At 71.4% G+C, this 57,025-nt stretch carries 48 protein-coding genes and 1 tRNA gene (1 of these 49 running past the window's edge); 22 read left to right on the top strand and 27 right to left on the bottom strand.

Annotated features, from left to right (window positions below; all coding sequences use genetic code 11):
• Positions 1 to 182: 182 nt before the first annotated feature.
• The gene (locus tag ACT3SQ_RS03615; protein WP_441443632.1) at positions 183 to 791 is read left to right on the top strand and encodes a GNAT family N-acetyltransferase; all 609 of its coding nucleotides are present in this window, start codon (positions 183 to 185) and stop codon (positions 789 to 791) included.
• Between the two features lie 95 nt (positions 792 to 886).
• On the opposite strand, the gene ACT3SQ_RS03610 is transcribed toward ACT3SQ_RS03615, so the two are convergent.
• Positions 887 to 1,732: a C40 family peptidase gene (locus tag ACT3SQ_RS03610; protein ID WP_441443633.1), complete on the bottom strand. Its 846-nt coding sequence runs from the start codon at positions 1,730 to 1,732 to the stop codon at positions 887 to 889.
• A 328-nt stretch (positions 1,733 to 2,060) separates the two neighbouring features.
• Here ACT3SQ_RS03610 and ACT3SQ_RS03605 point away from each other — a divergent pair, with 328 nt between their 5' ends.
• The 8 genes from ACT3SQ_RS03605 (at position 2,061) to ACT3SQ_RS03570 (ending at position 11,460) form a co-directional block, all read left to right on the top strand.
• Positions 2,061 to 3,047 (top strand): GNAT family N-acetyltransferase, encoded by a 987-nt coding sequence (locus ACT3SQ_RS03605; RefSeq protein ID WP_444599395.1) that lies wholly within the window; start codon positions 2,061 to 2,063, stop codon positions 3,045 to 3,047.
• Between the two features lie 124 nt (positions 3,048 to 3,171).
• Entirely contained in the window at positions 3,172 to 4,074 is a 903-nt protein-coding gene (locus tag ACT3SQ_RS03600; protein ID WP_441443635.1) for an ABC transporter ATP-binding protein, read from the top strand.
• The gene (locus ACT3SQ_RS03595; protein WP_444502211.1) at positions 4,071 to 5,144 is read left to right on the top strand and encodes an aliphatic sulfonate ABC transporter substrate-binding protein; all 1,074 of its coding nucleotides are present in this window, start codon (positions 4,071 to 4,073) and stop codon (positions 5,142 to 5,144) included. The genes ACT3SQ_RS03600 and ACT3SQ_RS03595 overlap by 4 nt, the downstream gene beginning before the upstream one ends.
• The gene (locus ACT3SQ_RS03590; RefSeq protein ID WP_441443637.1) at positions 5,141 to 5,983 is read left to right on the top strand and encodes an ABC transporter permease; all 843 of its coding nucleotides are present in this window, start codon (positions 5,141 to 5,143) and stop codon (positions 5,981 to 5,983) included. Before ACT3SQ_RS03595 ends, ACT3SQ_RS03590 begins: the two co-directional genes overlap by 4 nt.
• Positions 5,980 to 8,157, top strand: a complete 2,178-nt coding sequence (acs, locus tag ACT3SQ_RS03585) for an acetate--CoA ligase (RefSeq protein WP_444600833.1) — start codon at positions 5,980 to 5,982, stop codon at positions 8,155 to 8,157. Before ACT3SQ_RS03590 ends, acs begins: the two co-directional genes overlap by 4 nt.
• Before the next feature lie 77 nt (positions 8,158 to 8,234).
• Positions 8,235 to 9,473: a dimethylsulfone monooxygenase SfnG gene (gene sfnG, locus ACT3SQ_RS03580; protein WP_442332032.1), complete on the top strand. Its 1,239-nt coding sequence runs from the start codon at positions 8,235 to 8,237 to the stop codon at positions 9,471 to 9,473.
• Positions 9,470 to 10,900 (top strand): O-acetylhomoserine aminocarboxypropyltransferase/cysteine synthase family protein, encoded by a 1,431-nt coding sequence (locus ACT3SQ_RS03575; protein WP_441443640.1) that lies wholly within the window; start codon positions 9,470 to 9,472, stop codon positions 10,898 to 10,900. Before sfnG ends, ACT3SQ_RS03575 begins: the two co-directional genes overlap by 4 nt.
• A complete protein-coding gene (locus ACT3SQ_RS03570) occupies positions 10,897 to 11,460 on the top strand; it encodes a CoA-binding protein (protein ID WP_441443641.1) in 564 nt (187 codons plus the stop codon). Before ACT3SQ_RS03575 ends, ACT3SQ_RS03570 begins: the two co-directional genes overlap by 4 nt.
• A 136-nt stretch (positions 11,461 to 11,596) precedes the next feature.
• Here the strand turns inward: ACT3SQ_RS03570 and ACT3SQ_RS03565 are convergent, their stop codons facing one another.
• Positions 11,597 to 12,259: a pentapeptide repeat-containing protein gene (locus ACT3SQ_RS03565; RefSeq protein WP_441443642.1), complete on the bottom strand. Its 663-nt coding sequence runs from the start codon at positions 12,257 to 12,259 to the stop codon at positions 11,597 to 11,599.
• Positions 12,260 to 12,313: 54 nt separating this feature from the next.
• Positions 12,314 to 12,387 (bottom strand) — tRNA-Met (locus tag ACT3SQ_RS03560).
• A gap of 336 nt (positions 12,388 to 12,723) precedes the next feature.
• Here ACT3SQ_RS03560 and ACT3SQ_RS03555 point away from each other — a divergent pair.
• Positions 12,724 to 14,325 carry an HNH endonuclease gene (locus tag ACT3SQ_RS03555; protein WP_441443643.1) on the top strand — a complete coding sequence of 534 codons (1,602 nt, stop codon included), beginning with the start codon at positions 12,724 to 12,726 and terminating at the stop codon, positions 14,323 to 14,325.
• Between the two features lie 45 nt (positions 14,326 to 14,370).
• Here ACT3SQ_RS03555 and ACT3SQ_RS03550 read toward each other — a convergent pair whose 3' ends face one another.
• The 11 genes from ACT3SQ_RS03550 to hemE all read right to left on the bottom strand — a co-directional run bounded on the left by ACT3SQ_RS03550 (position 14,371) and on the right by hemE (position 26,215).
• Positions 14,371 to 15,507 carry a WD40 repeat domain-containing protein gene (locus ACT3SQ_RS03550; RefSeq protein ID WP_441443644.1) on the bottom strand — a complete coding sequence of 379 codons (1,137 nt, stop codon included), beginning with the start codon at positions 15,505 to 15,507 and terminating at the stop codon, positions 14,371 to 14,373.
• Positions 15,508 to 15,520: 13 nt separating this feature from the next.
• The gene (locus tag ACT3SQ_RS03545; RefSeq protein WP_010549477.1) at positions 15,521 to 16,036 is read right to left on the bottom strand and encodes a hypothetical protein; all 516 of its coding nucleotides are present in this window, start codon (positions 16,034 to 16,036) and stop codon (positions 15,521 to 15,523) included.
• Between the two features lie 185 nt (positions 16,037 to 16,221).
• Positions 16,222 to 17,199 (bottom strand): WXG100 family type VII secretion target, encoded by a 978-nt coding sequence (locus ACT3SQ_RS03540; protein WP_441443645.1) that lies wholly within the window; start codon positions 17,197 to 17,199, stop codon positions 16,222 to 16,224.
• 155 nt (positions 17,200 to 17,354) lie between these two features.
• Positions 17,355 to 18,680 carry a glutamate-1-semialdehyde 2,1-aminomutase gene (gene hemL, locus ACT3SQ_RS03535; RefSeq protein WP_441443646.1) on the bottom strand — a complete coding sequence of 442 codons (1,326 nt, stop codon included), beginning with the start codon at positions 18,678 to 18,680 and terminating at the stop codon, positions 17,355 to 17,357.
• A gap of 75 nt (positions 18,681 to 18,755) precedes the next feature.
• A complete protein-coding gene (gene hemB, locus ACT3SQ_RS03530) occupies positions 18,756 to 19,778 on the bottom strand; it encodes a porphobilinogen synthase (protein ID WP_441443647.1) in 1,023 nt (340 codons plus the stop codon).
• Complete coding sequence (locus tag ACT3SQ_RS03525) at positions 19,775 to 20,581, bottom strand: uroporphyrinogen-III synthase (protein WP_441443648.1); 807 nt, start codon at positions 20,579 to 20,581, stop codon at positions 19,775 to 19,777. Before ACT3SQ_RS03525 ends, hemB begins: the two co-directional genes overlap by 4 nt.
• A complete protein-coding gene (gene hemC, locus ACT3SQ_RS03520) occupies positions 20,581 to 21,690 on the bottom strand; it encodes a hydroxymethylbilane synthase (RefSeq protein WP_444600832.1) in 1,110 nt (369 codons plus the stop codon). Before hemC ends, ACT3SQ_RS03525 begins: the two co-directional genes overlap by 1 nt.
• A complete protein-coding gene (locus tag ACT3SQ_RS03515) occupies positions 21,687 to 22,946 on the bottom strand; it encodes a ferrochelatase (protein WP_444600831.1) in 1,260 nt (419 codons plus the stop codon). The genes hemC and ACT3SQ_RS03515 overlap by 4 nt, the downstream gene beginning before the upstream one ends.
• 25 nt (positions 22,947 to 22,971) lie before the next feature.
• Positions 22,972 to 23,706, bottom strand: a complete 735-nt coding sequence (hemQ, locus tag ACT3SQ_RS03510) for a hydrogen peroxide-dependent heme synthase (protein WP_441443651.1) — start codon at positions 23,704 to 23,706, stop codon at positions 22,972 to 22,974.
• Complete coding sequence (gene hemG / locus ACT3SQ_RS03505) at positions 23,703 to 25,148, bottom strand: protoporphyrinogen oxidase (protein ID WP_442332035.1); 1,446 nt, start codon at positions 25,146 to 25,148, stop codon at positions 23,703 to 23,705. Before hemG ends, hemQ begins: the two co-directional genes overlap by 4 nt.
• Entirely contained in the window at positions 25,145 to 26,215 is a 1,071-nt protein-coding gene (gene hemE, locus ACT3SQ_RS03500) for a uroporphyrinogen decarboxylase (RefSeq protein ID WP_442332036.1), read from the bottom strand. Before hemE ends, hemG begins: the two co-directional genes overlap by 4 nt.
• 276 nt (positions 26,216 to 26,491) lie before the next feature.
• Here hemE and ACT3SQ_RS03495 point away from each other — a divergent pair, with 276 nt between their 5' ends.
• Positions 26,492 to 28,009, top strand: coding sequence for a glutamyl-tRNA reductase (locus ACT3SQ_RS03495; protein ID WP_444600830.1), 1,518 nt, complete (start codon positions 26,492 to 26,494; stop codon positions 28,007 to 28,009).
• Here ACT3SQ_RS03495 and ACT3SQ_RS03490 read toward each other — a convergent pair whose 3' ends face one another.
• Complete coding sequence (locus tag ACT3SQ_RS03490) at positions 28,010 to 28,849, bottom strand: Crp/Fnr family transcriptional regulator (protein ID WP_441443654.1); 840 nt, start codon at positions 28,847 to 28,849, stop codon at positions 28,010 to 28,012. It abuts the gene before it with no gap.
• A gap of 262 nt (positions 28,850 to 29,111) precedes the next feature.
• Between ACT3SQ_RS03490 and ACT3SQ_RS03485 the strand changes: the two genes are divergently transcribed.
• The 6 genes from ACT3SQ_RS03485 (at position 29,112) to ACT3SQ_RS03460 (ending at position 34,178) form a co-directional block, all read left to right on the top strand.
• A complete protein-coding gene (locus ACT3SQ_RS03485; RefSeq protein ID WP_441443655.1) occupies positions 29,112 to 31,544 on the top strand; it encodes a nitric-oxide reductase large subunit in 2,433 nt (810 codons plus the stop codon).
• Complete coding sequence (locus ACT3SQ_RS03480; RefSeq protein WP_299299390.1) at positions 31,541 to 32,242, top strand: hypothetical protein; 702 nt, start codon at positions 31,541 to 31,543, stop codon at positions 32,240 to 32,242. The genes ACT3SQ_RS03485 and ACT3SQ_RS03480 overlap by 4 nt, the downstream gene beginning before the upstream one ends.
• Positions 32,235 to 33,098 (top strand): slipin family protein, encoded by an 864-nt coding sequence (locus ACT3SQ_RS03475; RefSeq protein ID WP_299299388.1) that lies wholly within the window; start codon positions 32,235 to 32,237, stop codon positions 33,096 to 33,098. The genes ACT3SQ_RS03480 and ACT3SQ_RS03475 overlap by 8 nt, the downstream gene beginning before the upstream one ends.
• Positions 33,095 to 33,475, top strand: coding sequence for a hypothetical protein (locus tag ACT3SQ_RS03470; RefSeq protein WP_441443656.1), 381 nt, complete (start codon positions 33,095 to 33,097; stop codon positions 33,473 to 33,475). Before ACT3SQ_RS03475 ends, ACT3SQ_RS03470 begins: the two co-directional genes overlap by 4 nt.
• A gap of 164 nt (positions 33,476 to 33,639) precedes the next feature.
• Positions 33,640 to 33,981: a hypothetical protein gene (locus ACT3SQ_RS03465; protein ID WP_441443657.1), complete on the top strand. Its 342-nt coding sequence runs from the start codon at positions 33,640 to 33,642 to the stop codon at positions 33,979 to 33,981.
• On the top strand, positions 33,978 to 34,178 hold the full coding sequence (locus ACT3SQ_RS03460) for a hypothetical protein (protein WP_299299382.1): 201 nt from the start codon (positions 33,978 to 33,980) through the stop codon (positions 34,176 to 34,178). Before ACT3SQ_RS03465 ends, ACT3SQ_RS03460 begins: the two co-directional genes overlap by 4 nt.
• Positions 34,179 to 34,275: 97 nt before the next feature.
• Here ACT3SQ_RS03460 and ACT3SQ_RS03455 read toward each other — a convergent pair whose 3' ends face one another.
• A complete protein-coding gene (locus ACT3SQ_RS03455) occupies positions 34,276 to 34,674 on the bottom strand; it encodes a hypothetical protein (RefSeq protein ID WP_441443658.1) in 399 nt (132 codons plus the stop codon).
• A 123-nt stretch (positions 34,675 to 34,797) separates the two neighbouring features.
• Between ACT3SQ_RS03455 and ACT3SQ_RS03450 the strand changes: the two genes are divergently transcribed.
• Positions 34,798 to 35,094 carry a hypothetical protein gene (locus ACT3SQ_RS03450; protein WP_299299378.1) on the top strand — a complete coding sequence of 99 codons (297 nt, stop codon included), beginning with the start codon at positions 34,798 to 34,800 and terminating at the stop codon, positions 35,092 to 35,094.
• Between the two features lie 13 nt (positions 35,095 to 35,107).
• Here the strand turns inward: ACT3SQ_RS03450 and ACT3SQ_RS03445 are convergent, their stop codons facing one another.
• The 5 genes from ACT3SQ_RS03445 to ACT3SQ_RS03425 all read right to left on the bottom strand — a co-directional run bounded on the left by ACT3SQ_RS03445 (position 35,108) and on the right by ACT3SQ_RS03425 (position 44,472).
• Positions 35,108 to 37,267, bottom strand: coding sequence for an acyltransferase family protein (locus ACT3SQ_RS03445; protein WP_441443659.1), 2,160 nt, complete (start codon positions 37,265 to 37,267; stop codon positions 35,108 to 35,110).
• Between the two features lie 17 nt (positions 37,268 to 37,284).
• Positions 37,285 to 38,658 (bottom strand): M18 family aminopeptidase, encoded by a 1,374-nt coding sequence (locus ACT3SQ_RS03440; RefSeq protein WP_441443660.1) that lies wholly within the window; start codon positions 38,656 to 38,658, stop codon positions 37,285 to 37,287.
• Positions 38,655 to 40,682, bottom strand: a complete 2,028-nt coding sequence (locus tag ACT3SQ_RS03435) for a DUF6541 family protein (protein ID WP_441443661.1) — start codon at positions 40,680 to 40,682, stop codon at positions 38,655 to 38,657. Before ACT3SQ_RS03435 ends, ACT3SQ_RS03440 begins: the two co-directional genes overlap by 4 nt.
• Before the next feature lie 126 nt (positions 40,683 to 40,808).
• Complete coding sequence (locus tag ACT3SQ_RS03430; RefSeq protein WP_444502207.1) at positions 40,809 to 43,364, bottom strand: acyltransferase family protein; 2,556 nt, start codon at positions 43,362 to 43,364, stop codon at positions 40,809 to 40,811.
• Positions 43,365 to 43,470: 106 nt separating this feature from the next.
• Complete coding sequence (locus ACT3SQ_RS03425) at positions 43,471 to 44,472, bottom strand: hypothetical protein (RefSeq protein ID WP_442331771.1); 1,002 nt, start codon at positions 44,470 to 44,472, stop codon at positions 43,471 to 43,473.
• A gap of 189 nt (positions 44,473 to 44,661) precedes the next feature.
• On the opposite strand from ACT3SQ_RS03425, the gene tgt reads away from it, so the two are divergent.
• Both tgt and ACT3SQ_RS03415 read left to right on the top strand, forming a co-directional pair.
• The gene (gene tgt, locus ACT3SQ_RS03420; RefSeq protein WP_442331786.1) at positions 44,662 to 45,972 is read left to right on the top strand and encodes a tRNA guanosine(34) transglycosylase Tgt; all 1,311 of its coding nucleotides are present in this window, start codon (positions 44,662 to 44,664) and stop codon (positions 45,970 to 45,972) included.
• Between the two features lie 7 nt (positions 45,973 to 45,979).
• Positions 45,980 to 47,734 (top strand): PQQ-binding-like beta-propeller repeat protein, encoded by a 1,755-nt coding sequence (locus ACT3SQ_RS03415; protein ID WP_444502206.1) that lies wholly within the window; start codon positions 45,980 to 45,982, stop codon positions 47,732 to 47,734.
• A gap of 120 nt (positions 47,735 to 47,854) precedes the next feature.
• Here ACT3SQ_RS03415 and ACT3SQ_RS03410 read toward each other — a convergent pair whose 3' ends face one another.
• From ACT3SQ_RS03410 to ACT3SQ_RS03395, 4 genes are all read right to left on the bottom strand, one after another.
• Positions 47,855 to 48,559 (bottom strand): hypothetical protein, encoded by a 705-nt coding sequence (locus ACT3SQ_RS03410; RefSeq protein WP_442331772.1) that lies wholly within the window; start codon positions 48,557 to 48,559, stop codon positions 47,855 to 47,857.
• 167 nt (positions 48,560 to 48,726) lie between these two features.
• Complete coding sequence (locus ACT3SQ_RS03405; protein ID WP_442331773.1) at positions 48,727 to 49,464, bottom strand: hypothetical protein; 738 nt, start codon at positions 49,462 to 49,464, stop codon at positions 48,727 to 48,729.
• A 118-nt stretch (positions 49,465 to 49,582) separates the two neighbouring features.
• Positions 49,583 to 52,618 (bottom strand): glycoside hydrolase family 2 TIM barrel-domain containing protein, encoded by a 3,036-nt coding sequence (locus tag ACT3SQ_RS03400; RefSeq protein WP_442331774.1) that lies wholly within the window; start codon positions 52,616 to 52,618, stop codon positions 49,583 to 49,585.
• Positions 52,619 to 52,739: 121 nt separating this feature from the next.
• Positions 52,740 to 53,999, bottom strand: a complete 1,260-nt coding sequence (locus tag ACT3SQ_RS03395; protein ID WP_442331787.1) for an MFS transporter — start codon at positions 53,997 to 53,999, stop codon at positions 52,740 to 52,742.
• A 249-nt stretch (positions 54,000 to 54,248) separates the two neighbouring features.
• Between ACT3SQ_RS03395 and ACT3SQ_RS03390 the strand changes: the two genes are divergently transcribed.
• Both ACT3SQ_RS03390 and ACT3SQ_RS03385 read left to right on the top strand, forming a co-directional pair.
• Positions 54,249 to 54,611, top strand: coding sequence for a hypothetical protein (locus ACT3SQ_RS03390; RefSeq protein WP_441443668.1), 363 nt, complete (start codon positions 54,249 to 54,251; stop codon positions 54,609 to 54,611).
• A 138-nt stretch (positions 54,612 to 54,749) separates the two neighbouring features.
• Positions 54,750 to 56,279, top strand: a complete 1,530-nt coding sequence (locus ACT3SQ_RS03385; RefSeq protein WP_442331775.1) for a DUF3375 domain-containing protein — start codon at positions 54,750 to 54,752, stop codon at positions 56,277 to 56,279.
• A gap of 144 nt (positions 56,280 to 56,423) precedes the next feature.
• On the opposite strand, the gene ACT3SQ_RS03380 is transcribed toward ACT3SQ_RS03385, so the two are convergent.
• Positions 56,424 to 56,792, bottom strand: a complete 369-nt coding sequence (locus tag ACT3SQ_RS03380; RefSeq protein WP_441443670.1) for an MGMT family protein — start codon at positions 56,790 to 56,792, stop codon at positions 56,424 to 56,426.
• Between the two features lie 117 nt (positions 56,793 to 56,909).
• On the bottom strand, positions 56,910 to 57,025 hold the 3' portion of the coding sequence (locus ACT3SQ_RS03375) for a hypothetical protein (RefSeq protein WP_441443671.1). 1,636 nt of this gene lie beyond the right edge of the window; only the last 116 of its 1,752 coding nucleotides appear in the window; the start codon falls outside the window, past its right edge; the stop codon is at positions 56,910 to 56,912.

Genomic DNA, 57,025 nt, shown 5'->3' with positions numbered 1-57,025 from the left:
AGCGCTTGGCCCACTCCCAAGGTTTGTGACGCGGCGCGACGGAGATCGCGAAGATGACGTCGCGAGAACGAGATCGCAAGCAGGGCGCCGCGCGAGCAGGACTGCGAACACGGCGCCGCGAGACCGGTGTCGGCATACGGGAAGGATCGACGCCATTGCCTCTTCACCCGCATGATCGAGGGATGACGAGCACTGCCCCCATGCCTCAGCCCCGCCCCGTTCCGCTCGAGAACCCACGGGTGCGGCTCGAGCCGCTCGGCGAGCAGCACGTGGACGGGCTGCGCGACGTGGTGGCCGACGGGGAGATCTGGAAGATCCCCTACGCGCCCCATGTCCCGGCTCCGGAGCGGGTCGCGGAGGCCGTTGCCGCGCAGTGCGCCTCCGATACCGCCGGGACGACGGCCTCCTGGGCCGTGATCGACCGGGCGAGCGAGCGGGTGGTCGGCCACACGTCTTTCCTGAACATCTCCCTGCGGGACCGACGCCTCGAGATCGGCACCACCTATCTGGCAGCCTCGATCCACCGCACCGGGATCAACGCCGCAGTAAAGCTGGCCCTGCTCACCCATGCTTTCGAGGAGCTCGGCTGCCTCGGCGTCGAGTTCCGGGTCCACCACTTGAACATCGCCTCACGCCGCGCCGTCGAACGACTCGGCGCGCAGCAGGATGGGATCCTGCGCGCGCACCGGATCATGCCTGACGGCACCCTGCGCCATACCGTCGTCTACTCGATCCTGGCCGACGAGTGGAGCGGTGTGAAGGCGTCCCTGGAGCACCGTCTGCGCCGCTGAGCGCTCTGGCCCCTCCTGCGGGGCATGGGCGAGGCCCGGCCCCGCGTGCGGCGGAACCGGGCCTCGGTGAGTCGGCGTGCGGACCGACGGCGGGATCAGCGGTAGGTGACGAACCCGGTGGGGTTGCCCCATAGACCGCGCTCGACGACCTGCTGCTTCGAGCCGGAAGCGTCGATGATCTGGCCGTCGCCGGCGTAGATTGCGACGTGGCCGGGCCACACGACGAGGTCGCCGGGCTGCGCCTCCGACGGGGAGATGCTGCGGCCCTGGGCGGCGATCTGGCTGCTGGTGCGCGGCACCTCGATGCCGGCGGCCTCGTACGCGTGGTTCACCAGGCCCGAGCAGTCCATGCCGCCGAGCGAGCTGCCACCCCAGGAGTAGGGGGTGCCGACGGCGGAGCGGGCAGCGTCGACGATCGCGCTGCCGGTCCCGGAGGTGATGGAGGTCGGGACCGTGGTCGCACCGGCGGTCGGCGCGCCCGCGGAGGAGGCCCCGAAGGAGGGGGCGCCGCCGAGCGCGCCGTGCGTCTCGGGGCCCACCACGCCGTCGACCTGGAGGCCGTTCGCGGCCTGGAAGTCCTGGACCGCGGCGACGGTCATGGAGCCGAAGTAGCCGGTCTCGGGCAGCTCTGCGCCTTGAGCGTTCAGCGCGGACTGCAGCGCCTCGACGGCCTCGCCGGAATCGCCCTGGCGCAGCTTCTGGGACGAGCTGCCGGAGTCGGAGCCAGAAGCGGCGGGAGCCGAATGGGCGGCGCTGGGGTCTTCATCGCCGCCGGCGAGTGCGGTGTCGTTCGCCATCGCGGAGGTGCCGCCGGCGAAGGCGGCGCCGACCAGGACGGTGCCGAGCACGGCGCTGCCGCCGAGAGCGCGCGCCGCGCGGTGGGTGCCGGTGAGCGGGGTGACAGCGCGGCCGACTGCGCGGTGCGTGTTCAGATGTGCCATGGGGTCTGGTCCTTCTCGCGTACTGCTGGTGGTCTGGTGCATTCCGCGACGCGGCTCTCGGGGAGCGGTGAGGTCCTGTGGGAGCGGGCCCACAGCCGGGGAGCCCGGGGAATGCGAGATCAACACTAGGAGCGGCTCCCGCGCACGTGAAGAGACGTGAACCGGCCGAAGAGAAGCATTTATCGGCCCTTGGCCTGCGGGGCGGCCCAGATGGCCTCGACATGGTGTGACTTGACCTCTGCGGATGACCTGCGGCACACGTGCGGCGCAGGTGCGAAGGGAGCGAAGAACGCTGGGAGAGCGGGCCCCGATGTGGTGGGATGGCTCGATGAGCACAGCCCAGGACAGCCCCGTGCAGATCAGCCCTGTCGACCGCACCGACCGTGAGGCGCTGCTCGCCTGGAACGCCGTGCTGGGGGAGGGGTTCAACGCTGGGCGCGAAGCGGCCTGGTGGGCGAGCGAGGAGACGATCCTTGCCCGCTTCGCGGACCCGAAGCCCGGGCGCCTGTCCGTGCTGCTGGTGGCGCAGAACGAGGGGGAGCTGGTCGGGGCAGCCGGGGCCGACGTCGACCCCGGGGACCCTGCCGAGGTCGAGATCTCCGTGCTCCCGGCACATCGTCGCCAGGGCATCGGCACGGCGCTCGCCGCTGCCGTGCGCGGCGCGCTGACCGGTCACGCCGCGGTGGTCCAGGCCGAGACCTACAGCGCGGAGGGCGTCGCCTTCGCCCGCGCGCAGGGGCTGCGCGTCGCGAATCAGGAGCACCGCCTGCTGCTCGCTCTGCCGCTGGACCCCGCGCTGCTGCAGGCCGAGGCGCGCCCCGCGCCCGGGATCGAGGTGCGCACCTGGCAGGGCGCCTGCCCCGAGGAGTTCCTCGAGGACTGGGCGCGCCTCACCACCCAGATGGAGGCCGACGTGCCGATGGGCGACCTCACCCGCCCGGCCTCCCGCGCCGATGTCAACGAGATCCGCCGCAACGAGCAGCGCATGCACGCTCAGGGCTGGGCGCTCGTGCGCGGTCTCGCCCACGACGGCGGAGTCGCAGTCGGATACACCGAGCTCTTCGTGAACCGTCATGACCCCGAGATCCTCACCCAGGACGACACCCTGGTGGACCGCGCGCACCGCGGCCGGGGCATCGGTCGCGCCCTGAAGCTCGCCAACCTCGAGAATCTCGTTGCCGTTCCCGAGGCGAAGTCCTCACGCTGGATCCAGACCTACACGGCGCTCGACAACGCCCCGATGCTCTCCCTGAACCGGGCGCTCGGCTTCCGGGAGGCGGACGTGCTGAGCATCCTGGAGGGCGAGCTCGGCTGAGCGGGACTGCTCGGTGTGACCTATTCCGCACGGATCTCTTCCCGCTTCCTCTTCGGGCCGCGACTATGACGGCTTATGACGAGAATCTGGCGTCGGTGCCGCGTCGGCGTTCATGATCGGCGGCATGACCAGTACCGCCACCACCCCTGATCTGCGCCCGGGCCTTGCGCCTGACGCCGACGCGCCCCCTGCGCGGGGACGGCCGAACGGCGTGCGCCTGGACGCCATCGCCCGCACCTTCGACTCCCCGCAGGAGCGTCATGAGGTGCTGCGCGAGGTCGACGTGGAGCTCGGCTCGGGAGAGATCGTCGCGGTCGTCGGCCCCTCGGGCTGCGGGAAGTCCACCCTGCTGCGCCTGATCGCGGGCCTGGACCGACCCACCGCCGGCGTGATCCGGATCGGGGGCACCGCCCTGACCGGCACCGATCCGCGCACCGCGGTCGCCTTCCAGGAGCCGCGTCTGCTGCCCTGGCGCACCCTCGAGAAGAACGTGGCCCTGGGCCTGCCCCGCGGCACCGGGAAGCGCGAGGGCCGCGAGCGGGTGCGCGAGCTGCTGTCCCTGGTGGGCCTCGAGCATGCCGCCGGCCAGCGGCCCCGCGAGGTCTCCGGCGGCATGGCCCAGCGCGCCTCGCTCGCCCGGGCCCTGGCCCGCAGCCCCGAGGTGCTCCTGCTGGATGAACCCTTCGGCGCGCTCGACGCACTGACCCGCCTGCGCATGCAGGACCTGCTGCTGGAAATCCACGCCGCCGAGCCCACCACGATCTTCGTGGTCACCCACGACGTCGAAGAGGCGCTGTACCTCGCCGACAGGGTGCTGCTGCTGCGTTCCCTGCGGGAGGACCCCGCCTCCGGCTCGATCGCCCGCGTCGTCGAGGTGCCCGGGGTGCGACCCCGTGACCGCGCCGACCGCACGCTCGCCGAGCTGCGCGTCCAGCTGCTCGAGGGCCTCGGCGTGCACGCCCACCCCAGAACCCCCACCCCCAGCCTCACCCCCAGCACCAACCCCACGACGGAGAACCTCTCATGACCCCTCGCATCAGCCGCCGCACCGCCACCGCCCTCGGACTGACCGCCGTGGCCGGGATGGGCCTGGCCGCCTGCGTGCCCGGAGAGGGCTCCGAGAACACCGCAGCGGGCTCCGGCAGCTCCGGCGGCGAGGGCGGCGCAGGGAAGTGGAGCACAGGCTCCCTCACGATCGACTGGGCCACCTACAACCCCCTCAGCCTCGTGATCCGCGACCAGCAGTTGATCGAGACCGCGCTCGGCGACTCGGTGACCGTGGAGTGGGTGCAGTCGGCCGGCTCCAACAAGGCCAACGAGTTCCTCCGCTCCGGCTCCGCGGATATCGCCTCCACCGCCGGCTCGGCCGCGCTGCTGGCCCGCGCCAACAACTCACCGATCAAGGTCATCGGCATCTACTCCCAGCCCGAGTGGGCCGCGCTCGTGGTCGGCAAGGACAGCGATATCACCGGTCCGGCCGATCTCGCCGGCCGCGCTGTCGCCGCGACTCCCGGCACCGACCCGTACTTCTTCCTGGTCCAGACCCTCGCCGAAGCGGGGCTGAGCATCGACGACGTGGAGCTCCAGCCGCTCCAGCACGCCGACGGCCGCTCCGCCCTCGAGGGCGGCAGCGTCGAGGCGTGGTCGGGCCTGGACCCGATCATGGCCGCCGCTGAGGTGGAGTCCGGTGCCCAGCTGGTCTACCGCAACGTCGACTTCAACACCTACGGGTTCCTCAACGCCACCGAGGACTTCATCGAGAACCACGCCGACGTCGCCCAGGTGGTCGTCGACGCCTATGAGCAGGCCCGCACCTGGGCGCTCGCGAACCTCGAGGCCACCGCGCAGCTGCTGGCCGATGCGGCCGGCATCGACCTCGCGGTCGCCACCACCGTGATCACCGAGCGCTCGAACCTCGACGTCTCCGGCGTGCCCGGTGAGGACCAGCTCGCCGTCCTCGAGGCGATCTCCCCGATGCTCTCCGACTCCGGGGACGTCCGGGGCGGGGCCGACGCGGTCGAGAAGGCCCGCGGCTCGATCCTCCACGCTGACTTCGCGACGGCCGCAGTGGAGAAGCAGACGGCGGAGAAGCAGTGAGCGCGACCACCGCGACAGCCCCGCCGACCGCTGCGTCCCCGGTCGGAGCGGAACACGCATCCGCTGAAGGCCGCACCGCCTTCTGGGAGCGCACCGGAGTGCGCCTCGCCGCCGGCGCCGTGCTGCCGCTGCTGATCCTCGCCGCCTGGCAGCTCACCACCGCCGCCGGGCTGGTGCCCGCCTACCGCCTGCCCGGCCCGCTGACCGTGCTGCAGGCCGGGGTCGAGCTGATCGAGCGCGGCGAGCTGGGTCTGCACATCGCCATCTCGGTGCAGCGCGTGCTGCTGGGCTTCGCGATCGGCTCCCTCGTGGGCCTCGCCGTCGCCGCGATCGTGGGCCTGTCCCGCGCAGGCGATGCACTGCTGAACCCGACCCTCGCCGCGCTGCGCGCCGTGCCCTCACTCGCCTGGGTGCCGCTGCTGATCCTGTGGCTGCAGATCGGGGAGGAATCCAAGGTCACGCTGATCGCGATCGGTGCCTTCTTCCCGGTGTTCACGACCGTCGCCGCGGCCCTGCGCCACATCGACCCCCACCTGGTGGAGGCCGGGCGGTGCTTCGGCCTGCGCGGCTGGTCCCTGTTCCGCACCATCCAGCTGCCGGCCGTGGTGCCCTCGGTCGTCTCCGGGCTGCGCCTCGCGCTGGCCCAGGCCTGGCTGTTCTTGGTCGCCGCCGAGCTGATCGCCTCCTCGATGGGGCTGGGATTCATCCTCAACGACTCCCAGCAGACGGGCCGCGTGGATCGGATCCTGCTCGCGATCGTGCTGCTGGCGCTGCTGGGCAGCCTGACCAACGCCCTGCTGGGCCTCGCCGAGAAGAAGCTGCTGAAGAGGTGGACATGAGCATCACCGAGACCGCCGCGGATCCCCTCGCAGGGACCGCCGCCGGCGCTGCCGCCGAGACCCGGCTGGTGGAGACCCGCAGCTTCCCGCCGAACCCCGCGCTCGAGGGGACGTGGAACGTCGATGCGAGCATCTACGCGACGGCGTCGGCCGATCCGACCGCCTTCTGGGAGGCCGCCGCGCACCGGCTCGACTGGGCAGAGCCCTGGCACACCGCCCTGGAATGGGAGGCGCCGACGGTCGCACCGGCTGCCGACCCCGCCGCCGACCCCGCCGCCGGCTCTGCTGCCCGCACGACCGCCGACTCCGCCGCCGAGGAGCTCAGCGTCCCCGCCGCCCGCTGGTTCGTGGGCGGCCGGCTGAACGTCGCCGAGAACTGCGTGGACCGCCACGTGCGCGCCGGCAACGGCACCAAGGTCGCCCTGCACTTCGAGGGCGAGCCGGGGGACCGGGAGTCCGTCACCTACGAGGATCTCCAGCGCCGCGTCTCCCAGGCCGCGAACGCCCTGACGGACCTGGGCATCGAGCCCGGGGACCGGGTGGTCGTCTACCTCCCGGTGCTCGTGGAGACCGTGGTCATCGCGCTGGCCTGCGCCCGGATCGGCGCCGTGCACTCGCTCGTCTTCGGCGGGTTCAGCGCCGAGGCGGTGCGCTTCCGCCTGCAGGACACGAGGGCGAAGCTGCTGGTCACCTCCGACGGACAGTTCCGCCGCGGTCAGGCCGTCGAGGTGAAGTCCCAGGCCGACGCCGCCGCCCGCGACCTGCCCGAGCTCGAGCACGTGCTGGTCGTGCGCCGCACCGGCCAGGACATCGCCTGGACCGAAGGCCGCGACGTCTGGTGGCACGAGAGCGTCGGCACGGCGAGCGAGACGCATGAGGCCCGCAGCTTCGACGCCGAGCATCCGCTGTTCATCATCTACACCTCCGGCACCACCGGCAAGCCCAAGGGTCTGGTCCACACCAGCGGCGGCTATCTCGCCCACACCTCCTGGGCGCACTGGGCGCATTTCGATGCCAAGCCCGGCGACGTCCACTGGTGCACCGCGGATCTGGCCTGGGTCACCGCCCATACCTACGAGATCTACGGCCCGCTCTCCAACGGCCTCACCCAGGTGATCTACGAGGGGACCCCGGGCGAGCCCACCCGGGAGCGGCATCTGGAGATCATCGAGCGCTACGGCGTCACCGTCTACTACACCGCCCCCACCCTGATCCGCACCTTCATGAGCTGGTTCGGGGACACGCTGCCCACCGGGCACGACCTCTCCTCGCTGCGCCTGCTGGGCACCGTCGGCGAGGCGATCAACCCCGAGGCCTGGGTGTGGTTCCACCGCACCTTCGGCCGCGGCGAGCTGCCGATCATCGACACCTGGTGGCAGTCCGAGACCGGCGCCGCGATGCTGGTCCCGCTGCCCGGCGTGACCACGCTGAAGCCCGGCTCCGCGACCGTGCCGCTGCCCGGCATCGACATGGCCGTGGTCGATGCAGAAGGCCGTGAGCAGCCCGCGGGCGTGGCCGGCACCCTGGTGGCCCGTCGGCCCTGGCCCGGGATGGCCCGCACCGTCTGGGGCGACCCCGAGCGGTACCGCGACTCCTACTGGAAGGACTACGCGGGCCGGGGCGAGCACGGCGGCTATTACGTCGCCGGGGACTCCGCCACGGTCGATGCCGACGGGTGCTTCTGGATCCTCGGCCGCCTGGACGACGTCGTGAACGTCTCCGGGCACCGGCTGTCCACCATCGAGATCGAATCTGCGCTGGTCGCGGACCGCACCGTGCAGGAGGTCGGCGCCACCGGGGTCCAGGATCCGCTCACCGGGCAGGCGGTCGCGGTGTTCGTGATCCCGGCGGGTTCAGCGGGTGCAGTGGGGGCTGCGGATTCGTCGGCCCTGGACGTGCCCGCCCTGCGGGCCCGCGTCGCCACCGAGATCGGCCCGATCGCCAAACCCCGCTTCGTGATCCAGGTGCCGGACCTGCCCCGCACCCGCTCCGGCAAGATCATGCGCCGCCTGCTCGCCCAGCTCGTGCACGCCGAGCGGGACCGCCGCGCGGGCCGCCCGCCGGTGCCGCTGGGGGACATCACCTCGCTGCAGAACCCGGAGGCCGTCGACGCCGTGGCCGAGGTGCTCGCCGCGCTGCCGGCGGAGGATCCCACCGCCGCCCCACTCTCCTGACCTGACCTGACCCGATGTGACCTGACCTCCCTGACCCGACCTCGACAGACTCCACCTACTCCGACCCTGGAGGAATCATGACCACCACCGTCCCCACCTCGACCTTCGAGACGCCGCTGAAGTTCGCCTACTGGGTGCCGAACGTGTCCGGCGGCCTCGTCGTCTCCACCATCGAGCAGCGCACCGACTGGCAGCTGCCGTACAACGCGAAGCTCGCCCAGGTCGCCGAGCAGTCCGGCTTCGAGTACGCGCTCACGCAGACCCGCTACGCCGCCAGCTACGGCGCGGACAAGCAGCACGAGGCCTCCGCCTTCTCCATGGCGCTGCTCGGCGCGACCGAGAAGCTCAAGGTCATCGCTGCCTTCCACCCCGGCATGTGGCACCCCGGCGTGCTCGCCAAGTGGCTGATCACGGCGGATCACCTCTCCGGCGGCCGCGCCGCGGTGAACATCGTCTCCGGCTGGCTCAAGGACGAGTTCGTGAAGTTCGGCCTGCCCTGGCTCGAGCACGACGAGCGCTATGTGCGCACCGAGGAGTTCATCTCCGCGCTGCGCGGGCTGCTCACCGAGAACGGGTACTCCCAGGACGGGAAGTACTACTCGATCGATGACTTCACCCTCTCCCCGAAGCCCGTCGACGTAGCCGGTCGCCCTCATCCGGAGATCTTCTTCGGCGGCAACTCGACCGCCGCGCAGGCCACCGCGGGCCGCGTCGCGGACTGGTACTTCTCCAACGGCCGCACCCTCGAGGGCTACGAGGACAACGTCGCCGGCGTCCTCGCATCGGCCGCCGCCGCAGGCCGCACCCCGAAGTTCGGCCTGAACGGCTTCGTCATCGCCCGCGAGTCCCGGAAGGAGGCGGAGGAGACCCTGCGCGAGATCGTGGCCAAGGCCCACCGCCCCGCCGTCGAGGGCTTCCGCCAGTCCGTCCAGGAGGCCGGCGCCTCCACCAAGGACGGCAAGGGCATGTGGGCCGATTCCTCCTTCGAGGACCTCGTCCAGTACAACGACGGCTTCAAGACCCAGCTCATCGGCACCCCCGAGGAGATCGCCGACCGCATCATCGAGTACAAGAAGATCGGCGTGAACCTGCTGCTCACCTGCTATCTCCACTTCACCGAGGAGGTGGCGATGTTCGGCCGGGACGTGCTGCCGATCCTGCGCGAGAAGGAAGCGGACCTCGCGCGCGCCCGCGGCACCGAGCTGAACACCGACCTGCTGCCCGTCGTCCCCGGCGTCTCCGCCGAGGACGCCGCGAATGCCGCCTTCGACACCCTCCCGGCCGATCACCCGGCCAAGGCAGGAGCCGCTGCATGACCACCCAGGCCCAGACCACCCAGGCTGAGACCACCCAGGCCGGGCGGACCGCGCAGCCCCCGTCGGCCGCCGCCGCGCCGAGCCCCGAGCGCAGCTTCGGGTTCCGCACCCGCGCCCTCCATGCGGGCGGCACCCCCGACGCCCAGCACGGCGCCCGCGCAGTCCCGATCTACCAGACCACCTCGTTCGTCTTCGACGATGCGGCCGACGCCGCGAACCTCTTCGCGCTGCAGAAGTACGGCAACATCTACTCCCGCATCGGCAACCCCACCGTCGCCGCCTTCGAGGAGCGCATCGCCTCCCTCGAGGGCGGGATCGGCGCCGTCGCCACCGCTTCCGGGATGAGCGCGGAGTTCATCACCTTCGCGGCGCTGGTGGGCGTCGGCGACCACGTCGTCGCCTCGGCGCAGCTCTACGGCGGCACCGTCACCCAGCTCGACGTCACCCTGCGCCGCTTCGGCGTGGAGACCACCTTCGTGCCCTCCTCCGACCCTGAGGACTACCGCGCCGCGTTCCGGCCGGAGACGAAGGTGCTCTACGTCGAGATCATCGGCAACCCCTCCGGCGAGATCGCCGACCTCGAGGGGCTGGCAGACCTGGCGCACGAGCACGGGGTGCCGCTCGTGGTCGACGCGACCCTCGCCACCCCGTACCTGGTGCGACCGCTCGAGCACGGCGCGGACATCGTCATCCACTCGGCCACGAAGTTCCTCGGCGGGCACGGCACCACCCTCGGCGGCGTCGTCGTCGAGTCGGGGCGCTTCGACTGGGGCAACGGGAAGTTCCCCTCGATGACCGAGCCGGTCGAGTCCTACGGCGGGCTGCGCTGGTGGGACAACTTCGGCGAGTACGGCTTCCTCACCAAGCTGCGCTCCGAGCAGCTGCGCGACATCGGCCCCTCCCTCTCCGCGCAGGCGGCGTTCCAGCTGCTGCAGGGCGTGGAGACGCTCCCGCAGCGGATCGATGCGCACCTTGCCGGAGCGCGCGCGGTCGCCGAGTGGCTCGACGCGGACCCGCGGGTCTCGTTCGTGACCTGGGCGGGGCTCGAGTCCCATCCGCACCACGAGCGCGCTTCGAAGTACCTGCCGCTCGGCCCCGGCTCCGTCTTCGCCTTCGGCGTCCGACCGACGGGGGAGCACGCGAGCGCCGAGGACGAGGCGGCCGCGGCCCGCGCCGCGGGCGAGCGGGTGATCGAGAACCTGCAGCTCGCCTCGCACCTGGCGAACATCGGGGACGCGCGCACCCTCGTCCTGCACCCGGCCTCGACCACGCACCGCCAGCTCACCGCGGAGCAGCTCGTCGCCGGCGGCGTCCGGCCCGACCTCATCCGCATCTCGGTGGGCCTCGAGGACGTGGAGGACATCCTCTGGGACCTCGACCAGGCGATCACCGCGGCGACCGGCCGCAGCAGGGAGGAGCAGGCATGAGCGGCATCAGCATCCAGTCCGGCGCGGCCTGCGCCGCGCCGTCGGCGACGGACGTCGAGGGAGTGCCCGCGCGCACCTGGCAGGGCCCCTCGGCCCCGGAGCGGCTCGTGATCCTGCGCCGGGCGCGCTCGATCGCGATCGTCGGCGCCTCGACGAACCCCGCCCGCGCCAGCTACTTCGTGAGCACCTATCTGCTCTCGAGCGCGCCGTACGAGGTCTATTTCGTCAACCCCCGAGCGACGACGATCCTCGGACAGCCGGCCTATGCCTCGCTCGCGGACCTGCCCGTGGTGCCCGACATCGTCGACGTGTTCCGCCGGGACGCCGACCTGCCGGGCGTCGCCCGCGAGGCCGTGGAGGTCGGCGCGAAGGCGCTGTGGCTGCAGCTCGGCTCCTGGAACGAGGAGGCCGCCGCGATCGCCGAGGACGGGGGCCTGGACGTGGTGATGGACCGCTGCGTGAAGATCGAGCACGCCCGCTTCCACGGCGGGCTGCACCTGGCCGGGTTCAACACCGGCGAGATCACCTCCCGCAAGCAGCGGGTCAGCGCGCGGCGCTGAGCGTACGCTCGGAAGTCAGGCGCGGGTCGGGGATCACCCCGGCCCGCGTTCTGCTGTCCGGGGGTATGAGCACTGGGGCCCGGCGCCGCTCGGGCCGGTCCTGCGGGTCCGGTGATCCGGGGCGCACCGGCACCGCTCACCCCTCGATGCGGAGTCCCAGGTGCGCGGCGAGGAGGGGCGCGAGCGCGGTGACCTGCGCGGCGTCGAGCGTCGCGCCCGACAGGCCCTCGAGGTTCGAGATCGACCCCATCTCCAGCCCGCGCAGGTCCACGTCTTCGAGCCGGGCGTGGGGCAGGGCGACGGAGCCGGCGCGGCAGTTCACGAAGGCGACGCGGGAGGCGGTGACGGCGCCGAGGTCGAGCTCGTCGATCGTGCAGTCCTCGAAGAGCACGTCCTCCAGCGTCGAGGAGTGCAGGTTGATCCAGTCGAACTTCGTGCCGGTGATGCGGGTGGAGCGGATCTCGGCGTCGTAGACGTCCAGCGCCCCGATCCGCGAGCCGGCCAGCTCGACGTCGCGCCAGGTGGAGCGGGTCGCATCCAGCACCGGGGCGTTCAGGCGCTCGATCCGGGTCTCGAGCAGCCGGGCGTGCTGGAGCACGGTGGTGTGCGCGGTCACGTCGACCAGCTCGCACTCGGTGAAGGTCGCGCCGGTGAGGTCCGCCCCGGTGAGATCGGCGCCGACGAGGCGCAGGCCGTCGTACCGGTCCTGGGCGTTCAGCTGTGCGGCGTCCGCCTCCTCGAGGTCGGGAAGGACCAGGCGCTCGAGGACGGGCGGGCGGGTGGTGGTGCGACGGCGCATGGGGTCCTCGGGTCGGCGGCGTGAGGTCGTCCTCGAGGGTACGGGGAGGGGGAGACGCTCCGGCAGGATTCGAACCTGCGACCCACTCCTCATGAGGGAGCTGCTCTACCGGGCTGAGCTACGAAGCGGTGGTGTCGAACGGGTGCTGTGGGACCAGCCTGCGGGACCGGTCCGGCGGTGTCGAGCGCGCTGTCATCTGCCGTCGCATTCGAGGTGCGGCACCCGCGACCTTTCCTCCACAGAGGGTGGTTATCCACATTCTCGCGTCGAATTCGGTGGAGTGTCCGAGTGGTGTGTGGATGCATTTCAGGATGTGACGCTCGGGTCCGAGTGGAATGTCTTTGGCCTGCACATACGTTCGGATCGGCGGGCGGGTGTGCGCGCGACAGCTTCTCCCTGATCGGCGTTATCCACATTCTTCTGCGGGCCTTTCCTTTGTCGGTGGGGGCCGGAAGAATAGGGCCATGACTCTCGCAGTGCAGGACCTCGGCGCGGCTGCTGGTGATCCCCACCAGCAGCTGATCGACGCCGTGCGTGCGGGAGGTCCCGGAGCGCTCGCCGAGGAGCTCGGCGACCGCGCTCATGTGCTGAGCGCCCTCACCGGGTTCCCGCAGGAGCTGTTCGCCCCCGCGGATCCGTCGGCCGAGGCGTTCCGCGACGTGATCGGCAGCCTGCATTCCCTGCGCAGCGCGATCGACGCGCTCGAGACCCGCGCCGTCGTCGCGCTCGCCGACTCCCTCACCCTGCGCAGGCAGGCCGAGGCGCGGGCGCACGCCGCGCAGGAGGCGGGGGAGGAGACCCCGCCCGCACAGCTGCTGCGCGCGGCGTCCCGTGAGGCGGCCCGCGAGGTCTCGATGCTCACCCGCCGCTCCCCGGCGTCCGCCTCCCGCTCGCTCGCCGCCCGGCGCCGGCTCGTGGCGGACATGCCGGTGATGCTCTCCGCCCTCGCGGACTCCCAGGTCACCACCGAGGACGCCTATCGCACCGCCCGCTCCTTCGCCCCGCTCACCCCCGCCCAGCGCCGCGAGGCGGACCGGCTGCTCGGGGAGCGCCTGCCCTACCTCGACGGCGCCGGCTCCGAGGAATGGGCCGACGGCCGCGCCGCCGCGATCTCCCTCGCCGACCCCGACGGCGAGGCGCGGCGCCACCAGCACGCCAAGCGGGAGCGGCACGTGACCGTGCGCCGCGGCGAGCACGGCATGGCGACGGTGACGGCGCACGTCACCGCGCTGGACGCGGCCCTGATCCGCAAGTGCCTCTCCCTCGAGGCCGAGCGGCTGCGCACTGCCGGCGACCGCCGCGGGCATCAGGCCATCCAGGCTGACACCTTCGTGGACACCCTGATCGGCCGCAGCGGGAGCATGGAGCCGGTGACGCTGGACATCGGCGTGATCATCACCGACCACGTGCTCCTGGACCCCGGCACGGGCGACCTCGCCCAGATCGAGGGCTACGGCACGGTTCCCGCCGAGGCGGTGAGGGAGAGTCTGCGCGATCCGCTCAACGCGATCGCGGGCACGGACGAGGACCCGCTCGGTCCCGACGGTCCGGCGCTGCGCGCCGTGCTGCGAAAGCTGTACGAGCACCCGAGGACCGAGGAGCTGGTCGCCGTCGAATCCCGGGCGCGGGCCTTCCCGTCCGCGCTCGCCCGGTTCATCCGTCTGCGCGACCGGACCTGTCGCGGCCCCCACTGCAACGCCCCGATCCGCCACATCGACCACATCCGGCCCCACGCTGCCGGGGGATGCACCTGCCTGGAGAACGGGCAGGGGGTCTGCGCCTACTGCAACGACAAGGAGCAGCAGCTGGCGAGCGTGGAGCGGGTCGGGGACCCGGCGGTCGACGGGCACGTGGTGGAGTGGACGACGAGACTCGGCGCCACCCGACGCACTCGCGCCGCGGCGCTGACTCATCGGTGCGGTCCGATGGACCCACTGCCCGGTGACAGCCCGGTGCAGCCGCCGACCGACCCGCCGACGCCGACCGAGTCCCCGGGGAGCACCGAACCGCCGGAGACGACCGACCTGCAGGCGCCGACGGAGCCCGAGGGCCGGACGGGGAACTAGATCCTCACCTCGGCAGCTCTGCCCAGAGCTTCACGAGTGACGTGCTCACGGCAGATCGAACTGCCTCCAGTCCTTCCCGTCCCACGCCGAGACACCCGTGGCCTCGTCCAGGGTGTACAGCACGCTCTCGTCCGGGGACCAGCAGATCCGCTGCAGCAACAGATCCTCGAAGCGGGTCTCCTCACCGGTGGCGCTGTCCCAGATCAGCAGATCCCCGGGGCTCTGCAGTGCGATCCGGCTCTGCGCCCCGACGGCCAGGCGGGCCGAGTGGGTGTAGGGGGAGACCTCGGGGCCGGTGCTGGTCGTGCCGTCCGGTGCGCGCACCTCGAGGGTCGCCGGTGCATAGGTGACCAGCACGAGCGTCTCGTCCGCGCTGTACCCGAAGTCGACCAGGATCCGTTCCTGAGCGTCCAGCACCTCGCGCCGCTCCCCGGTAGCGGGATCCCAGTGCGAGAGGCGGTTGGGCGGGTCGCTTCGTCCGTGGACGTCGGTGCCGCCGACGACGAGGGTCGTGCCCTCCGCGATGTAGGACAGGGCCGTGGGAGCAGGGGCGTCGGGCTGCAGGATGTGGCCCGCCCCGCACTGGTCACCGCTCACGTCCCAGAGGCGGACCGTGCCGTCCTTGCTGGTGGAGGCCAGCTGCGTGCCGTCCGGGCTGAAGGCGAGAGCCGTGATCCGCGCCGACGTGTCACGGGGGTCCTCATGGCCGATCAGGTTCCACAGCAGCTCCCCGTCGACGCTGACGATCGCGATGTGCCGCCGGTCGCCGATCGCCAGCCGGGTGCCGTCGGGATGCCAGGCGATCGCTCCCTCGGCAGCACCGGCGATGCGCCGCACGACACTCCCCTCGGCTGTGTCCCACAGGAGCACACCCTGGACATCGGTCAGTCCCAGCATCGAGCGGTCGGGATGCTCCGCGGCGGCGATCAGGGCGCCGTCGGGGGAGACGGCGAGCCCGGCGTCGTTGAACCAGCGGGACGGGGAGGGCTCATAGGGGGTGACGCGAGCCCCCGGAGGGACCCTACTGCCGCCGTCCTCGAACTCCGGCAGCTCCTCCTCGGGGCCCAGGCAGGAGCTCGGCGCCGGCCCCAGGAACGGGAGCCGGCCACAGCCGGGCAGCAGCAGCGCGGCGGACAGGGCGGAGGCGCCGAGCAGCGCGTGACGACGGGTCGGAGGAGCCATGGTCGAGGGCCGGTCAGGCGCCTGTCGGCTGCGCCGTGCGCCAGAGCAGGCGGAACCACACCTGTGTTCCGTCCTCGAGGGTGTGGACGTCGCACTCACCGTTCTCGGTGGGGACCAGCTCCTGGGCGGTGGAACGCCGACGCTCGGCGGCCAGCACCGTGTACTCGTCCTCCACCCGCAGCACCGGATAGGGCGATTCCTCGGTGCCCTCGCCCGCAGTGCGGATGCTGTCCATCGCCAGCAGCGCGAACTTGCGCTCGCGGGTCGCGTCCGCGTCCTCGCCGAGCGCCGCATAGGCCTGGGATAGGTGCATGTGCGCGGCGGGGCTGAGGAAGATGCCGGGCATCTGCGCCCACAGTGCATCGATCACGCCCTGATGGTCACCGGCCTTCTCGAGCGGGGTCACGATCTGCGTGATCGCGACCATCGGGTTATAGCTCGGTGCCGCGGTGATCTCCCGATGCAGCGCCTCGAGGTGCTCCGGCGTCGGGTCGAGGGCGTACGCCTCCATGGTGTCCGGAAAGTTCACGGTGTCCCGTCCTGTGTCGAGTGCTGTGGGCAGTGAATGGCATCGGCGGTGAGGAGGCGGTGGCTCGCTCTGTCGGCTCCGATCCTACGGGGAGGCGGGAACCCGAGCATCGTCCTCCCGTCACTGGCCGGCGTCGGCACGGGCGAGACCCGCTCGAGGACGCAGGGGCTCGGCGCGCGACGCCGCTACGACGTGACCGGAACCCCGGCGTCGCGCTGGTACTGCTGGAACTCCTCAAGCGTCATGTCCTCGGCGAAGCTGCCGCCGGTGTCGAAAGCGTCCTCCTCCAACGGCTGGTCGAGGTACTCCTGGTACTCCGCTTCCCAGGCGTCGCGCTCCTCCTGCGGAGCCGTATCCGGGGGGCGAGGCCCGTCGGGGCCCCCGTGATAGTCGCGGTCGTTCTCGCGCCAGGCCTCGATCTCCTCTCGGGTGACCCCGTGCTCCCTCTCGATGCGCTCGTACTCCGCCTCGCTGGTGTCCTCGCGCCAGAACTGCCATCCCGGTCCCTCCGTCTGCTCGACCCAGTTGTCCTGCGCGGCGTGGCGGGCTTCGTGGGCGGCGATGTTGATGGAGTACGGATCCCAGGCCCAGTCCTCGTCGATCACGATGTGCTCTCCGCGGAACAGGTCGTGCTCCTTCCAGTAGCCCGCGGGCCCGCCGTCCCTGATGTCGTCGAAGTGCACGGTGATCTCCGCCTCGATGCCCTGCCGCTCGAGCTCCTGCTCGACGATCTCCTCGAGGACGAGCTGCTTCTCCTCGTTCGACATCTGATGCCACGCGATCGCGACCTCCATGGAGACGTTGTCCGGGTCTCCCGGGAGGATCTGGTCGTCGTACGGACCGAACCGGGCTCCGCTGAGATTCTCCTTGCCGGATGCACCGCTCCCGGGAGTCTCCGCTGCAGAGGCCGTGTTCTGCTGCTCGACCTCCTCGGACAGGGTCGCGGAGTGCTGTGCGAGATCCCCGCAGACCTGCTCCAGGAGCCGTCCGGCACCGCTGGACCACGACATGCGGAAGCCCTCGGCGTCCGCTCCCACCCAGAACCCCTCGCTGGCCCGCACCTGCCCGTCGAGGGTCGTGGCGTGGGATGTCAGGCGCTGCTGCGCTGCGTCGATGCGCGCTGCGAACTCACTGACCTGGTGGGGGTTCATGCCGAGGAACATCGATGCATCTCCTGGTGCGGCGAGCGGAAGGGGCCGACACGGCCGGGCAGCGACGGTGCTCGTCTCCCGGACCTCTGGCCTGTCCCTCACGCTAGCCGCGGCGTGGTGGGTCGTGCCATGGGGAGTTCTCTCCATGGCACGACCCACCTGGCGGCTCAGCCCCGCGCCGCCGCCTTCGCCGCAGCCGGCAGCACCGCCGCGATCCGGTCGAGGACCTGGTCGGTGTGGGCGGTGGAGACGAACCAGGCCTCGAAGGCCGAGGGAGGGAGGTACACCCCGCCCTCGAGCATCGCGTGGAAGAAGCGGGTGAACGCCTCGGTGTCCTGCGCCTTCGCGTCCTCGTAGGTCGTGACGGGCTCGCCGCGGAAGAACACCGAGAACAGGGTGCCGGCGGTCTGGACCACGTGCGGGACGCCCTCGGCGGTCAGCGCGTCGGCGACCAGCTGCTGCAGCGTCCGCGAGGCGCGGCCGAGCGTCTCGTAGGCCGCGTCGTCGAGCCCGGCGAAGGTCGCCAGCCCGGCCGCGGTCGCGAGCGGGTTCCCCGAGAGGGTGCCGGCCTGGTAGACGGGTCCGGCCGGGGCGAGCAGGCCCATCAGGTCCTCGCGGCCGCCGAAGGCGCCGACGGGCAGGCCGCCGCCGATCACCTTGCCGAAGGTCATCAGGTCCGGCGCCCAGTCCTCGCCGGTGCCGCGCGGGCCGTCGACCCCGTAGTGCCCCTCACGGCTCGCGCGGAAGCCGGTGAGCACCTCGTCGCTGATCAGCAGCGCGCCGCTCGCGTGCGCGGTCTCGGAGAGGAAGCGGTTGAAGCCCACCCCGTCCTCCGTCGGCGGCGTCACCACTCCCATGTTGGCGGGAGCGGCCTCGGTGATGATCGCGGCGATCTCCTGGCCGCGCTCGGCGAACAGTGAGGTCACGGCCGCACGGTCGCCGTAGGGGAGCACCACGGTGTCGCGCGCGGTCGCGGCGGTGACGCCCGCCGAGCCCGGCATCGCGAAGGTGGCCACGCCGCTGCCGGCCTCGGCCAGCAGCGCGTCGACATGCCCGTGATAGCAGCCGGCGAACTTCACGACCACGTCGCGGCCGGTCGCGGCGCGGGCCACCCGCAGCGCGCTCATCGTCGCCTCGGTCCCCGAGTTGACCAGGCGCAGCTGCTCGATCGGGCGGATGCGGCGCACGACCTCCTCGGCGAGGGTCACCTCGCCCGGCTGCGGGGCGCCGAAGGACAGCCCGCGGCCCGCGGCCTCGCGCACCGCCTCGACGACACGGTCGTCCGCGTGGCCGAGGATCATCGGGCCCCACGAGCCGACGAGATCCACGTACTCATTGCCGTCGGCGTCATGGAGCAGAGCGCCCTTGGCGTCGGTGAGGAACGGCGGGGTGCCGCCCACCGAGCCGAAGGCGCGCACGGGCGAGTTCACGCCGGAGGGGATCACCTGCTGGGCGCGGGTGAAGAGGTCGGCAGAGGCGGTGGTGCGGGTCATCGGGGCATCTCCTGATCAGAGGGCGGAGTGGTGGGTGACGAGGGAGGGGCGGAGGCTCAGAGGAATTCGCGCAGGTCAGAGGAATTCGCGCAGGTGGGCGGGCAGGCCCTCGCGGAACCAGCCGGCGACCTCGCTCGCGTAGTAGGTCAGCACGGTCGAGGCGCCCGCGCGGCGGAAGGCCAGCAGCGACTCCAGGATCATGCGGTCGCGGTCCACCCAGCCGTTCGCCGAGGCCGCCTCGATCATCGCGTACTCGCCGGAGACCTGATAGGCGCCGACGGGCACCGGCGAGGCCTCGGCGACATCCCGGAGCACGTCGAGATAGGGCAGGCCGGGCTTGACCATCACCATGTCCGCTCCCTCGGCGACGTCGAGCGCGAGCTCCCGCAGAGCCTCCCGGCCGTTCGCCGGATCCTGCTGGTAGGTGCGGCGGTCGCCCTGCAGGGAGGAGTCGACCGCCTCGCGGAACGGGCCGTAGAACGCCGAGGCGTACTTCGCGGTGTACGCGTAGACCGCGGTGTCCAGATGGCCGGCGCCATCCAGCGCATCGCGCACCGCGGCGATCTGGCCGTCCATCATCCCGGAGGGCCCCAGCAGGTGCGCGCCGGCCTCGGCCTGGGCGAGGGCCATCTCACGGTAGCGCGCCAGGGTGGCGTCGTTGTCGACGCGTCCCGCGGCGTCCAGCACCCCGCAGTGGCCGTGGTCGGTGAACTCGTCCAGGCACAGGTCGGCCATGATCACGGTCGCATCACCGAGCTCGGAGCGCAGGCGCGAGAGCGCCCGGTTGAGGATGCCGTCCGGGTCGGTCGCGCCGGAGCCGATGGCGTCCTTGAGCTCGGGTACCCCGAACAGCATCACGCCGCCCACCCCGCGCTCCACCGCCTCGTTCGCAGCGCGGACCAGGGAGTCCATCGTGTGCTGGACGACGCCGGGCATCGAGCTCACGGGGCGGTTCTCGCTCGCACCCTCGCGCACGAACATCGGCAGCACCAGATCGGCGGGCCGGAGGGTCTGCTCACGCACCAGGGAGCGCATCGCGGCGCTGCTGCGCAGACGACGGGGCCGATCGATCGGGCCGGGGAAGGATGAAGAGGTCATCGGGGCTCCTTAGGAAGAGCGGGAGAGGAATCAGCGGTCGACGGGTCTATGGCCGACGGGCCAGGAACTGACGAGCCTGCGGCGAGCACCTGCTGCACCGCGTCGGCGAGGGAATCATCCGTCGGCTGCTCCGCCTGCCGGGCGAGCGGCAGCCCCGCGGCGCGCACCGCGGCGGAGGTGGGGTCGCCGATCGAGATGATCGGGGTCGAGGGATGCACGCCCAGCGCGGCGGCGTGGCGGGCGATCATCGGGCTGGTCAGCACGATCGCACCGTAGCGCCCGGTCGCCAGAGCAACGGCGACCGGGGCGGGGGGCTCGAGCCGCTGCGGACGGTAGGCGGTCACCTGGTGGACCCGGTAGCCCTTCGCCCGCAGTCCTTCGGGGACGGTCGGGGAGGCGGCGGCAGAGGCGGGAAAGAGCACCGTGGCCCCCGCCGGCGCAGACGGCATCTCCGCGACCAGGGCCGCACCGGAGCCACCGGCGACCATCGTGGCCGTGATCCTGAAGGCGTCCAGCGTCGCCGCGGTGCCGGCGCCGACGGCGATCACCTCGGTGCCCGGCGGCACCACCACCGCGCCGAGCGCCTCGGCGGCGGTGCGGGAGGTGATCACCAGATGGGAGTAGGCGCCGCCGGTGAGCCGCTCCCGGGCCACGGCGAGCTCCTCGTCCGTGGCGTGCTCGAGCCGGATCAGCGGCTGATGCTCGGCCTGGATCCCGCGCTCCCGCAGCCGGGCCAGCAGCGTCGCTCCGCGCCCGGCCGGTCGGGCGACCAGCACGGGACGGGGAGCGTCGAGCGGGGACATCAGGCCTTGGCCTCCGCGAGGATCTCCCCGGCACCGCGATCGAGGAGATCGCTCGCGAGCTCGGCCCCGAGCTCTGCCGGCACCGAGCCGGCACCGGAGAGCTGATCCACCGTGAGGTCCAGCGCCACCCGGGCCTCGCCCTCGACGACATGGCTGCCGTCGGGACGGATCGCGAGCCCGCGCAGCCGCAGCACGTGGCTGCGGGGCTGACCTCCGCTGTGCTCGCCGTCGCTGGGCGCTCCGCTGCCGTGCACGCCGCCGCCGTCGCTCTCGTCGCGGTCGGCGAGCTCGAGCTCGGCGTAGGCCGCGACCGGAGCGGAGCAGCCCGCCTCGAGCGTGCGCAGCAGCGCCCGCTCGGCGGTGACCGCTGCGCGGGTGGCGGGGTCGTCGACCGCGGCCAGCCGGTCGGCGAACCAGGGAGCGGTCGCGAGCGCGGCGGTGGTCGCCTCGACGGCGAGCGCGCCCTGGGCGGGGGCTGGCAGCATCACGTCGACCGGCAGCAGCTCGCTGATCGCGGCGTCGCGGCCCACTCGGCGCAGCCCGGAGGCGGCGAGCACCACTGCGTCGAGGTCTGCGTCCTCCCCGAGCGCCCGGGCCAGTCGGGTCTCGACGTTGCCGCGGATCCCGAGCACCTCCAGATCCGGCCGGGCCCGCAGCAGCTGGGCGGCGCGGCGCGGGGAGCCCGTGCCGACCTTCGAGCCCGCCGGCAGCTCGGCGAGGGTGAGCCCGTCGCGGGCGCAGAGCGCATCGCGCGGATCCTCCCGGGCCGGGTAGCAGGCCAGGGTGATCTCCTCCAGCGGTGCGGTGGGAAGGTCCTTGCAGGAGTGGACCACCACGTCGACCTTCTCATCCAGCAGCGCCTGACGGACGGCGGTGACGAACACGCCGGTACCGCCGATCTGCGCGAGCGGGCTGATGCGGTCACGGTCTCCGCGGGTGCTCAGGTGCACCAGCTCGACGGCGTGGTCGGTGCCCGCCACCAGCGCCTCGCCCACCTGCCCCGACTGGGTCAGCGCGAGATCGGAGGCGGGGGTGCCGATCCGTAGGGCGGAGCCGACGGAGGCCGCGGCCCCGGCGGTCCCGGCAGCGCCGAGGGGGCCGGGCGTCACGAGCCCGCTCCTGCTGTGGCCGCCTCTGCTCGCGCGCGCTCCACATCCCGCTCCGAGTCCACGGCACTGGTCGTCGGGCGGCACAGACGGCCGACGCAGCAGTTCGCCCCGCAGACGTCCGGCGTGCTGCCGAAATCGGTGACGATGCGGCGGGGGAACTGTGCATCCAGTCGCTCCTGGACCAGATCGGCCAGCGCGGCGATGAATCGGGGATCCTCGCCGGAGGTCGCGACGCGGCGGAAGTCGAGCCCCTTCTCCTCGGCGGTCTCCTTCGCCTCGGTGTCCAGGTCCCAGACCACCTCGACATGGTCGGTGACGAAGCCGATCGGGACCACGATCACGGCATCGGCCACATCGTCGGCGGCGAGCTGCTCGATCACGTCGTTGACGTCGGGCTCGAGCCAGGGGATGTGGGGCGCCCCGGAGCGGGACTGGTACACCAGCTGCCACTGCGGGAGCTCGGGGACGTCGTCGTGCAGCTGCTCCATCACCCAGCGGCAGGCGGAGAGATGCTGTTCGACATACCAGCCGCCGGAGCCCTCGACCCGGGTCTCCTCAGGGCCGGAGGCCTCGGCCATCGAGTTCGGCACGGAGTGGGTGGAGAACAGCACCGCGATCCGATCGGCGTCGTGCCCGGCCGCGGTGAGGCTCGCCAGGGCGCTGGCCACCCCGTCGACCACAGGTTCGAGGAACCCCGGATGGTTGAAGTAGACGCGCACCTTGTCGATGCTCACCTCTCCGGCCAGACCGGTCTCCTCGAGCACCATGCCGAAGTCCTCGCGGTACTGCCGACACGAGGAGTAGGACGAGTAGGCACTGGTCACCAGGCCCAGGGCGTGGCGGTGGCCGTCCTCATGCAGGGCACGGACCGCCTCGGCGTTGTAGGGCGCCCAGTTGCGATTGCCGAAGTAGATCGGCAGGTCGATCCCGCGGCCGGCGAGCTCCTGTTCGAGGGCGAGGATGATCGTCTCGTTCTGCGCGGTGATCGGGCTGCGGCCACCGAGGGCACGGTAATGGCCGGCGACCTCCTCGAGGCGTTCGTCGGGGATCCCACGTCCCCGGGTGACGTTGCGCAGAAACGGGATCACGTCGTCCTGACCGTCGGGGCCGCCGAACGAGGAGAACAGGATCGCGTCGAAGGGCTTCTGCTCGCCGCGCCGGGCATGGGTGGCGGAGTCGGGCGCCGCAGGGCGCGGGCGGGCCATCGACGGGCTGGACGTCGAGGGGCTGGGCATCGGCGGGGTGGAGTCGGTCATGGTGAGTCCTCGATGGTGGGGTGGGTCAGGCGAGCAGCGCGGCGACGTCCTCGAGGGAGTCGAGGCGTCGGCCGGTGTGGAAGGGCAGCTCGTCGCGCACGTGCAGACGGGCGTCGGAGTAGCGCAGGTGGCGCATCATGTCGACCAGGTCGTGGAGGTCATCCGCCTCGAAGGAGAGCAGCCACTCGTAGTCGCCGAGCGCGAAGGCGGCGACGGTATTGGCGTTGACCTGCGGGTAGTCGCGACCCAGCATCCCGTGCTCGCGCAGCATGCGGTTGCGCTCGTCGTCTGCCAGCAGGTACCAGTCGTAGCTGCGCACGAAGGGGTAGACGGTGATCCACTGCTTGCGCTCGAAGCCCGGGACCATGAACGAGGGTGCATGCCCCTTGGCGAACTCGGCCATGCGGTGCACGCCCACGCCTGCCCACTCGCGGTGCAGCCAGGTCCCGGCGAGGGAACGCTCGAACTCGCGCAGCGCGGTCTGCAGATCGGCCGGGTCATCCGCGGCCAGCCACAGCATCAGGTCCGCCTCGGCGCGGAAGCCCGAGACGTCGTAGAAGCCGAGGATCTCCACGCCGCCCTCGGAGGCGGACTCGATGAGCTGGGTGACCTCCTCCAGGGACGACCGGATCTGCGCGGTGGTCAGCTCGCCGTCCTCGGTCAGGCCCGAGAGCCGACGGAACACGGTGTAGCTGGTGTATCGGGTGGTCTGCGCGATGTCCTCGACGGACTGCGCTTCCTGAGCGGGGGTGTCGGTCATGAGGGGTTTCCTTCCGAGGGGGTGGTGTCTTCTGCGAGCGACTGTTCGGCGCGGACGATCGCGTCGATGCCGGTGCCGGCTCTCCAGGAGCCGACCAGTTCGAGGGAGGGCTGCTCGCTGAGCAGCCCGGAGAGGGCGTCGAGGGCGGCGCGGTGGCCGGCCTGGGGCTGCCGCATGGCACGCTCCCAGTCGATCACCTCGGAGGCCAGGAGCTGCGTGCCGGACAGCGGGGCCCCCAGGATGCGGGATGCATCGGCCAGGGCGAGGCCGACGATCTCGCCCCGAGCAGGCAGCTGCTCGCCGGGGCGGCCGTAGGACAGGCGCAGCAGATGCGGGCTCCCGGCGGCGGGCAGGGCGTCGTGCAGCGCCTGCTGCACGTGCTCCCATTTGGCGCTCGCATGGGTCAGCGCTTTCGCGCGGATCCCGTCGGTGCCCGGGGCGACCAGCGCGCCGGTGCCCGAGGGGAAGGCGTTCAGCGCCGGGGAGTCCACCACCAGGGCCACCAGGCGCACAGGGGCCGACGGGGCCTGCGGGATCGCCTCTGCGATCCCCGGTGTCGCCTCCCGCAGCAGTTCCCGGGCTGTGTCCGGTGGGCAGGCGAGGACCAGGCGGTCCGCGGTGAGCTCCTCCTGGCGAGAGGTGCGGACCGTCCAGCCGGTCTCGTCCCGGCCGAGATCGACGACCTCGACCCCGGTGCGCAGGATGCCGCCCTCGGCGAGGAACTGCGCCTGCAGCGTCTGGGGCAGGAGCGCCATGGTGGGGGACAGGGCGTGCACGCGGGTGCCGGCGCTCGCGGCGGTCCGGGCGCCGGCGCTGCGTCCTCGGGTCCGTCGCACCGCAGCGGTGAGGGAGCCGTGCTCGGCCAGGCCGCGGCTCAGCGCGGGGGAGGCGGCGGCGAACTCGAGGGTCGTGGGATCCGCGGAATGCACTCCGCCGACCACCGGGGCGACCAGTCGCTCGAGCACCTTCCGGCCGAGCCGCCTGCCCACCACCTCGGCGACGGTCGCCCCGGGACGGGCGCCGACGCGGGCAGGGAGGAACCGCTCGAGGCTCGCGCGCAGCGCCCCGGCGGTGCCGAGCACCGCCCGGGCATCGGCCGCGAGGGGCCGGCCGGGGATCCCCAGCAGGCTGCCGCCGGGGGCGCGGTGCACGCCTGCGGAGGAGACCACCCGGCTGCCCAGACCCTCACGCGGGGCGACGACCTGTTCCGCCAGCCCCAGCTCGGTGACCAGCGCATCGACAGCTCCGGCACCGGTCGAGTAGGCCTCGGCGCCGATGTTCACCGCCAGCCCCCCGGCGCCCGGCAGCGCGGCCTGCGCGATCGCGCCGCCGATGCTCCCGGTCGCCTCGAGCAGCACCACCCGGTGCCCTGCGCGCAGGTGGCGTTGAGCGGCGAGCAGGCCGGCCAGGCCGCCGCCGACGACGAGGGTGCGGGTGGTCATGCCGTGGCGGGATCCTGCGAGTGGACGTCCTGCGCGAGGGCGTCCTGCTCGTGGAGGAAGCTCACCAGATCGGTGAGGACCTGCGGGTCGGTGTCCGGAGGGACGCCGTGACCGAGGTTCACCACGTGACCGCTCGCACCGGCGCCGGCCGCGAGCACTCCGCGAGCCTCCGCGAAACGGGCCTGCTCGGAGGTGAACAGCACGGCCGGGTCGATGTTGCCCTGGAGCGGGGTGCCCGCCGGCAGCATCTCGAGAGCCTGGTCCAGCCGCAGCCGGTGGTCCACGCCCATCACGGTCGCGCCGGCCGCATGCATCTGGGGCATGAGGTGCGAGGCGCCGACACCGAAGTGGATGCGCGGCACCGGCAGGTCGGTGACGTGGGCGAGAGCTGCCGCAGAATGCGACTGCACATGGGTGAGGTACTGCTCGGAGCTCAGCGCGCCGACCCACGAGTCGAACAGCTGCACCGCGGAGGCGCCGGCCAGCACCTGGGCGCGCAGGAAGCGGCCCGAGAGCTCCGCGACCCAGGCCGCCAGGCGCGCCCAGACCTCGGGCTGGGAGCGCATCAGCGCCCGGGTGCGCAGGTGGTCGCGGCTGGGGCCGCCCTCGACCATGTAGCTGGCCACGGTGAAGGGAGCGCCGGCGAAGCCGATCAGGGGAGTGGTGCCGAGCTCCGCGACGGTCAGACGCACAGCCTCGCGGATCGGTTCGAGCGCCGCGTCGTAGTCGTCGCCGAGCACGGGCAGGGCGTCGACGTCGGCCTCGGTGCGGATCGGGTGCTCGAAGACGGGGCCCACGCCGGGCTTGATCTCGACGCCGAGCCCCGCCTGGCGGGCGGGCACCACGATGTCGGAGAAGAAGATCCCAGCATCCACCTGATGGCGGCGCACGGGCTGCACGGTGATCTCCGCAGCCATCTCCGGGCGCACGCACGAGTCGAGCATCGTGGTGCCCTCGCGCAGCGAGCGGTACTCCGGCAGCGAACGGCCGGCCTGTCGCATGAACCACACGCTGGGGGTGGCGCTCCTCACGCCCCGCAGCTCGCCGAGCAGTGAGGCGTCGGCCACCCCGCCCTCCGCAGCGGAGCGCTGCAGGGGGTGCTCCGCGGGCAGGGCCGAGGGGGTCCCGGGAGGGGTCGTGGAGGCGATCGCGGGGGCGGTGGCGAGGCCGGGGCCTGGGGCGTTCCCGGTATCTGACAGGTGTCGCGATCGATCTGACGCGCTGTCGCCAAAAAGGTGCTCTGACGTAGGGTTCTTGTTCATGGCGACACCATTGTGCACAGGTTCGATGACGGAGTTCCCAGGGATCGGAACATCGCCCCGAAGATGCCTAGACTGGCGATCATGCTCGCTGCCCTCCGCGCTTCCCACGAGCACCTCGACCTCGGGGTGCTCGATGCCCTGACCCGTGGCGCGGACGCCCTCCCGGCCGTGATCCAGGAGCTCCAGCGCGAGCGCGCCGCCGTCACCGGCGAGCCCCCGGTGGTCGCGGGCGAAGTGGTGGTCAGCACCTGCAACCGGCTCGAGGTCTACCTCGACACCGACCGCTTCCACGAGGGCGTGGACCTGGTCCTCGACGCGGTGGTCCGCACCAGCGGGATGGACCGCGAGGTGGTCTCCCTCTGCTTCGACGCGGCGATGGACACCCCCGTCCCCCAGCACCTCTACGAGGTCACCTCCGGGCTGCGCTCCCTGGTGATCGGCGAAGCGGAGATCGGCGGACAGGTGCGGCAGTCCTACGAAGCTGCCCGCCGCGAAGGCCGCACCACCTCGATGCTCCACGACCTCTTCCAGCACGGCTTCCGCTGCGCGAAGGCCGTGGCCACCCAGGCGCCGGTGGGCGCCGCAGGCCGCAGCGGCGCAGCGGTCGCGGTGGATCGGGCCGACGTCGAGCTGGGCGGCTTCACCGGCCGCAGCGTGCTGATCGTCGGCACCGGCGCCTACGCCCGGCTGGGGCTCGCCGAGCTGGCGCGCCGCGGGGTGCAGGACGTGCGCGTGTTCTCCCCCTCGGGACGTGCTGCCGGCTTCGCCGAACGGCACGGCGTCGAGACCGTGGACGAGACGCAGCTCGAGCGCGCGATCCGCGAGGCCGATCTGGTGCTGGCCTGCTCCGGCCGCGGCACCTCCCTGTTCCCCGAGCTGTTCCTGAATGCCGGGCGCACCGTCGTGCTCGACCTCGCCCTCCACTCCGACCTGCACCCGCTGGTGGGCCACCTCAAGGGGGTCACGGTGCTCGGGCTCGCAGATCTCCGGCTCGACACCGAGGCCGAGACCGACCCGGCGCTGCTCACCGCCCGCACCATCGTCGCCGAGAACGTCGAGGCCTTCCGCACCCAGCAGGAGGTGCGCCGGATCGATCCCGCGATGGCCGCGCTGCGACGCGAGGTGTTCGATGCGGCCGACGGGGAGATCGACCGGCTGCGCCGGGACGTCTCCGGCGAGACTGCGGACCAGCTCGAGCGGTCCGTGCGCCGGATCCTCTCCAAGGTCATGCACCAGCCCGCCGAACGTGCCCGCCACCTCGCGGAGACCGGCTACGCAGATGCCTACGTCGAGGCCTTCCACACCATCTTCGGGATCGACATCTCCGCGGGCGGGAGCTCGACCGGGGGCGCGGGCCTCGACGCGTCGGGGGCCGACGGCGGTGGCTCCGAGCTGGAGCCCGTGCCGGCCGGCTGGATGCGGGTGGACCGCACTCTGCCGCCGTTCTCGACGGCGCCGACGGGAAGCGGGGAGGGATCCGGCGCCGAGGTCCCGACCGAGCTCTCCTCGGCGACGATCGCGCGCGTCGCGCTGCGCGACGGGGAGTGTCCGGTGGGCTTCGGGCCGGCGGCGACCGGCCGGATCAGCTCCGGGGACTGATCAGTCCGGGGTCGGGGCTGCTCCTGGGCGCGTCGCCGGGGCCATCTCCTGCGAGGCGAGGGCACGGAGACGGCGATGGTCGAGGATCTCCGTCCAACGGCGCCCCGAGTCGATGACGCCGTCCTTGCGCAGCCCGCTCATCACCCGTGAGACCGAGGCGGTGGTGGATCCGGTGATGCTGGCGAGATCGGCGCGGGAGAGCGGGATCTCGATGAGGGTGCCCGTCGCCCCGGGTTCCCCGAACTTCTCGGCCAGCCACAGGAGCACCGCCGCGACCCGCTCCGCGACCGTCGCCGTGGACTGCTTCGTCACCGACGACCTGGCCAGCGCCAGCTGGATCGAGACGGCATGGAGCACGCGCAGGGCGACCCGTGGCTGCTGCGTCAGGATCTCGCGGAACTCCCTGGTCCCGATCTGCAGCGCGCAGACGTTCGTCAGCGCCTGGACCGTCTCGGTGTGCTGTGACCGCCCCAGGATCTCCAGGTCGCCGAACAGGTCGCCGGGCGCGAGGAAGTCGACGACCACGTCGTGCCCGTCTGCCGTGGAGCGGAACGCCTTCGCCCGGCCCGACGCGAGGATGTACAGGTGATCTGCGCGGTCCCCCGCCCGATAGAGGGGGGCGTCCTCGTCCCAGGTGTGCGCGATCATCTCCGCGTTGACAGCGGTGAGCTGATCCGCGGTGAGATCGCGGAACAGGTCGACGCCCTGCAGCACCTGCAGCCGCACGTCCTTTGAGCAGGCGTGGGGGCGAGCGGCGAGCGAAAGCAGCGGGATGCGGCGACGTCCCGTCGGGGCGTCGGGCGGGGACGGTCGAGTGCCGAGCTCTGGTGCGGTGTTCACGGTGGGGCCTCCACACCGCATGAGACCAGAGACGGCCGGAAGAATCCACTGCGGCCCACCGGAGCCCCGCATCCTCGTGCTGTGCGATCACCGAGGGCGATGCGGAAAATTGCTCCAGGACATGGACGGAATGCAGATTCTCTGTGCCGAAACTGCCCTATCCGAACAACCTTGACACTTCCTGGGAATAGTGGGTACTTTTCCTCACACCCGGTGACCTGCACCAGAGCAGGTTGCGTCCACAAAGAACGGTGAGCCAGGCGTGAGCGTGAAGAATCATCGTCCGCAGGACCAGGCATCCACGTCGGAGATCGCGATATCCAAGGGATGGGTGCAGGGCATCGCGCTGGTGCTCATCTTCGGATTCTTCGTGATGGGCGTTCTCGCGTACCGGACCTATACCCACTCGATGCCGCAGCCCCAGCAGGTGGTCAGCGAGGACGGGGACGTGGTCTATACGCACGAGGAGATCACCCGCGGCCAGAACGTGTTCCTGACCCGGGGCATCCAGCAGTACGGCTCGATCCTCGGCCATGGGGCCTACCTCGGACCCGACTACACGGCCGAGTACCTTCGCCTGAGCAGTGAGCACATCCATCAGCAGCTCGAGCAGCAGGGCGTGCAGGAGCCCGCGGCCGCCACTGCGGAGATGCAGCGCACCAACCGGTACGACGAGGAGTCAGGCGTCCTGGTGCTGACGGACGAGCAGATCAGCGCCTTCGAGGAGATCAAGGCGTACTACGGGGATTTCTTCGGCGAACCGTCCACCGCCCACGGGCTGATCCCGAACGCGATCACCGATCCGCAGGACATCCATGACCTCACCGCCTTCTACGCCTGGACGGCGTGGGCGAGCGCCGCGGAGCGACCCGGTCTGGACTACTCGTACACCAACAACTGGCCGGCCGAGCCCCGCGTCAACAACCATCCCACGGCGGACATCCTGGTGTGGTCGGCGATCTCCCTGGTCGCGCTGCTGGCAGGCCTCGGCATCCTGTTCGCCGTCTACGGCCGCTGGAGCAGCAACCTGGGCTGGAAGGGCAACGACACCGCGCGCCTGAAGTTCCTCCAGCCCGGTGAAGTGGGGATCACGAAGGCTCAGCGTTCCACTGCCTGGTTCTTCCTCGTGGTCGCCCTGCTGTTCCTCATCCAGGCCACCGTGGGCGCGTCCGTCGAGCACTATCGGGTCGAGATCCAGGGCTTCTTCGGCTTCGACCTCGCGCAGATCTTCCCGTTCAACCTCGCCCGGACGTGGCACGTGCAGCTCTCTCTGCTGTGGACGGCCGCCACCTTCCTGGCCGCCGCGATCTTCCTCGCCCCGATCATCGCGGGCAGGGAGCCGCGTGGTCAGCACCTGCTGTCCTACGGCCTGCTGGGCGCCCTCGCGCTCGTCGTGGTCGGCATGTTCGGCGGCACCGCCATCAGCATCTACGGCCCGGACTGGGCAGCGGATTCGGCGTTCTTCTCCCAGCAGTGGGAGTACTTGGATCTGCCCCGCGCCTTCCAGGTGCTCCTGGTGATCGGGCTGTTCCTGTGGTTCCTGATCATCATCCGCGCGATCCGTTCGCGGCTGCGGACCGAGTCGAAGTTCAACATGCCGTGGCTGTTCGCCTACGCGGCGCTCGCGATCCCCGCCTTCTACGCGGTGGGCCTCCTGGCGACGAACGAGACGCACCTGACGGTGGCCGAGTTCTGGCGGTTCTGGGTGGTGCACCTGTGGGTCGAGGACTTCCTCGAGCTGTTCACCACGGTGATGGTGGCCTACCTCTTCGTGATGCTGGGCGTGGTGCGCCGCAAGATCGCCATCCAGATCATCCTGCTCGACGTCATCCTCTACTCCTCGGGCGGGGTCATCGGCACCATGCACCACCTGTACTTCTCCGGGACCCCGGTCGAGCACATGGCGCTCGGCGCGGTCTTCTCCGCCCTGGAGGTGATCCCGCTGACGTTCCTGACGGTCGAGGCCTGGACGTTCCTGCAGCTCGGATCGCGCCAGGAGTCCCGCTCCAGCGCGCCCTTCCCGCACCGGTGGGCGGTCATGTTCCTGGTCGCCGTCGGCTTCTGGAACTTCCTCGGCGCGGGTGTCTTCGGCTTCCTGGTGAACCTGCCCGTGGTGTCCTACTACCAGATCGGCACCTCCCTGACCGCGAACCATGCGCACGGCTCCATGATGGGCGTGTACGGGATGCTGGCCGTCGGCCTGGCGCTGTTCGCGCTGCGCTACATCATCCCGCCGGAGAAGTGGCCCGATCGCCTGGCCAAGCTCTCCTTCTGGTCGCTCAACATCGGGCTCGCGTGGATGATGTTCGCGACCCTGCTGCCGCTGGGCGTGCTGCAGCTGTGGGCCTCCGTCAACGAGGGGTACTTCGAGGCCCGTACGCTGGGCTACCTCACCCAGCCGGGCAACGTGGCCCTGGAGTGGATGCGCATGCCCGGCGATGTGCTGTTCCTGGTCGGAGGTGTCCTCCCCTTCGTGTACATCACCTGGCTCGGGGTGCGCTACGGCGTGAAGGCGACGGTCACGCGGATGGAGCCGGAGACACTGTTCGTCGAGGAGCACCCGGAAGCTCGCGAGGACCGCACGGGCCGCGCCGAGGCACCGGCCACGGCCGCCGTGACCGCCACGGACGCCCTGCCGCCCAGCAGGTACGCCTCCGACCGCCGCCGACCGAACGAGGAGGGGCCCGCATCATGAGCGCCATCGAGCCCGCCGCGTGGCTCTCCGCCGGCTATGCCGTGGCCCTGCTGCTGATCGCCTACGGCATCGACCTGCTGGCCAAGCGCGCCCATGTCGCGAATGACGATCAGCAGACCCGCGGCTTCGTGTATCACGACGATCACGATGCCTGGCTGTGTCCCGAGGACCAGTGGCTGTGGCCCCAGTCGTTCGATCCCGAGAACCGCGTGATGCGCTATCGCGGCAGCCCTGCGGTCTGCAACTCCTGCCCGGTCAAGGACAGCTGCACCTCGTCGGACGATGGTCGTGAGCTGGGGCAGACGGTCGATGCGTGGCCGTCCTCGGAATCCGCCCGATTCCATCGCGGGATCGCGTGCGCCGTGACCGTGCTCGCCGTGTCGTGGCCGGTGGTCGCCTCCTTCACGGTCGAGCACTGGGCCGGTCAAGTGATGCTGCTGGCCACCGCCCTCGTGATCGCGATCGCCGGGCTGCCGCTGTGGTCGCATCTGCGCCGCACCCCCGTGGACCCCGACGGCGTGCTGTTCAAGTCGCTGGACGAGAACCTGGACGATCGGGCCCTGGCGTTCGAGAACCTCGAGCGCCGCCGCACCAGCTACGCCTCTGATCGACGGACCGCCATGGACTCTCCGGTGCCGCTGCTCCTCGGGCGGACCCGCTACGCCTCCGACCGAAGGGACGCCGACGAGAATGCCTAGCCAGATGCTCATCGCGATCGTGGTGATCGCCCTCCTGCTCGTGCTGGTCATCGTCTCGCTGAAGGTGGTGCGCGAGTACGAGCGGCTGGTCGTCTTCCGCCTGGGCCGTCTGCGCGGCCCGCTCGGCCCGGGCCTCGTGCTCATGCTGCCGTTCCTGGACCGCTCGGTGCGGGTGGATCAGCGCGTGGTCACGTTGACCATCCCGCCGCAGGAGGTCATCACGCGCGACAACGTCACCGCCCGTGTGAACGCCGTGGTGATGTTCAGGGTGGCCGACCCGGTGCGCTCGGTGATGGAGGTGGAGAACCACGCGGTCGCCACCTCCCAGTTCGCCCAGACCACCCTCCGCTCCGTGGTGGGTCGCGCGGACCTGGACACGCTCCTGGCCCACCGCGCGGACCTCAACGAGGACCTCCAGCAATCCATCGCCCGCCAGGCCGTGCCATGGGGCGTGGACGTCTCGGTGGTGGAGATCAAGGATGTGGAGATCCCGGAGATGATGCAGCGGGCGATGGCCCGCCAGGCGGAGGCCGAGCGTGAGCGACGGGCCAAGGTGATCAGCGCCCATGGCGAGCTCGAGGCGTCGGAGGAGCTGCGCGACGCGGCGAAGACCCTCAGCGAGGCCCCCGCCGCGCTGCAGCTGCGCTACCTGCAGACCCTGCTCGAGCTGGGGGCTGACCAGAACTCCACCGTGGTCTTCCCGCTGCCGATGGACATCGTCGGGCCCCTGATGGGTGCGCTGGACAACTTCTCCTCTCGCGACGATGCTCGTCGTGAGCCGACAGCGACCCCGGCCCCGGCCGAACAGCACGGACTGGCCGTTGTCGACGACCGCGCAGAAGGGCGATCAGGATGAACGACATCGAACCCGACGGTGGACCGAGCGCTGAAACCGCCACCGCAGCTGGAACCGGAGCCGTCTCCGCCACCGGCCCCGAGGCCGTCCATGACGATGCTGCTGCACCCCCCGGCCGTCGCGTGCGCCTCGTGCCCACCCCGCCAGGCTTCTGGTGGGTGCTGCTGGGAGCCATCGTGACGCTGCTCGGCCCGTTCTTCGGCATCCTCATCGGCAGCACCGTCGGCAGCCACGACACCGCCGGCCGGATGGATCCGCTGTACTGGGGATTCTTCCTCGGTGGCCTCGTCGGAGTCCTGGGCCTGCTGGCGGGTGCCTTCGGCGTCATGAGGCTGATGCGCCGCTCACGGTCGAGCACCAGGCAGGAGGGCCCGTGAGCATGTCCCGCACGCAGCCGGCGGCCGTCGCCGAGCCCTGCGCCGCCGAACCCTGTCCGGCCGTCGCCGAATCCTGCCCGGCCGTCGCCGAACCCAGGCCGGATGGTCCCGCACCGGCTCCCGGCAGCAGCGGTTTCCGATCGGACCGGGCCGCAGACCGAGTGATGCGCCGTGCCCTCCGGATCCCGGACATCGATCTGAGGTCCGGGGGGGCCGCACACCAGGCCTTCCGGATCTCCGTCATCATCTCGGCCCTGCGCTGTGTCATCACCTACGTGCTGATCCCGGTGCTGGTACCGATCTTGAGCCTTGCCGGCTGGGTCGCCGCTCCGGTAGGGATCGTGCTGTGCGCGATCGCCGCGGTGAACGGCGTGATCAGCGTGCGCCGTTTCTGGCGCGCCGATCACCCGCACCGATGGACCTACACCGCCTTCATCGGGGTCGTGTTCGCGATCCTGACCATCTCCGTGATCACAGAACTGAGCCGATGGGGAGTCCTGCCGTGAGCACCGCACACAACTCGAGAACCGTTCCCTCCAGAACCGACGCAGCCCATGACGAGACCCTGCGCAGCACTCCACCGACCACCGAGGGGTGGACCCCCGAGGACAGAGCGCCGAGCGCGGCCGAGAACAACTTCATGAGCTTCGCCCTGTTCAGCGTCCTCATCCTCTTCGGGATCGGCTGCTTCGTCCTCCTCTGAGAGCACGCACCCGTCGTGGTGAACAGAGCCTGGACGCGCGACGATCGACGGTCGCGTCGACGCCGGGGTGACCCGTCCGATCGGGGCCGAGGACCGATCAGCCCCGGCGTCTGAACAGCCCGCGCCAGCCGCGGCGCGCGGAGGCGTCCGCACGGCGGCGCTCCTGGTCGGGCCCGTGCTCCTCCTCGGGCCCGGAGTGGTCCTCGGGCTCGAGCCTCAAGCCGTCCTCGTCGACCCAGACATCGGTCCAGCCGATGTCGGACTCATCGCGAGGGCTGTACTCGCGACGCGGGCCCAGCACCTCTCGGACGTCCTCGAGGTCGATCTCGGCAGGGGCCCGGACCTCTTCGCCGCGATGCGGCACCGGGCAGGTCCAGAAGTACGGACATCCGGGACAGCCGGCGGTCTCCTCGTCGGGAGCCGCCTCGCGCTGCATCTGGACGCCGTCCATCTGCTGCAGCATGCGCAGGCGCGACTCGAACGGATTGATCTCCATGGCCTGCTCAGCGTACTGCGCCGAGCGGCAGCGGCGCCGCACGGCCAGGCCGGCCCGGCGTAGGATCGAGGGTGAGGCGCCGCCCACCGCGTCACCTCACCGCGCCGTTCCCAGGAGACCCCGATGAGCACCCCGCAGCAGCGCGTCCACGACGCCACCCGCCGTCTGCTCGATCTGCTCGAGCACGGGGAATCCCTCACCCCGGAAGCGATCGAGCTGCGCGCCGAGCTCGCGGAGGCCACCGCTGAAGCCGGCCATCTGGACGATGCGTACTACCAGGTCGAGGAGCTGCTCAAGGACGCCCAGCGCCACCACGGTCCCGACCACGAGGCCGTCACCCGGTCACGGGCAGCGGTCGAGGCGGTCCGGGAGATCGGGATGCGCGCAGTCGGCATGGGCGACTCCGCCGCCCAGGGCTGACCGGCCCTCCGCCTCACCAGCTGAAGCCCGCCTCGCGGAGCCGCACGTCGACCTCGTCCTGCATCGACGCGGCATAGGTGCTGGTGATGTGGTCGGCATCCAGGGACACCACCACGTTCCCGATCACCGGCGTGCATTCATCCTCAGGACACACCAGGTCGTTGACCTCGAGGGGGAAGACCCTCTCGCCCTGTTGGGTGAGCACGGGGGCATCGGGCCGCCCGGCGGTCAGGGCCTCGGGGATCGGGGGTGCGCAGGCGGGGGAATCCTCTCCCCGCTCGCGGACGCAGTCGGCCTGGTTCAGCGGCAGTCTGGGCAGGTCCCGCACCGCGATCACGTCCGTCCCGGCGGCGGTGAGCTCCGGGAGCGTGACCTCCAGGCCGGGCGCGACCACCTCTGTGCGCTCCGGGGTCAGGAAGGTGGAGTTCAGGACGACCGCATCAGGAGCGACCCGGTCGATGTAGGTATGCGCCTTGGCGCTCCAGGCGTCGCACTCGGGGGAGACCTGCGCGTCCGGGGCGTAGAGGCAGCCGCCCTTCCACAGCGTGATCAGGGTCCAGCCGTTCTCCTTGGCGAGCGGGATGAGGGAGCCGGTGAACTGCTCCATCCGTGAGTTGCCGACGCTGATCAGCACCTTGCCGTCCGGAGCGCCGGGGACGACGCCGCAGTCCTTGGGCAGCGGCTCGATGTCCGGCTGGGGAGCCAGTTCGCCGGTGCAGCCCTCTTCGCCCTTGGCCCAGTCCTTCGGGAGCAGGGCCTCAGAGGGCAGCGGTGCGGCATCGGGGTCGGCATCGGGGTGCACGGTGAAGTCGGGGTTCAGCACCCGGGCCCCGGGATTGTCGGCCACGGCGCGGGCCTGTGCGTCGCGCTGGTCGGCCAGCAGGTGCTGCTGGGCGGCGATCACGGGCGTGAGCGCCAGGGCCAGGCAGGTCAGCGCCACGGCGCCGGCACGCCAGGGCTTGGCGCTCGCCCATGGCCAGCGTCGCACGGGGGTGTCGACCAGCCGGGTCAGCAGCCAGGCCAGGAGAAGGGAGAGCAGGATCAGCACCAGGCCGTCGAGCAGCCCGGCCCGTTCCTTGCCCGTCGTCGCGAGGTAGAGGATCAGCAGCGGCCAGTGGACGAGGTAGAGCCCGTAGGAGATGTCCCCGAGCACCACCGCGGGACGGATCGAGAGCACACGGTCCACGCTCAGCGGATGCCCGGTGGTGCCGGCGGCGAGCACCAGCGCGGCCGCGGCGAGCGGCCAGGCGGCGATCCAGCCCGGGAAGGCACCCTGGACGTCGATGAGCAGGCCGCAGGAGACCAGGCCGATGATCCCCGTCCAGGCCATGATCACGCGCACCGGCAGGGGGAGCGAGGAGGGGGAGCGGGCGCCCGCGCGGGTCGCGCGACGGCGTCCACGGCGCGGCACGCGTCGGGAGCGGCGCTCGGCCCGCTGCTCCCACCACGGCAGGGCGAGGCCCAGCAGGGAGCCGGCCGCGAACTCCCACAGCCGGGTGAAGGTGTCGAAGTAGGCGATCTCCTGCTGGGTCGAGGTCGAGACCACGGACCAGACGAAAGAGGCCACCAGCACCGCGCCGAAGAGGAGCGCGAGCACTCCGCGGGCGCGCAGGCGCAGCAGGCGCGCCAGGAGCACCGCGGCGGCGATCAGCAGCGGCCAGGCGAGGAACACCTGCCCCTGGATCGACAGGGACCAGAAGTGCTGGAAAGCCGAGGGCACGGCTTCCTCCGCGGCGTAGTAGTCCACGCCCCGGGCGATGAACACCCAGTTCACGACGTGGAGGAGGGAGCCGATCGCGTCGGTGATCGAGGTCATCCAGCGATCGGGCGGCAGCACCAGGCGCACCCCGGCGAGGGTCGCGAGGACCACCACGGCCGTGGGCGGCAGGAGCCGCTTGAAGGTGCGCCCCCAGTACGCGAGCGGCGCCGTCGGACGACCTGCGTCCACGCGCCGCAGGAAGGTCCCCACCAGCAGGAAGGAGGAGAGGAAGAGGAAGACGTCGACGCCGCCGGAGACCCGGTCGAACCAGACGTGGTAGAGGACCACGAGGCCGATCGCGAGCCCACGCAGGCCGTGGAGCTCGGGGCGGAAGCGACCCGCGCCGGTGGTGGCGGGGGTCGGGGACGCGGAGGCGGCGGCGGGCGCGTCGACGGAGGAGGCTGCGGAGGTCACGGGTCGGGGGCGCTCCGTCAGCCGCGCAGGAATGCGGCGCACGCCTGCTGCAGCAGCAGCGGGTCGGCGGTCGCGCACATCTCTCGCGCGGAGTGCATCGAGAGCAGCGTGATGCCCACGTCGATCGTGGTCATCCCCAGCCGGGTCGCGGTGATCGGGCCGATCGTCGAGCCGCACGGCATCGCGTTGTTCGAGACGAAGTGCTGGTAGGGCACCCCGGCGCGCGCGCAGGCCGCGGCGAAGGCGGCGATCCCGACCGCGTCGGTCGCGTAGCGCTGCTGGGCGTTGATCTTGAGCATCGGCCCCCCGCCCAGCCGCGGGCGGGTCACGGGATCGTGGCGCTCGGGATAGTTCGGGTGGGCGGCGTGGCCGGCGTCGGCCGAGAGCACCATCGAGGACGCCAGCACCTGGCGGCGGCTCGACTCGTCCCCGCCGAGCGCCGCGTGCATCCGCACCAGCACATCCTCGAGGAACGGACCGGCGGCACCGGAGCGGGAGGCCGAGCCGACCTCCTCGTGGTCGTTGGCGACCATCAGCGCGATCGGGGCGGGCTCTGCGCCTGCGGGGCGGGCGTCCCCGCCGCCATGGACCGTGATCAGCGCCTGGAGCTCGGCGTGGACGGAGCTGAGGTTGTCCAGCCGTGCGGAGGCCAGGAACTCCTCGTGTGCGCCGAACAGCGCGGGCGCCTGGGCGTCCACGGTGAGCACGTCGAAGCCGACGATGTCCTCGGCGAGGAGCGGGTGCGTCGGCTCCCCGTCGGCGACCAGGTGCCCGGTGTCGTCGAGTGGTTGGGCGTGCGCGGCGAGAAGCACCCGCACGTCCACGTCGCCGATCCCCAGGATCGGCTGCATGTGCCGCTGAGGATCGAGCTGGAGACCGTCCTTGTTCACGGCCCTGTCCAGGTGCACCGCAAGCTGCGGCACCCGCAGCACCGGCGGGGTGGAGACCAGGGCGCGGCGACCATCGCGCAGCGTGAGCAGCCCGGCCAGGCGCAGCTCCCGGTCCAGCCAGGAGTTCAGCAGCGGGCCGCCGTAGACCTCGACCCCCACCTGGGAGAGGTTCTCGCGGCCCAGCTCGGGATTCGGCTTGAGCTTCAGGGCGGGGGAGTCGGTGTGGGAGCCGACGATCCGCCACGGCGTGGTCTCATCAGCCTGCTCCGGGGTGACCCAGGCGATCAGCGAGCCGTCGCGGATCACGTAGCGCGACTCGGCGACGTCCGCGGTCGACCAGTGCTCGGATTCCTGCAGCGGGGAGAAGCCCGCCGCGCGCAGCCGACGGGCGGCCTCCTGCACGGTGTGGAAGGAGGTGGGGGAGGCGGAGACGAACTCGCCCAGGTCGAGCGTCGTGGCCCGGGCGCGGGAGGAGGGTGCGGCGGCGGAGTAACGAGTCACGGGTTCATTGAACCATCGGTGCCCCGGCAGGGCAGCATGCGCAGCAGCCTCGCATCGCCCACCTGGAGCACGACCTCTGCAGAGCCGGTCTCGGAGATCTCGTTGAGGCCGGTGTAGGTGGCGGAGCGGCCGTGGATCTCCTGTGGGCCGAAGTCCAGGGCGTAGTCGACGTCCAGCTCTGCCGCGGCATCGCAGACCTCGGGATTCGTGCGCGCCTCATCGAGCTCGGCATTGAGCAGATGCACCTCGGGCTCCGCCTGGAAGCTCATGTAGGTGTTGAGCACCTGCCGATCGGAGATGGCGTACGCCAGGGAGCTGCCGTTCCAGGCGTTGGTCGCGATCACCGCGTCCTCGGGGACCACCTCGGGCAGGAGCTCGAGCAGCTCGCGCTCGTCGTCGCTGAGCAGCACGCCGGACTGCCAGTCCGGCATGAAGTAGCTGCGATTGACCTGCGAGGCGGGGGAGAGCACGCCCAGTGCCAGGACGAGCACCGCGGCGAGCGCGGCGACCAGGTGCCCGGGCGTCCCGGCGAACCGCGGGAAGCGGCGCCCGGCAAGGCGCTGGAGGCTCTCGATGCCGAGGGCGAGCACGGGGATCGCGGCGACGGCGATGATCGCGGTGACCCGATTGTTGTCCGTGTACCAGTTGCCGAGGAAGAGGTAGCGCAGATCGCCGACAGGGGTGCTGCGCGTGAGCACGGAGAACACCGCAGCCACGATCCAGGGCGCCAGCAGCCAGCGCGATCGGGACAGCAGCAGCACGGAGGCGGCGCAGGCGAGCATCACCAGGCCCAGCGGGAGGAAGGTGGGGGTGGCGTTGGGGGAGATGCTGATCGCCTGACCGATCGCCTCCTTCAGCGAGGAGTTCGGCTTCCACACCGCAGAGGACTCCACGGGCCGGAAGCGGATCCAGATGAATGCGGAGCCAGCCAGCGCCGCGACGGTGAGCAGCGTGAGCGGCCACAGCCGGGGACTGCCGAGTGTCGGTGATTTCCGCGAGACGATGCGGTCGTGTGCTCGGGCCAGGGTCCCCCAGACCAGGATCGGCAGGCCCAGCACCATGCCCACGAAGACGCCCTGGGGGTGGGCGAGTGCGATGGTGCCGCAGACCGCCGGCAGCAGAACGGCGAGCTGCGGGACGGTCAGCAGCTGCGGCGAGCGCGGGGCCAGGCCGGCGAGGTGGCTGATCAGGACCACCACCAGCGGCATGAAGGCCATCGCAAGGAAGTAGGGCAGCACGATGCCCCAGTGCATCAGTGTCAGCGGGAACGCGCCGGTGACGCCCGCGAGGATTCCCGCGGCCATCCAGCCGACAGGACCCGCGGTGGTGCAGGTGCGCATCAGGGTCATGAGCCCCACCGGCCACAGCACCACGGCGACCAGCAGCATCACCACATTGGAGGCGAGGATGATGTCCTGGCCGGAGACCTGCGTGACCAGGCTGACAGCCTGGTGCCAGACCGCCGGGTAGTAGACCTCGGTGCCCGGCAGTGCGGTCATCCCCCCGACCACCCAGGCGGAGCCGTCTCCGGCGCGCAGGATATGACGTACGGCGTTGAGGTGGAAGATGTTGTCGTAGGTCTGGCTGATGGCGTGGATCCCGCCCATCATCGGCAGCACGCGAGCCAGCAGGACGCCGCCGCCGATGACCAGGCCGATGAGGATCGCAGCGGCGTGGCCGCGGCGGGTCTCCAGGAAACGGGGTGCAGGCAGCCCGGGATCCCGAGAGTCGTGCTCGGAGGTGGAGTCGCCGCTCGTCGCTGCGGCGAGTGCCTGTCGGCGTCTGATCGGCCACAGGGCGGCGCCCAGCAGCAGCCCGAGCACGAGCGGTGAGGCGACCGTCCAGGGAATGCCGAGCAGATGACCGGCCTCCGCGGCGATCGTGATCATCAGCAGCGAGGCCGGCGCGACTGCGGCGACTGCAGTCAGCGGCCGCAGCCGCAGCGCGAGCACCGTCGGCAGGCCGGGAGCACCGAGGATCAGCAACGCCGCACCCAGGGTCGCGATGATCCTCAGGACGTCCACGTGGGGTGCACCTGCTTCCTTCTCGAGCGGGTACGAACGCCCCGGGGTCGGGCACATGCTAGTCCGCGCACCTGCCGCCGACGCTCGGGCTGGCCGATGTCCGGCCTGTCCATGTCCGCCCCCGCCTCAGACCTTCGCGGCCGCGAGCTCCTCAGTCACCGCGGGCGCCAGCGACTCCTCGACGAATAGCCTGGTCAGATGGTTGTCGTCCATGTAGACGTAGGTATCTCCGAGCACTGGCGAGCAGCGTCCGTCGGGGCAGATCTGCGGTGTGAGATCGAGCAGCGTCACCGTCGCGCCGGGGGTGCTGAGCGCCGTCAGCGGAGCGGCCGGGTTCTGGGGGGCGAGCTTGTCCTCGACGTCGGCGCCGCAGGCGGCATCGGCCGCGACCGGGGTGCCACCGCGATCGATCACCGCTTCGGCGCACTGGTACTGGTCCTGTCCCCAGCGCGGGGTGTCGCGGACGGCGATCACGTCGATGCCGCGGTCCAGGAGCGTCTGCAGCGCCCCGTCAGTGCCCTCGGGGAGGACCTCCTCGGTGCCGTCGTCGAAGGTCTGGGTGACGGTGGTGAGCACCACGTCGGGCTTGACGGCGTCGAGGTACTCCAGCACGTACGCGTCATACCCCGCGCAGTAGGGCCAGCGCTCGGTGCCTGCGAGGAAGCCGCAGCCGTCCATGGACAGGTTCACGACCTGCGCGTCCTGCGCAGTGGCGGTGGGCAGCACAGCGGGGATGAACTGGCGGGAGTGCGAGCTGCCGACCACCACGATGGTCTTGCTCGCCTCGGCGTCGCCCGGAAGCAGCTGCTGGCAGCGCACGTGGGCGAAGCCGCGCTCGGGTGCCCAGGGGCCGCCGCAGCGCTCGGGGAGGTCGGGCCACTGATTCCCGAGCTGCCAGCCGTAGGGCTGCACATCCGGCGGGGCCACGGTGGCGACCTCGTCGGTCGCGAGGCTCGGCCCCTCGGCCACCGGCGTCTGGGGCTGGTCGCGGTGCAGGAACATCCACCAACCGCCGGCCGCGCCGGCGACCAGCGCGAAGCTCAGGGCGATCGCGGTCAGCGCCCGCCAGGGCTTCGCCTCGAGCCAGCGGGAACGACGCACCGGTGCGTCCACCGCCCGGGTCACCAGCCAGGCCAGCAGCATGGAGCCGGTCAGCACCACCAGGCCGTCCAGGAGCCCGGCGCGCTCCTGCCCGCTGTGGTGCAGCCAGATCACCAGGATGGGCCAGTGCACGAGGTACAGCGCGTAGGAGATGTCGCCGATGAAGGCGGCAGGACGAGTGGACAGCACCGCATCCACTCCCCAGCGGCGGCCTGAATGTCCGGCGACGACCACCGCGCCCGCGGCGGCCAGCGGCCAGATCGCGATCCAGCCCGGGAAGATCGTCGAGACGTCCAGCAGCACACCGCAGGCCAGCAGTCCCGCGACGCCCAGCCAGCCGGTCAGTGCGCGCAGGGTCCGATGGCGAGGTGCCAGGCCGTCCTCCGGCCGCCGCGCCCCGGTGAGCCGGTCCAGCACCGGCAGGGCGAGGGCCAGCAGGGATCCTGCGGCGAACTCCCACAGCCGGGCCGCGGTGTCGAAGTAGGCGATCTGCTGCTGACTCTGGGTGGAGATGATGGACCAGGTCAGGGAGGCGGCCCCGATCAGCGCGATGATCGCGATCAGGGGGCGGCGCACCGGCTTTCCGGCTCGAGCACGCCGCGCCACCAGCAAAAACAGCAGCGGCCAGACTACGAAGGCCTGCCCCTGCACGCTGAGGGACCAGAAGTGCTGCAGCGGAGAGGCGGCGCCGGCGTCGCGGGCGTGGTAATCGACCTGCAGCAGCACCAGCAGGAGGTTCTGCACGTACGCCGCCGAGGCCACCGCCTCCTGCATGATCGTCTGCCACATCGAGGCGGGCAGGAAGGCGGCCGTCCCCGCGAGGACCAGCAGTATCGTCACTGCCGAGGGCGGCAGCAGCCGTTTGAAGGTGTGCAGCCAGTAGCGGGGCACGCCGAGCGGGCGGCCGTTCTCCAGCCGGCGCAAGAAGGTGCCGGTGAGGAAGAAGGCCGAGAGGAACAGGAAGACGTCCACTCCGCCCGAGACCCGGCCGAGCCAGATGTGGTAGACCGCGACCAGCCCGAGCGCCACCGCACGCAGGCCGTGCAGCTCGCGCCGGAAGGCGGGCCGGGAGTCGGAGGGAGCAGAGGGAGCGGTGGGCGAGGGCTCCGTGCCGGCTTCTGCGGCAGGGCCGACGGGGGAGGGCTGCGGGATGCGGGAGCGGCTCGCCTCGCCGCGCGGCCGCCAGGTCCCGGAGACGGAGTCGCTCGTGGACCAGGCGTCCTCCGCCTCCCGTTCGGCGTGCAGCTCGGCCGGGCCCTGCAGCCAGTCCCCGAGGGACGAGGTCGCCGAAGGCAGCGGACCCGCGATCCAGGCCGAAAGGTCCGAACGGGGGAGGGATGCGGCGTGTTCCGGTGCAGGAGGTGGCGCTGGTGCGCTGTCCGGCTCGATGCTCGGATCCTGCGTCCAGGCCTCGAGGGGCGCCGCGGCCGGCTCGTCCTCGAGATGGGCGGGCTGCTCCCAGGCGCTGGCTGCATCACGCTGCCGTGCCTGCTCATCGGCGTCGTGCGCAGGTGTGCCGCGCCCACCATGCCGAGGGTGCGGCGGATCGTTGGGCGAGCTGATCGCGATCCCCTTCCGCACGGCCGGTGGCCACCACTGCCGCGGACAGGCGGTTTCCCGATCCCGGCGCTGCGGTGGATCCTAGTGGATACGGCCGGAAGTGATCACGCCTCAGCTTTCTTGCGCCTCAGCTCCTGGGGATCTGCGAGCGCCGTGCCAGCAGCACGATCACCACCACCGACGTCGCCGCCAGCAGCAGGGTCCCGAGGACATCGACCATCCCGGCGACGGGGGTGAACCAGTCGCCGCCGGCCGCGGCCCCGCTCAGCATCTGGAATACGAAGGCGCGTATCAGCACGACGGTGAGCAGCTGCGTGACCCAGTAGGCGATGAACCCTGCCCAGAGGACCTTGCGCGTCCGTCCGGCGGTGAGCGCGAGCAGCAGACCCATCGTGAGGACGAGCAGCGCGGCCAGCAGCCCCTTCGCGACGGTGAGCAGCGAGTGGAGAGCCTGCAGGACCTCCCAGTCGAGGGCTGCCCACTGGGGGCCCAGGTTCTGCAGAGGCACGATCCCCGCGAGGAGCAGCGCCGTGATCAGCAGCACCACGGCGACCGGCACAGGGCCCACTGGGATTCGGTGGGTCTGTTCCGCCCGGTGCGGGCGCCTCAACAGCAACAGCGCGAGCATGCCGATGATGGCGGTGAGCAGCATCGTGCCGCCGCTGGTGAACAGGTTGCCGATCGCAGTGCGCAGGCCGTATCCGACGGCGGTGTCATCGCCCACCCCGAGCATCCGCAGGAACAGGGCCAGCAGCTGACCCGCCGGAAACACCAGCGCCGAGAGCACCAGCAGACCCAGCATGAGCAGTGGCTGACGCGAGAGGCGCCTTTCGTCAACGCGGGCGTTGCCGGAGGCGGCGAGGAGCCACAGCACCGAGGCGCTGAAAGCCAGGCTGACCGGGACCATGACCAGGTAGAAGCCCTGGACCACGTACTGCATGGCCTCGAACGGGCCCTGCAGAGGCAGGAGCAGCAGCTCGATCACACCGGTGAGGATCACTGCCCCGGCCAGCACTGTGACAGCGAGGGCGGGTTGGCGCAGCGGCGCCTCGGCACGCCCGCCAGTGCGGACCCCGACGGGCGGGGCACCTGGGGTGGGAGTGGACGGCACGGAAGCGGGCTGGGTCATCACAGATGTCCTGGAGTGAGAAGGCCTGGAGTGAGAAGGCGGGGTGCGGTCGATCCTAGAGCGATGGTGGCGCGGGGGCGGCCGATCGGGGACGCGGAGTCGGGAGCCGGGAGCTGTAAAGGGTCGTGGGATCATGGAGCGGTGACCTCTCCCAGTGCCGATCCGACTGCCGCGCCCATCCCTGCCGCGCTGAATCCGACCGCGTCGACCCCCGCCGCGTCGATATCCGCAGCGTCGATCCCCGCAGCGCCATTTCCCGCTGACAGCGGATTCGAGATCATCGCCCGCCACGGGGAGAAGGCGCGCGCCGGGGTGCTCACCACCCCGCACGGACAGATCCAGACCCCGGCCTTCATCCCGGTGGGCACCAAGGCCACGGTCAAAGCAGTGCTGCCGGAGTCGATGAGCGACCTGGGAGCGCAGGCACTGCTCGCGAACGCCTATCACCTCTACCTCCAGCCCGGCCACGACCTGGTCGACGAGGCCGGCGGCCTGGGCGCCTTCATGAACTGGCCCGGCCCCACCTACACCGACTCCGGCGGCTTCCAGGTGATGAGCCTCGGGGCCGGCTTCAAGAAGGTCCTCTCGAGCGAGTTCTCCGGCGGCGAGAAGGCCCGGACCTCCTCAGGGGAGGACGACGCGGTCGCCGAGGGCAAGGAGCGGCTCGCCCACGTCGACGACGACGGGGTCACCTTCCGCTCCTTCATCAATGGCGATGAGCATCGCTTCACCCCCGAGATCTCGATGCAGATCCAGCACGGGCTGGGGGCCGACATCATGTTCGCCTTCGATGAGCTGACAACGCTGATGAACTCCCGCGGCTACCAGGAGCAGGCGCTCGAGCGCACCCGGCTGTGGGCGATCCGCTGCCTCGCCGAGCACGCCCGCCTCACCGCGGAGCGCACCCACCGCCCCTACCAGCAGCTGTGGGGCGTGATCCAGGGCGCCCAGTACGAGGATCTGCGCCGCCAGGCCTCCCGCGATCTGGGAGCGATGGACGTGGAGGGTTGGTCCTTCGACGGCTTCGGCATCGGCGGGGCGCTCGAGAAGGAGAACCTGGGCACGATCGTGGGATGGGTGACCGATGAGCTTCCCGAGGCGAAGCCGCGCCACCTGCTGGGCATCAGCGAGGTCGATGACCTCTTCGTCGCGATCGCCGCGGGGGCCGACACCTTCGACTGCGTCTCCCCGTCCCGGGTGGCTCGCAACAGCGCCGTCTACACGCGCACCGGTCGGGTGAACCTCACCGGTGCGAAGTATCGCCGCCAGTTCGCCCCGATCGACGAGGGCTGCGACTGCTACACCTGCACCCACTACACCGCCGCCTACGTCCATCACCTGTTCCGGGCCAAGGAGATGCTCTCCTCGACCCTGTGCACGATCCACAACGAACGCTTCGTGGTGCGCCTGGTGGACCGGATCCGCGACTCCCTGCGCACCGGTGACTTCGACGCCCTGCGGGAGGAGACCACCGGCGCCTACTACGGCTCACCCCGGTGAGCGGCCGATGAGCGAGCAGTCGCCCTGGGCGCCGCAGCCTGACCCCGAAGTACCCGACCCCGAAGAGCCCGGCGCGCTGGCGGCCGGTGCCACGGCCACAGACGGCGCAGCGACAGACGAGGACCCGGGGGCAGACGGCGCCACCGGGACAGCTGACGCGGCGCCAGGCGAGCGCCCGGGCGCAGACGACGCCACGGGGACAGCTGGCGCGGCGCCAGGCGAGCGCCCGGAGATCGACACAGCGACAGCCCTCGGGGCTGCAGTGTTGCTGCTCGCCGTCGCGGGGATCTGTGCACTGCTCGGGGAGCACTTCCTGCTGGGCGTGCTGCGCCTGGCGGCGGGCGTCCTCGCCGGGCTGGGGGTCGGCGCGGCGCTGCTCGCCCTGGTCGGGAACCGCCTCCGACGCCGCTCGCGGGTCCTGCTCGCCGGTGGCGTGGCAGCGGCCCTGATGCTCGCCCTGACCGTCCCGGCCGTGCTTGCCACCCGGCTGGATCCGCTCTCGGAACAGGCCCTGGTCACCGCCGAGGCCGTCGCTGACGGCGACACCGTGCATTCCCTGCCGGAGCCCGGCACACCCGTGCTGGTGCGCCGAGCGGACGGTGGTGCCCAACTGCTGGACGGGACCGGATCTCGCAGCCTTGAGGCGCTCCCCGAGGACGTGCTCGCCCTCTCCGCCGACGGCACCCGACTGGTCCGCGCCACCGGGACCGGCACCGAGGTGATCCTGCTGGACCCCACGGCCTCCGCTCCGGACGGAGGCTTCCCCGCACAGACCTTCGAGGGCACCCCGCTCGCTCTGGCCGGCGACCTGCTCGTGCTGCGCCGCTGCACGGAGGGCACTTGCCGGCTCAGCGGCTATGACCTCACCGACCCCGCGGCTCCGCTGTGGACCCTCCTGGACGCCGAACAGACCCGCGGTGTCGATCCGCTCGGTGTGGAGGTGGCCGCCCGGCCCGACGCACAGCCTGGTCTGCTGGACGCTGCACGCGCCACGGGAGTGCTCCCGGCGGTGCCGCTGCGCTTCGATCCCGCCCAGGGCTGGGTCCAGCTCGACCCCGCCACGGGGTTCCCCGTCGGCCGCATCCTGGTGGCTCCCGAGGAGGACTGCCGCATCTCCGCGACCGGGCCGTCGCCGCATCCGCAGGACCCGCTGCGCGAGGTGCCGCTGGTGCTCGCCGTCTGCTCCGGAGAGGACGGTGCGCTGACCGCAACCGCCCACCAGGACGGCACGGTGCTGTGGGAGTCGGCGCCGTCCCCGGCTGGTGACTGGTCGGTGCGGATCGACCAGGGGAGGGTGCTGGCCACCGGCACCGAGGCGGGCACCGAGACCGCCGGAGAGATCGTCGCCTCCGAGCAGCGAGCGGAGTGGACCGCTCCCGGGGCCGAGGGTGTGGCCCAGGCAGAGGCGTTCACCTCCCGGATCGGCATCGATGGGCGAGCGATGGTCGTCGCCAACGCGAGCGGGCAGCTGGTCGCCTATGAGACCGCCACCGGGGCGAACATCTGGACCCTGCCGCTCAGCTCCCCGGACGCGACGGTGAGCGGACGTCTCTCGGCGGGCACCGCGGTGGTGCTGGACCCGGTGGCGCGCACGTCACCGCTGGACCCGCGCGGAGCGCAGCGGCTGCGAGTGATCGACACGGAGACCGGCGAGGTCACCGCCGAGGCGATCATCGACGGGGACGTCGGCCCCGTGCGCCCCGTCGGCGGCGGCAGAGCGCTGGTCACCGTGGACGGGGAGAGCCTGCGGTTCGGGTCCTGAACCCGGACCGTTGACCCGGTCCGTGGACACGGTTCGTGAACCCGAGCCCGGGCCCTGAACCCGAGCCCAGTCCGGAGCCCGCCCGCCGCAGCGACGTGACCGCCGCCGAGCTATCGACCCTCAGGCGGAGAGCTTCTTCGCCGCGGTGCTGTGGACGAAGAAGGAACCGAGCCCGATGATCGCGATGATGAGGAGGTTGCGCAGCACATCGACCGCCGCCGCGATGCGGTAGCCGTTGCCCGTGAGCTCGCCGGTATCAGCGTCGGCCATGCCGGACGCGAGGAGGACCACTGCCACGATCACGGTGACGATCCAGTAGAGGACGACGGACGCCGGGACCGCGACGGCAACCATGATCCCGCCGGTCCGGGCCTTGCCGCGACCCATCACCGCAGCGATGATCGCCAGGACGAACAGGATGAGGCCCACGGCGTGACTGGCAATGGTCAGCACGAGGGAGGTGAGCCCCGCACCGATTCCGAGCGCGCCCATCTCGCCACCGGCATCGGTGGCGGCGACCTCATCCGCTCCGATGAAGGAGGCCAGGTTGATGCCGAGGCGGATCAGCAGCAGCAGGGCCGTCCCGATCAGCAGGATCAGGCCGAGCAGCTTCACCCGGCGCCAGTTGACCCCGTCACCGGGCCCGAACTGCGGATCGGTGCCCATGCCGCCCTGGCCTGCGCTGCCCGGGTAGCCACCCGGCACCGGGGCGGGTGAGGCCTGACCCCACTGCGGCTGCTGCTCCCACTGCGGCTGCTGTCCTTGCTGCCCCCACTGGCCCTGCTGGCCCTGCTGGCCGAACTCCGGTCCGTATCCCTGAGTCATGCGTCTCTCCCTGCGCTGCGCCGGAGCATCGCCAGCCGGCGACCTCTCGTGGTGCGCACCAGCGTATCGGCAGGTGCGACGGCCAGAGCACCGCGGAGTGGCCGCACGTGAGACGCCCCGGACCTCTCAGAGATCCGGGGCGTCTGCCATGCGTGGAGCTGGAGCGGTCAGGCGTTCTGCTTCGCCCAGCGACGAGACATCAGGGCGCCGACGATCAGGACGGCGAAGACGATCAGCACTCGGATGATCTCGGCGACCAGATACACGAGGGACATCAGGCCCACTGTGGAGATGTCGGTCGACGTGGCGAGGACCGCGATGAGGATCACTCTGAGGATCCAGTACGCGATCACGGAGAGGATCACGGTGGCGATGATGATGATCGCGCCCGTCCGGCCACGGCCGGAGGCCTTGACGATCACCATCACGGCGAGGACCAGCAGAGCCAGGGTGACCAGGCCGTTCACCAGCAGGAGCAGGAGGCCCAGGAGGCCACCGGCACCCTCGAGGCCGGCCGAGCCCGAGGCGCCGCCGGCGAACTGGACGGCGAAGACGATCACGTTGCCGATCAGGCGCACCGCGATCACCGCGAGAGTCGCGTAGAACATCCACTGGATCAGCTTGGCGACCGTCGACGCCGGACCTGCCGAACCTGCCGGACTTGCGGAGCCGAAGGCACCCGGCGCTCCTGCTGCGCCGGGATAGCCCGCACCCGGGTAGGCGCCCGGCGCACCGGTGGGCGCTCCGGTGGGCGAGGCCTGTCCCCACTGCGGCGGCGCGGGCGGGGCCTGCTCGGGAGCCCCCCACTGCGGCTGCTGCTGAGGCTGCGGTGCGGGCGGCGGATTCTGCCCGGCCTGCCCCCACTGCCCCTGCTGTCCGTGGCCCGGTCCATACCCCTGAGTCATGCGTCTCCCTCGATGCTGCATCGTCGCGACGTCACGGCGACGCCCCTCCCAGGCTATCGCCCGCCCCCGTGGGGAGGCGGTGGCCAGGTGACAGCGGGGTTGCGGAGTGGTGGCGATCTCAGGCAGGCACAGGGGCCAGGCGGAACCGGAAGCTCTCCTCTCGGGCGGAGAGCACGTACTGCGGCAGCGGCTCCGGACCGCAGGCCGCCGATCCCACGCCATGCAGCGACGCGGAGAGCGTCACCCAGGTGCGGCCGTCGGGACGCAGCGCCCCGTCGTGCGCCCGAGCATCGAGCTCGGCACTGGACCAGGGACGCACCGCCAGCCCGAGGCCGTCCGGGGCGTGCAGCTCGAGCCCCTGCGGGCCCCCGCTCAGCGTTGCGCGGACCACCCCGGCCCGGTTCCCGTTCTCCTGCGGGAACACGTACGGCACCTGCAGATCCTCAACCGAGGAGGCCCAGCGGCCGAAGGTGGTGCCGCCGCCGGTATCCGGATAGGACTCCTGCGGGCCGTAGCCCTCGTATTCCACCTGGTCGGGGGCCGAGGGCAGGGCGAAGGTCCAGCCGATGCGCGGCAGCGGCAGATCGCCCGGCCAGAACGACGAGGGCGAGACCGTCACGTCCACGTCGAGGCCGTCCGCATCGCCGCGCCAGCGCTCGGTGACGTCGGCCCCGAGCGCCGAGCCGTCCAGCCCGATCCGGCTGCGCACCCGCAGCGTCTCGCCGTCGTCCGGGTCCGCGGAGATGTCGACCAGGCGGCGCCGTGCGACATCGAGGCCGATCCGCTTCCAGCGGGCCTCGAGCGGGGCGCGGGTGCGGGCACGCTCGTTGTCCACCGGCGCGCGGTACAGATCCACCCCCGCGTGCTCGATCTCCAGCGCGCCGAGCGCCACCAGCCGCCCCAGATCATCGAAGCGGGCCGGCCCGAGAGACCAGGAGCCGTCCGCATGCCGCTGCGGGGAGACACTCGCGGCGGCCGACGGGCTGGTCGCAGTGCGCAGGCGCTCGACGTCCCCGCGCAGCCGTTCGGTGTCGACGTGATCCGCGGAGACGATCAGGTGCCCGGCCGGGACCGGACCCTGCGCCTCGCGCGTGCTGAGCCGCACCGTGGTGCTCGCCCCGTCGTGCTCCGGAAGCGGCACCTCGGTGCTCTCACCGGGCGCGATCTGCGGCAGCTCGAGCTCCTGCCAGCTCGCCTGGGCATCCAGCGACACCTCGGCGCGCAGGGGGGAGAGATCCGAGAAGGCATACCGGTTGGTGATCCGCACGTTCCCGGGGGAGACCTCGAGGCCGACGGGGGAGTAGTGGTGCTTGGCATCGAGCAGGGCCGGGGAGGGAGTGCGATCAGGCAGCACCAGCCCGTCGGCCACGAAGTTCGAATCGTGCAGGCGCTCGCCGAAGTCGCCGCCGTAGCCGTAGATCTCATTGCCTTCGGCGTCGGTGGTCGTCAGGCCGTGATCGATCCACTCCCAGATGAAGCCGCCGTGCAGCGCCGGGTAGCGCTCGGTGAGCTCCATGTACTCCTTGAGCGAGCCCGCGCCGTTGCCCATCGCGTGGGCGTACTCGATCCACAGGAAGGGCTTCGTGAGTGCTGGCGGATTCGCGAAATAGCCGTCCGGGACGTCCAGTGCGAAGCTCCGCAGCATCGAGGTGAGCTTGTCCTGGTACTTGCTGGACAGCTCCCGCTGCCCGATCTGCTCGGACTCCTCGATGGAGGAATACATCAGCGAGAACACGTCCACGTACTCCGCGGCATAGTCCTGCTCGTAGATCACCGGACGGGTCGCGTCGGTCTCCCGCACCGCCGCGACCATCGCCTCGGTGACCGGGCCGCTGGCCGCTTCATTGCCGATCGACCACATGATGATCGAGGCGTGATTGCGGTCGCGGCGCACGAACCGCTCCGAGCGCTCCACGAGGGACTCCTCGAACAGCGGGTTCTGGGCCGGGCCCTCGGCTGCGCCGGTGCCGTCCTCGCCCCAGGTGGAATCGGCGTGGAAGCCGTGGGTCTCGAAGTCACCCTCGCAGATGACGTACAGCCCCGCCTCATCGCACACCTCGAGGAATCGCTGGTGCGGCGGGTAGTGGGAGGTGCGGACGGCGTTGAGGTTGTGCTGCTTCATGAGCGCAACATCGAGATCCTGGTTCTCCAGCTGCTGGGCGCGGCCGACGAGCGGATCCGCCTCGTGACGGTTCACGCCGCGGAAGACGATCCGCTCACCGTTGACGCGGAAGATCTCCCCGTCCACCTCGACCCGGCGGAAGCCGACGCGCAGGGAGATGGTCTCCGTGTCGGTGCGCACGGTGGCGTCGTAGAGGTGAGGATCCTCGGCAGACCAGGGCCGCACCTTCCTGAGGCTGAGGGGATCCACGCCGGTGGAGGCGGAGTGCTTGAGTGCGGGGACCTCGATCCTCGCCACGACCTCCTGGCCGTCCGCGTCGTAGGCGGTCGCGCTCAGGGTGCCCAGGCCGGTCTCCGGATCGAAGTCCGCGATGGTGACCAGGTCGTGGATCCCGCCGACCGGTCGCAGCAGCAGATCCACGCTGCGGAAGATGCCCGACGCCCACCACATGTCCTGGTCCTCGACGTAGGTGTTCACCGACCACTGCACCACGCGGACCTCCAGGCGATGCTCGCGGTGATCGCCCTGCTCAGCGGGGGAGGAGAGGGCCTCGGTGACATCGAACTCCTGGGTGAGGCGGGAGCCGGCGGTCACGCCGATCTCGACGCCGTCGATCCAGACCTTCGCCGCGGAGTCCACGCCCTGGAAGCGCAGCAGCACGCGTGCGCCGGCGGCCAGCTGCTCGGCCCAGTCGGCGGGGACGGTAAGCGGGCGCGAGTAGTGCCCGGTGGGGTTCTCGTCCGGCACATGCGGGATCTCCCGCGGGATCGGGTAGATGACGTTGGTGTACTGCGGGGCGCCGTGGCCCTGCAGCTGCCACAGACCCGGCACCTCGATCTCGGTGGGCTCGCCGAGACCCGAGCCGTCCGCCCGGGTGCCGTAGCGGAAATCCCAGGTCCCGTCGAGGCTCAGCTCGGGGGCGTCGGTGTGCAGATGGGCGCGGCCGCGCAGTCGTTTCCGGCCCGCAGGCAGCTCCTCCCACCAGCGGTCGGTGCGGACGGAGCTGTTGGTGGAGGGCAGCGGGGTGCTCATCGGTGAGGCGTCTCCTGGTCTCGAGGCCTGTCGGCGAGTGGCAGACCGGGTTCGTGAACGTTCACGAGGAAGTGTACTCCCGGGGTGGGCAGTCGAGTGGGCTGAGCAGAGTTCGAGGGCTTCAGCCCGGTTCTTCGGCTGCAGCTGGCGGGGACCAGTGCCGGATCCAAGTGGCGGGAAGGCAGGCGAGGGCGGCGATGGCGGCCGCGACCAGCAGTGCCGCTGCCGGTGAGGTCGCCGCGATCAGCAGGCCGCCGAGTACGCTCGCCACCGGCATCACGCCGATCGTGAGCAACCGGATCGCGGCGAACGCCCTGCCCAGCTGCTGCTGCGGGATCAGGCGCGCCGGCACGTCAGAGCCGACGATCATCGATGCCGTCGCGCATGCTGCGACCATCAGCTCGCCGGCCCCGATCAGTACCGCCTGCCCAGCCGGCGCCAGCAGGGCGGCGGGGGCCACCAAACTGCTGTGCGCGACGCCTCCCGTGGTCAACAGCTTCGCGGAGCCGGTGGCAAGGCGTCTGAGCAGCGGTGCAGAGCCGATGGCGCCGAGGAGCGCGCCGAACGCCCCAGCGGCGGTGAACAGGGCGACCGTCGATACAGATAGTCCCAAGGTCTCCAGCGCGAAGAGCACCAGGGCGGTGCCCGAGACCATGGCCGCGGCATTCAGGAGCGAGGTGGCCAGAGTGAGGTGGGCCAGGCCGTAGGTGGTCAGCACCCGGCGCACCGTCCACGCCGACCGCGAAGCCGCGGGCGCCGCCGTCGGCGTCGCGCTGTCGGACGGCGGGGCGTCCATCGTCTCGGGATTCGCGGTCGGCGGTGCGTCGTGCACTGCCGAACGCGGCAGGGTGGCGAGCGTGACCAGGCTGAGCAGATACGCGATCGCCGCGAGGCCCAGCGCTATCGCGGGGGCCGCCAGGCGCAGCAGCGCGGAGACCGCCGCCGGGCTCGAGACGCGGGTGACCGCGCTGACCGTCTCGATGCGCCGGTAGCAGTCAGCCGTGCGATCGCGACCGACGACCGCAGGGACCATCGCGCTGTGCCCAGTGGTGAACAGCGCATCGCCCAGCCCGATCGCTGCGGCCAGGAGGAGCAGTACGAGCACCGAGAGCTGGCCCGTGGCCAGCAGCAGGATCAGGACGCTCACGGTGAGGACCCGGAGGCTGTTGCCGAGCATCACCGCACGCCGATGACCGAGAGCATCGACCGAGGCGCCGATCTGGCGGTGCGCGAACAGGTACCAGAGGAATGGGAGAGCGTTCAGCAGCCCCAGCAGTCCGCCGCCGACAGAGAGTGTTGTCACCGCGATCAACGGCAACAGGGTGCGGATCGCGTCATCGCCCGTGGACTCGCCGAGAGTGGCGATCAGGATCCGGCGCATGGTCACCGTCGCTTCCGGTGGTCGGGGTCGGGGCGTCCGCCGCGGATGCCACCACAAATGTCAGGATCTCCTGACGGCTGCAGTGTCAGGATAGCCTGACGGGGCGGGCCGGGTCGAGACATGCAACGGCCCGGCGGATCCCGTCGGTTGCATGTCCCGATAGCCGCACCTCCGGTCCGCAAGAACCTGCCCGCCGACGATCCCGGCCGCAGCGGGGACGGGGCGGGCGGGTCGCTCTAGACTCGGGCCATGCGCGGACCAGGCGGGACCTCCGAGATGCACTGCGGCTTCTGCGGGCTCCCGAGCACTCGGGAGCGTCCTCTCCTCGGCGGACTCGGCGTGATGATCTGCGGTGACTGCGCGCGGGAAGCGGCCCGTTCCTTCGAATCCGGCACCGAGGTCGCCACGGTCGCCTTCGAGCAGTTCACCGAGGAGGAGCTGACCACAATGCTCCGCGGGGTCACCCGGCAGCGCCCTCAGCTCGAGCGCTTCCAGGCAGACCTGGTCGCCTACATGCGAGAGCGAGGCGCGTCATGGGAGTCGATCGGCGCCGGGCTCGGCGTCGCCCGCCAATCGGCATGGGAGAAGTTCAGGCACGTCGAGGGGCGCTGACCGCGAGACCGCGGACCGACTCGACGTCGTTGCCACGCTGCGCGCCGCGCCCACCGAGGCCGGAATCGGCCCCACCTCACCGCCGGCCTCCCTGTCCGCTCCCGGGACCGCCGGCCGGCGACGCTAGACTCTCCCCTCGTGACCACGACTGAGCCGAACCGGTGGACCGACCGCCGCAGCGATGCCGTGTCCGCGCGCAAAGAGACGTACGAGCAGCTGCGCCGGGCCAGCACCTGGCGACTGCTCGCTGCCACCAAGGCGCCTGCCGTCCTGGCCATCCTGCAGTCCACCTTCCCCGCCGGTGACCGTCGGCTCCCGCGCAGCGAGCTGATCGCCCGCGTCGGCGCGCACCTGCCCCTCCTCCACGACGATGAGATCCCGGAGGCGCCGGAGCTCGAGGCGGAGAGCCGCATCGGTCGCACCGCCGCGGAATACGTCGACGGCTGGGTGCGCGAGGGCTATCTGACCCGCCGCGATGACCCGCAGCGCACCGAGACCACCTTCGAGCCGTCCCCGGCGACGATCGACGCGATCCAGTTCATCGCCTCGCTCGAGGAACATCGGCCCACCACCACCGAGTCCCGCCTGCAGCTGGTGGTCCAGCAGTTCGAGCACCTCGCGCAGGAGACCGAGACCGACCGCGATGTGCGCCTGGCCGACCTCCAGCGCCGCCGGGAGCGGATCGAGGCAGAGATCAGAGACCTCGCCGAGGGCGAGCTGATGCTGCCCAGCCCCGAGGTCTCGGGCGACCGCCTGCGGGACATCCTGCAGATCGCCGCGGAGCTCTCCGGTGACTTCCTCCAGTACCGGGAAGATCTGCGAGCCGTCGATCTGCGGCTGCGCGAGCAGATCCTCTCTCCGGAAGGCTCGCGCGGCGAGATCCTCGAGCAGCTGCTGGCCGGTGACGACCTGCTCGGTCAGTCCTCGGTGGGCCGCACCTTCACCGCCTTCTTCCGGATGCTCAACGACCCGGTCCAGACCCGCACCGCGCAGGAGCTGGTGGACCGGCTGCTCGAGCGCGACTTCGCCCGCTCGCTGGGACGCGACGAGCGCGAGAAGCTCGCCAACGTGTTCAGCGACCTCTACGACCCCGCGCAGGAGGTGCTGGACGTCAAGACGGAGCTGTACCGCTCCCTCGCCCGCTTCGTGCGCTCCCAGGACTTCCGCCAGCACCGGGTGATGCTCGAGGCGCTCCAGGAGGCGCAGGGCATTGCGCTCGCGCAGAAGGACCAGGTCCCCACCCGCACTCCGTTCCCGCTCGAGCTGGACCTCTCGCGGGTGCTGATGAACTCGGTGTCCCAGCATCGCCTCAAGGACCCCACCGACCCCGGCGCCCCCGCAGAGGCCGAGGTGCACGACGCCACCTCGCTCAGCGTCGAGGTGCTCGCGGACCTGGTGCGCACCAACGACATCGACATCGTGGGCCTCACCGGCGACATCAACGAGGTGCGCGGCCTCTCCGGCCAGGCGTCGATCGGCGACATCCTGCGCGCGAAGCCCGCCGATCAGGGACTCGCCAGCGTGATCGGGCTGATGTTCCTGGCCACCCAGCATGCCCAGGAGCGGGAGGGCTCCACCGAGGTCGTCAACTGGCGGGAGCTCGATGGGAACGACTACGCCGCGAAGGTGCCGGCGTTCTACTTCCTGGGCGACGTCCCGGTGGAGTGACCCGGGAGCGCTTCCCGAGGAGTCTCCCTCCGCTAGCCCATCCCCTCTGAGCTGTCGCTGCGCGGAGGTCGTGGCGACAGCTCAGAGGGGATGGGCCCCTCGAGTCGGCCTCCACGCCGCGCGGGAGGCTGCGAGGAGCGGTGATCACGCCTCGTCGAGCTCCGCGAGGAGGGCGCGGGACCGCTCCCGCAGCTCCTCCAGATCTGCGCCGAAATCCGCCATCCGGCAGCCGCGACCGTGCGGCGCCACCGCGATGCCCTCGGCCTCCCAATGGGGGAGGGCCCGAGCCAGCAGAGGATGGTCGCCGGAGGCGCTGGTCACCCGCCACCAGGGCACGCCAGAGCCCCAGGTGCGCATGATGCGACCCACCAGGCGGGGGCCGACGCCGACGATCGCGCCGACCTCGCCGTAGGCCGCGACCTGCCCGGAAGGGATCGACTCGACCACGCGCAACACCCGCTCGACGGTGATGTCGTCCATGCGGGAACGCGCGCGCGGGGGTCCGGTGGGCATGGATGTCAGTCTGGCACGGCCCTCACGACCGACGGCGGCCCGGGACCTCGAGAAGAGGTTCCGGGCCGCCGTCGGTGGGTTGAGGCTGCGCGAGGGCAGGCTCAGTGCTCGCGGTGCTCAGCCGCGGTGCGTGCCGTCCTCCGCAGAGCCATTCTCCGCAGAGCGACCGTCGGCAGGGCCATCCTGCAGCGGGCGGTCGAGCGGATCGCCGTACTCCGGCGCCCTCGGTGGCA

The sequence above is a fragment of the Brachybacterium sp. AOP42-C2-15 genome (genome assembly GCF_052377065.1).
Classification (GTDB): domain Bacteria; phylum Actinomycetota; class Actinomycetes; order Actinomycetales; family Dermabacteraceae; genus Brachybacterium.
This window is presented reverse-complemented; position numbering and strand designations above follow the sequence as displayed.

Bases quoted from the DNA above. Each gene is read 5' to 3' on its own strand.
- ACT3SQ_RS03615 (WP_441443632.1), top strand. From the start codon at position 183: ATGACGAGCACTGCCCCCATGCCTCAGCCCCGCCCCGTTCCGCTCGAG.
- ACT3SQ_RS03610 (WP_441443633.1), bottom strand. From the start codon at position 1,732: ATGGCACATCTGAACACGCACCGCGCAGTCGGCCGCGCTGTCACCCCG.
- ACT3SQ_RS03605 (WP_444599395.1), top strand. From the start codon at position 2,061: ATGAGCACAGCCCAGGACAGCCCCGTGCAGATCAGCCCTGTCGACCGC.
- ACT3SQ_RS03600 (WP_441443635.1), top strand. From the start codon at position 3,172: ATGACCAGTACCGCCACCACCCCTGATCTGCGCCCGGGCCTTGCGCCT.
- ACT3SQ_RS03595 (WP_444502211.1), top strand. From the start codon at position 4,071: ATGACCCCTCGCATCAGCCGCCGCACCGCCACCGCCCTCGGACTGACC.
- acs (WP_444600833.1), top strand. From the start codon at position 5,980: ATGAGCATCACCGAGACCGCCGCGGATCCCCTCGCAGGGACCGCCGCC.
- sfnG (WP_442332032.1), top strand. From the start codon at position 8,235: ATGACCACCACCGTCCCCACCTCGACCTTCGAGACGCCGCTGAAGTTC.
- ACT3SQ_RS03575 (WP_441443640.1), top strand. From the start codon at position 9,470: ATGACCACCCAGGCCCAGACCACCCAGGCTGAGACCACCCAGGCCGGG.
- ACT3SQ_RS03570 (WP_441443641.1), top strand. From the start codon at position 10,897: ATGAGCGGCATCAGCATCCAGTCCGGCGCGGCCTGCGCCGCGCCGTCG.
- ACT3SQ_RS03565 (WP_441443642.1), bottom strand. From the start codon at position 12,259: ATGCGCCGTCGCACCACCACCCGCCCGCCCGTCCTCGAGCGCCTGGTC.
- ACT3SQ_RS03555 (WP_441443643.1), top strand. From the start codon at position 12,724: ATGACTCTCGCAGTGCAGGACCTCGGCGCGGCTGCTGGTGATCCCCAC.
- ACT3SQ_RS03550 (WP_441443644.1), bottom strand. From the start codon at position 15,507: ATGGCTCCTCCGACCCGTCGTCACGCGCTGCTCGGCGCCTCCGCCCTG.
- ACT3SQ_RS03540 (WP_441443645.1), bottom strand. From the start codon at position 17,199: ATGTTCCTCGGCATGAACCCCCACCAGGTCAGTGAGTTCGCAGCGCGC.
- hemL (WP_441443646.1), bottom strand. From the start codon at position 18,680: ATGACCCGCACCACCGCCTCTGCCGACCTCTTCACCCGCGCCCAGCAG.
- hemB (WP_441443647.1), bottom strand. From the start codon at position 19,778: ATGACCTCTTCATCCTTCCCCGGCCCGATCGATCGGCCCCGTCGTCTG.
- ACT3SQ_RS03525 (WP_441443648.1), bottom strand. From the start codon at position 20,581: ATGTCCCCGCTCGACGCTCCCCGTCCCGTGCTGGTCGCCCGACCGGCC.
- ACT3SQ_RS03515 (WP_444600831.1), bottom strand. From the start codon at position 22,946: ATGACCGACTCCACCCCGCCGATGCCCAGCCCCTCGACGTCCAGCCCG.
- hemQ (WP_441443651.1), bottom strand. From the start codon at position 23,706: ATGACCGACACCCCCGCTCAGGAAGCGCAGTCCGTCGAGGACATCGCG.
- hemG (WP_442332035.1), bottom strand. From the start codon at position 25,148: ATGACCACCCGCACCCTCGTCGTCGGCGGCGGCCTGGCCGGCCTGCTC.
- ACT3SQ_RS03495 (WP_444600830.1), top strand. From the start codon at position 26,492: ATGCTCGCTGCCCTCCGCGCTTCCCACGAGCACCTCGACCTCGGGGTG.
- ACT3SQ_RS03480 (WP_299299390.1), top strand. From the start codon at position 31,541: ATGAGCGCCATCGAGCCCGCCGCGTGGCTCTCCGCCGGCTATGCCGTG.
- ACT3SQ_RS03475 (WP_299299388.1), top strand. From the start codon at position 32,235: ATGCCTAGCCAGATGCTCATCGCGATCGTGGTGATCGCCCTCCTGCTC.
- ACT3SQ_RS03470 (WP_441443656.1), top strand. From the start codon at position 33,095: ATGAACGACATCGAACCCGACGGTGGACCGAGCGCTGAAACCGCCACC.
- ACT3SQ_RS03465 (WP_441443657.1), top strand. From the start codon at position 33,640: ATGCGCCGTGCCCTCCGGATCCCGGACATCGATCTGAGGTCCGGGGGG.
- ACT3SQ_RS03455 (WP_441443658.1), bottom strand. From the start codon at position 34,674: ATGGAGATCAATCCGTTCGAGTCGCGCCTGCGCATGCTGCAGCAGATG.
- ACT3SQ_RS03450 (WP_299299378.1), top strand. From the start codon at position 34,798: ATGAGCACCCCGCAGCAGCGCGTCCACGACGCCACCCGCCGTCTGCTC.
- ACT3SQ_RS03425 (WP_442331771.1), bottom strand. From the start codon at position 44,472: ATGACCCAGCCCGCTTCCGTGCCGTCCACTCCCACCCCAGGTGCCCCG.
- ACT3SQ_RS03415 (WP_444502206.1), top strand. From the start codon at position 45,980: ATGAGCGAGCAGTCGCCCTGGGCGCCGCAGCCTGACCCCGAAGTACCC.
- ACT3SQ_RS03410 (WP_442331772.1), bottom strand. From the start codon at position 48,559: ATGACTCAGGGATACGGACCGGAGTTCGGCCAGCAGGGCCAGCAGGGC.
- ACT3SQ_RS03405 (WP_442331773.1), bottom strand. From the start codon at position 49,464: ATGACTCAGGGGTATGGACCGGGCCACGGACAGCAGGGGCAGTGGGGG.
- ACT3SQ_RS03400 (WP_442331774.1), bottom strand. From the start codon at position 52,618: ATGAGCACCCCGCTGCCCTCCACCAACAGCTCCGTCCGCACCGACCGC.
- ACT3SQ_RS03395 (WP_442331787.1), bottom strand. From the start codon at position 53,999: ATGCGCCGGATCCTGATCGCCACTCTCGGCGAGTCCACGGGCGATGAC.
- ACT3SQ_RS03390 (WP_441443668.1), top strand. From the start codon at position 54,249: ATGCGCGGACCAGGCGGGACCTCCGAGATGCACTGCGGCTTCTGCGGG.
- ACT3SQ_RS03380 (WP_441443670.1), bottom strand. From the start codon at position 56,792: ATGCCCACCGGACCCCCGCGCGCGCGTTCCCGCATGGACGACATCACC.